The 56,862-nt window shown below is 48.3% G+C and carries 56 protein-coding genes and 1 tRNA gene; 21 read left to right on the forward strand and 36 right to left on the reverse strand.

Going from position 1 to position 56,862, the window contains the following annotated elements; genetic code table 11:
• Positions 1-41: 41 nt before the first annotated feature.
• The 10 genes from ACFSUS_RS01815 to ACFSUS_RS01860 form a co-directional block, all read right to left on the reverse strand.
• Positions 42-3,455 carry a VCBS repeat-containing protein gene (locus tag ACFSUS_RS01815; RefSeq protein ID WP_381518249.1) on the reverse strand — a complete coding sequence of 1,138 codons (3,414 nt, stop codon included), beginning with the start codon at positions 3,453-3,455 and terminating at the stop codon, positions 42-44.
• Positions 3,456-3,491: 36 nt separating this feature from the next.
• Complete coding sequence (locus ACFSUS_RS01820; protein ID WP_381518252.1) at positions 3,492-4,214, reverse strand: hypothetical protein; 723 nt, start codon at positions 4,212-4,214, stop codon at positions 3,492-3,494.
• A 128-nt stretch (positions 4,215-4,342) separates the two neighbouring features.
• Positions 4,343-6,205, reverse strand: coding sequence for a RagB/SusD family nutrient uptake outer membrane protein (locus tag ACFSUS_RS01825; RefSeq protein ID WP_381518255.1), 1,863 nt, complete (start codon positions 6,203-6,205; stop codon positions 4,343-4,345).
• A 13-nt stretch (positions 6,206-6,218) separates the two neighbouring features.
• The gene (locus ACFSUS_RS01830) at positions 6,219-9,362 is read right to left on the reverse strand and encodes a SusC/RagA family TonB-linked outer membrane protein (RefSeq protein ID WP_381518258.1); all 3,144 of its coding nucleotides are present in this window, start codon (positions 9,360-9,362) and stop codon (positions 6,219-6,221) included.
• Between the two features lie 369 nt (positions 9,363-9,731).
• The gene (gene recG, locus ACFSUS_RS01835; protein WP_381518261.1) at positions 9,732-11,840 is read right to left on the reverse strand and encodes an ATP-dependent DNA helicase RecG; all 2,109 of its coding nucleotides are present in this window, start codon (positions 11,838-11,840) and stop codon (positions 9,732-9,734) included.
• A gap of 84 nt (positions 11,841-11,924) precedes the next feature.
• Complete coding sequence (locus tag ACFSUS_RS01840) at positions 11,925-13,361, reverse strand: DUF5723 family protein (protein ID WP_381518263.1); 1,437 nt, start codon at positions 13,359-13,361, stop codon at positions 11,925-11,927.
• Positions 13,362-13,536: 175 nt separating this feature from the next.
• Positions 13,537-14,139 (reverse strand): NifU family protein, encoded by a 603-nt coding sequence (locus ACFSUS_RS01845; protein ID WP_381518265.1) that lies wholly within the window; start codon positions 14,137-14,139, stop codon positions 13,537-13,539.
• Between the two features lie 127 nt (positions 14,140-14,266).
• Positions 14,267-14,581 carry a 50S ribosomal protein L27 gene (gene rpmA, locus ACFSUS_RS01850; RefSeq protein ID WP_381518268.1) on the reverse strand — a complete coding sequence of 105 codons (315 nt, stop codon included), beginning with the start codon at positions 14,579-14,581 and terminating at the stop codon, positions 14,267-14,269.
• Between the two features lie 79 nt (positions 14,582-14,660).
• On the reverse strand, positions 14,661-14,978 hold the full coding sequence (gene rplU, locus ACFSUS_RS01855; RefSeq protein WP_232558592.1) for a 50S ribosomal protein L21: 318 nt from the start codon (positions 14,976-14,978) through the stop codon (positions 14,661-14,663).
• A 90-nt stretch (positions 14,979-15,068) separates the two neighbouring features.
• Positions 15,069-15,518 carry a PaaI family thioesterase gene (locus ACFSUS_RS01860; protein ID WP_381518272.1) on the reverse strand — a complete coding sequence of 150 codons (450 nt, stop codon included), beginning with the start codon at positions 15,516-15,518 and terminating at the stop codon, positions 15,069-15,071.
• A gap of 130 nt (positions 15,519-15,648) precedes the next feature.
• Here ACFSUS_RS01860 and ACFSUS_RS01865 point away from each other — a divergent pair, with 130 nt between their 5' ends.
• From ACFSUS_RS01865 to ACFSUS_RS01880, 4 genes are all read left to right on the forward strand, one after another.
• Positions 15,649-16,410, forward strand: a complete 762-nt coding sequence (locus ACFSUS_RS01865; RefSeq protein ID WP_381518274.1) for a phosphosulfolactate synthase — start codon at positions 15,649-15,651, stop codon at positions 16,408-16,410.
• 77 nt (positions 16,411-16,487) lie between these two features.
• Complete coding sequence (locus ACFSUS_RS01870; RefSeq protein ID WP_381518276.1) at positions 16,488-17,129, forward strand: DedA family protein; 642 nt, start codon at positions 16,488-16,490, stop codon at positions 17,127-17,129.
• An 88-nt stretch (positions 17,130-17,217) separates the two neighbouring features.
• Positions 17,218-17,964, forward strand: a complete 747-nt coding sequence (locus tag ACFSUS_RS01875) for a shikimate dehydrogenase family protein (RefSeq protein WP_381518279.1) — start codon at positions 17,218-17,220, stop codon at positions 17,962-17,964.
• A 76-nt stretch (positions 17,965-18,040) separates the two neighbouring features.
• Positions 18,041-18,325 carry a putative quinol monooxygenase gene (locus tag ACFSUS_RS01880; RefSeq protein ID WP_381518282.1) on the forward strand — a complete coding sequence of 95 codons (285 nt, stop codon included), beginning with the start codon at positions 18,041-18,043 and terminating at the stop codon, positions 18,323-18,325.
• Positions 18,326-18,356: 31 nt separating this feature from the next.
• On the opposite strand, the gene ACFSUS_RS01885 is transcribed toward ACFSUS_RS01880, so the two are convergent.
• The 5 genes from ACFSUS_RS01885 to ACFSUS_RS01905 all read right to left on the reverse strand — a co-directional run bounded on the left by ACFSUS_RS01885 (position 18,357) and on the right by ACFSUS_RS01905 (position 22,568).
• Positions 18,357-19,130, reverse strand: coding sequence for a glycoside hydrolase family 25 protein (locus ACFSUS_RS01885; RefSeq protein ID WP_381518285.1), 774 nt, complete (start codon positions 19,128-19,130; stop codon positions 18,357-18,359).
• Positions 19,131-19,268: 138 nt separating this feature from the next.
• Positions 19,269-19,511 (reverse strand): hypothetical protein, encoded by a 243-nt coding sequence (locus ACFSUS_RS01890; protein WP_381518287.1) that lies wholly within the window; start codon positions 19,509-19,511, stop codon positions 19,269-19,271.
• A 94-nt stretch (positions 19,512-19,605) separates the two neighbouring features.
• Positions 19,606-20,241: a peroxiredoxin gene (locus ACFSUS_RS01895; RefSeq protein ID WP_381518290.1), complete on the reverse strand. Its 636-nt coding sequence runs from the start codon at positions 20,239-20,241 to the stop codon at positions 19,606-19,608.
• A 112-nt stretch (positions 20,242-20,353) separates the two neighbouring features.
• Positions 20,354-20,992, reverse strand: coding sequence for a response regulator transcription factor (locus ACFSUS_RS01900; RefSeq protein WP_381519147.1), 639 nt, complete (start codon positions 20,990-20,992; stop codon positions 20,354-20,356).
• Between the two features lie 4 nt (positions 20,993-20,996).
• Complete coding sequence (locus tag ACFSUS_RS01905; protein ID WP_381518291.1) at positions 20,997-22,568, reverse strand: sensor histidine kinase; 1,572 nt, start codon at positions 22,566-22,568, stop codon at positions 20,997-20,999.
• Between the two features lie 90 nt (positions 22,569-22,658).
• Here ACFSUS_RS01905 and ACFSUS_RS01910 point away from each other — a divergent pair, with 90 nt between their 5' ends.
• A complete protein-coding gene (locus tag ACFSUS_RS01910; protein ID WP_381518294.1) occupies positions 22,659-23,159 on the forward strand; it encodes a DUF3299 domain-containing protein in 501 nt (166 codons plus the stop codon).
• Positions 23,160-23,250: 91 nt separating this feature from the next.
• On the opposite strand, the gene ACFSUS_RS01915 is transcribed toward ACFSUS_RS01910, so the two are convergent.
• On the reverse strand, positions 23,251-23,706 hold the full coding sequence (locus tag ACFSUS_RS01915; RefSeq protein WP_381518296.1) for a hypothetical protein: 456 nt from the start codon (positions 23,704-23,706) through the stop codon (positions 23,251-23,253).
• A gap of 136 nt (positions 23,707-23,842) precedes the next feature.
• Positions 23,843-23,916 (reverse strand) — tRNA-Ala (locus ACFSUS_RS01920).
• Between the two features lie 190 nt (positions 23,917-24,106).
• Between ACFSUS_RS01920 and ACFSUS_RS01925 the strand changes: the two genes are divergently transcribed.
• On the forward strand, positions 24,107-24,361 hold the full coding sequence (locus ACFSUS_RS01925; RefSeq protein WP_381518299.1) for a GIY-YIG nuclease family protein: 255 nt from the start codon (positions 24,107-24,109) through the stop codon (positions 24,359-24,361).
• Positions 24,362-24,435: 74 nt separating this feature from the next.
• On the opposite strand, the gene ACFSUS_RS01930 is transcribed toward ACFSUS_RS01925, so the two are convergent.
• From ACFSUS_RS01930 to ACFSUS_RS01950, 5 genes are all read right to left on the reverse strand, one after another.
• Entirely contained in the window at positions 24,436-25,062 is a 627-nt protein-coding gene (locus tag ACFSUS_RS01930) for a C40 family peptidase (RefSeq protein WP_381518302.1), read from the reverse strand.
• A gap of 67 nt (positions 25,063-25,129) precedes the next feature.
• Entirely contained in the window at positions 25,130-27,271 is a 2,142-nt protein-coding gene (locus ACFSUS_RS01935) for a Tex family protein (RefSeq protein WP_381518305.1), read from the reverse strand.
• 110 nt (positions 27,272-27,381) lie between these two features.
• On the reverse strand, positions 27,382-27,573 hold the full coding sequence (locus ACFSUS_RS01940; protein ID WP_012925283.1) for a cold-shock protein: 192 nt from the start codon (positions 27,571-27,573) through the stop codon (positions 27,382-27,384).
• A 317-nt stretch (positions 27,574-27,890) separates the two neighbouring features.
• Positions 27,891-28,124, reverse strand: coding sequence for a hypothetical protein (locus ACFSUS_RS01945; RefSeq protein ID WP_381518307.1), 234 nt, complete (start codon positions 28,122-28,124; stop codon positions 27,891-27,893).
• A 179-nt stretch (positions 28,125-28,303) separates the two neighbouring features.
• Positions 28,304-29,398: a Gfo/Idh/MocA family protein gene (locus ACFSUS_RS01950; protein WP_381518310.1), complete on the reverse strand. Its 1,095-nt coding sequence runs from the start codon at positions 29,396-29,398 to the stop codon at positions 28,304-28,306.
• A 151-nt stretch (positions 29,399-29,549) separates the two neighbouring features.
• On the opposite strand from ACFSUS_RS01950, the gene ACFSUS_RS01955 reads away from it, so the two are divergent.
• The 6 genes from ACFSUS_RS01955 (at position 29,550) to ACFSUS_RS01980 (ending at position 36,255) form a co-directional block, all read left to right on the forward strand.
• Positions 29,550-30,422 (forward strand): carbon-nitrogen hydrolase, encoded by an 873-nt coding sequence (locus ACFSUS_RS01955; RefSeq protein WP_381518312.1) that lies wholly within the window; start codon positions 29,550-29,552, stop codon positions 30,420-30,422.
• Positions 30,423-30,501: 79 nt separating this feature from the next.
• Positions 30,502-32,130, forward strand: coding sequence for a hypothetical protein (locus tag ACFSUS_RS01960; protein ID WP_381518314.1), 1,629 nt, complete (start codon positions 30,502-30,504; stop codon positions 32,128-32,130).
• A gap of 260 nt (positions 32,131-32,390) precedes the next feature.
• Positions 32,391-34,004, forward strand: coding sequence for a hypothetical protein (locus tag ACFSUS_RS01965; protein WP_381518315.1), 1,614 nt, complete (start codon positions 32,391-32,393; stop codon positions 34,002-34,004).
• Positions 34,005-34,208: 204 nt separating this feature from the next.
• Positions 34,209-35,144, forward strand: a complete 936-nt coding sequence (locus ACFSUS_RS01970; RefSeq protein ID WP_381518318.1) for an ROK family protein — start codon at positions 34,209-34,211, stop codon at positions 35,142-35,144.
• Positions 35,145-35,192: 48 nt separating this feature from the next.
• A complete protein-coding gene (locus tag ACFSUS_RS01975) occupies positions 35,193-35,750 on the forward strand; it encodes a D-sedoheptulose-7-phosphate isomerase (protein ID WP_381518321.1) in 558 nt (185 codons plus the stop codon).
• A gap of 136 nt (positions 35,751-35,886) precedes the next feature.
• Positions 35,887-36,255: a DUF1304 domain-containing protein gene (locus ACFSUS_RS01980; protein ID WP_381518324.1), complete on the forward strand. Its 369-nt coding sequence runs from the start codon at positions 35,887-35,889 to the stop codon at positions 36,253-36,255.
• 226 nt (positions 36,256-36,481) lie between these two features.
• Here ACFSUS_RS01980 and ACFSUS_RS01985 read toward each other — a convergent pair whose 3' ends face one another.
• The 3 genes from ACFSUS_RS01985 to ACFSUS_RS01995 form a co-directional block, all read right to left on the reverse strand.
• Positions 36,482-37,810 (reverse strand): ammonium transporter, encoded by a 1,329-nt coding sequence (locus ACFSUS_RS01985; RefSeq protein ID WP_381518328.1) that lies wholly within the window; start codon positions 37,808-37,810, stop codon positions 36,482-36,484.
• 65 nt (positions 37,811-37,875) lie between these two features.
• Positions 37,876-39,099 (reverse strand): porin, encoded by a 1,224-nt coding sequence (locus ACFSUS_RS01990; protein WP_381518330.1) that lies wholly within the window; start codon positions 39,097-39,099, stop codon positions 37,876-37,878.
• A 327-nt stretch (positions 39,100-39,426) separates the two neighbouring features.
• Entirely contained in the window at positions 39,427-39,777 is a 351-nt protein-coding gene (locus ACFSUS_RS01995; protein ID WP_381518333.1) for a 4Fe-4S dicluster domain-containing protein, read from the reverse strand.
• 135 nt (positions 39,778-39,912) lie between these two features.
• Between ACFSUS_RS01995 and ACFSUS_RS02000 the strand changes: the two genes are divergently transcribed.
• The gene (locus tag ACFSUS_RS02000; protein WP_381518335.1) at positions 39,913-40,953 is read left to right on the forward strand and encodes an aldehyde dehydrogenase family protein; all 1,041 of its coding nucleotides are present in this window, start codon (positions 39,913-39,915) and stop codon (positions 40,951-40,953) included.
• 74 nt (positions 40,954-41,027) lie between these two features.
• On the opposite strand, the gene ACFSUS_RS02005 is transcribed toward ACFSUS_RS02000, so the two are convergent.
• The 3 genes from ACFSUS_RS02005 to ACFSUS_RS02015 are packed head-to-tail and all read right to left on the reverse strand — an operon-like array spanning position 41,028 to position 42,773.
• Complete coding sequence (locus ACFSUS_RS02005) at positions 41,028-41,534, reverse strand: hypothetical protein (RefSeq protein WP_381518337.1); 507 nt, start codon at positions 41,532-41,534, stop codon at positions 41,028-41,030.
• Positions 41,531-42,058 carry a hypothetical protein gene (locus ACFSUS_RS02010; RefSeq protein ID WP_381518340.1) on the reverse strand — a complete coding sequence of 176 codons (528 nt, stop codon included), beginning with the start codon at positions 42,056-42,058 and terminating at the stop codon, positions 41,531-41,533. The genes ACFSUS_RS02005 and ACFSUS_RS02010 overlap by 4 nt, the downstream gene beginning before the upstream one ends.
• Positions 42,059-42,092: 34 nt before the next feature.
• Entirely contained in the window at positions 42,093-42,773 is a 681-nt protein-coding gene (locus ACFSUS_RS02015) for a hypothetical protein (RefSeq protein ID WP_381518341.1), read from the reverse strand.
• A gap of 338 nt (positions 42,774-43,111) precedes the next feature.
• Between ACFSUS_RS02015 and ACFSUS_RS02020 the strand changes: the two genes are divergently transcribed.
• Entirely contained in the window at positions 43,112-44,920 is a 1,809-nt protein-coding gene (locus ACFSUS_RS02020; RefSeq protein WP_381518344.1) for a sensor histidine kinase, read from the forward strand.
• Positions 44,921-44,953: 33 nt separating this feature from the next.
• Positions 44,954-45,577, forward strand: a complete 624-nt coding sequence (locus ACFSUS_RS02025; protein WP_381518347.1) for a response regulator transcription factor — start codon at positions 44,954-44,956, stop codon at positions 45,575-45,577.
• Positions 45,578-46,213: 636 nt separating this feature from the next.
• Here ACFSUS_RS02025 and ACFSUS_RS02030 read toward each other — a convergent pair.
• Positions 46,214-46,510 carry a hypothetical protein gene (locus ACFSUS_RS02030; RefSeq protein ID WP_381518350.1) on the reverse strand — a complete coding sequence of 99 codons (297 nt, stop codon included), beginning with the start codon at positions 46,508-46,510 and terminating at the stop codon, positions 46,214-46,216.
• On the opposite strand from ACFSUS_RS02030, the gene ACFSUS_RS02035 reads away from it, so the two are divergent.
• Entirely contained in the window at positions 46,499-46,780 is a 282-nt protein-coding gene (locus tag ACFSUS_RS02035) for an NHL repeat-containing protein (RefSeq protein WP_381518352.1), read from the forward strand. The two genes, ACFSUS_RS02030 and ACFSUS_RS02035, sit on opposite strands and share 12 nt — an antisense overlap.
• Positions 46,765-47,670, forward strand: coding sequence for a hypothetical protein (locus ACFSUS_RS02040; RefSeq protein WP_381518353.1), 906 nt, complete (start codon positions 46,765-46,767; stop codon positions 47,668-47,670). Before ACFSUS_RS02035 ends, ACFSUS_RS02040 begins: the two co-directional genes overlap by 16 nt.
• 462 nt (positions 47,671-48,132) lie before the next feature.
• Here ACFSUS_RS02040 and ACFSUS_RS02045 read toward each other — a convergent pair whose 3' ends face one another.
• The 6 genes from ACFSUS_RS02045 to ACFSUS_RS02070 all read right to left on the reverse strand — a co-directional run bounded on the left by ACFSUS_RS02045 (position 48,133) and on the right by ACFSUS_RS02070 (position 53,208).
• Positions 48,133-48,507 (reverse strand): nuclear transport factor 2 family protein, encoded by a 375-nt coding sequence (locus ACFSUS_RS02045; RefSeq protein ID WP_381518356.1) that lies wholly within the window; start codon positions 48,505-48,507, stop codon positions 48,133-48,135.
• A gap of 194 nt (positions 48,508-48,701) precedes the next feature.
• The gene (locus ACFSUS_RS02050) at positions 48,702-49,091 is read right to left on the reverse strand and encodes a DoxX family protein (protein WP_381518358.1); all 390 of its coding nucleotides are present in this window, start codon (positions 49,089-49,091) and stop codon (positions 48,702-48,704) included.
• A gap of 37 nt (positions 49,092-49,128) precedes the next feature.
• Positions 49,129-49,461, reverse strand: a complete 333-nt coding sequence (locus tag ACFSUS_RS02055) for an HNH endonuclease (protein ID WP_381518360.1) — start codon at positions 49,459-49,461, stop codon at positions 49,129-49,131.
• Positions 49,462-49,610: 149 nt separating this feature from the next.
• The gene (locus tag ACFSUS_RS02060) at positions 49,611-51,323 is read right to left on the reverse strand and encodes a hypothetical protein (RefSeq protein WP_381518362.1); all 1,713 of its coding nucleotides are present in this window, start codon (positions 51,321-51,323) and stop codon (positions 49,611-49,613) included.
• Positions 51,324-51,448: 125 nt separating this feature from the next.
• The gene (locus ACFSUS_RS02065) at positions 51,449-52,285 is read right to left on the reverse strand and encodes a glycoside hydrolase family 16 protein (RefSeq protein ID WP_381518364.1); all 837 of its coding nucleotides are present in this window, start codon (positions 52,283-52,285) and stop codon (positions 51,449-51,451) included.
• A gap of 47 nt (positions 52,286-52,332) precedes the next feature.
• Complete coding sequence (locus tag ACFSUS_RS02070; RefSeq protein ID WP_381518367.1) at positions 52,333-53,208, reverse strand: alpha/beta hydrolase; 876 nt, start codon at positions 53,206-53,208, stop codon at positions 52,333-52,335.
• Between the two features lie 143 nt (positions 53,209-53,351).
• On the opposite strand from ACFSUS_RS02070, the gene ACFSUS_RS02075 reads away from it, so the two are divergent.
• The 4 genes from ACFSUS_RS02075 (at position 53,352) to ACFSUS_RS02090 (ending at position 56,356) form a co-directional block, all read left to right on the forward strand.
• Positions 53,352-54,056 carry an esterase family protein gene (locus ACFSUS_RS02075; RefSeq protein WP_381518369.1) on the forward strand — a complete coding sequence of 235 codons (705 nt, stop codon included), beginning with the start codon at positions 53,352-53,354 and terminating at the stop codon, positions 54,054-54,056.
• A 20-nt stretch (positions 54,057-54,076) separates the two neighbouring features.
• Positions 54,077-54,574 carry a DinB family protein gene (locus ACFSUS_RS02080; protein WP_381518372.1) on the forward strand — a complete coding sequence of 166 codons (498 nt, stop codon included), beginning with the start codon at positions 54,077-54,079 and terminating at the stop codon, positions 54,572-54,574.
• A gap of 240 nt (positions 54,575-54,814) precedes the next feature.
• On the forward strand, positions 54,815-55,012 hold the full coding sequence (locus ACFSUS_RS02085; RefSeq protein ID WP_381518375.1) for a hypothetical protein: 198 nt from the start codon (positions 54,815-54,817) through the stop codon (positions 55,010-55,012).
• A 255-nt stretch (positions 55,013-55,267) separates the two neighbouring features.
• Positions 55,268-56,356, forward strand: a complete 1,089-nt coding sequence (locus tag ACFSUS_RS02090; protein ID WP_381518377.1) for an ATP-grasp domain-containing protein — start codon at positions 55,268-55,270, stop codon at positions 56,354-56,356.
• A gap of 146 nt (positions 56,357-56,502) precedes the next feature.
• Here the strand turns inward: ACFSUS_RS02090 and ACFSUS_RS02095 are convergent, their stop codons facing one another.
• The gene (locus ACFSUS_RS02095) at positions 56,503-56,670 is read right to left on the reverse strand and encodes a hypothetical protein (protein ID WP_381518380.1); all 168 of its coding nucleotides are present in this window, start codon (positions 56,668-56,670) and stop codon (positions 56,503-56,505) included.
• Positions 56,671-56,862: the final 192 nt, after the last annotated feature.

Genomic DNA, 56,862 nt, shown 5'->3' on the forward strand with positions numbered 1-56,862 from the left:
CTATGGATTTAACCTAGCCGGACCAGTCATATAGCAACGTGTCAAGGTTGTTTGAGGGCTTGATAAGCTTGAACAGGTTGTTGATTGATGCCAAACAGCAGCGTGTTGCCAAGGGGTAATACACTCCGTACGTCGCCAGTCAGGTGAAAGCCAGATCGGGTTTGCGGAATCGGCGTAAACTTTCCCTGCCCGTTGCCTTGTAACAGTACCCCATAGTTAGCATCAGAGCGACCGAAGCGTAATCGCGCTTGTGTTGCGTTTCCGCATAGCAGCAGATCGTTGTGGCCATCGTGGTTGAAATCGAGACTGGTTAACGTAAATACAGGCGCTACCTGTGCCGCCAAGGGTAAGGGCGTTTCGGTTAGTTTACCCGTTTTGGTACTGGCAAAATAGACCGTTTGCAACTGATTGGCCATTAGTTTCGGAGCGTCGCGCAACTCGTCAGTCGTAAAGACGTCGCTTAACGTAGCATTGGCGTACTTATCGTAGCTCGTAAAGCGGGCGCGGAGCATACCGATCTGGTCAAGAAGTTCATCGCGCGTGGCATGGGGGTAGCTTTTGCCCTGCACATATAAACATAGTACCGGATCTATTTTGCCGTTACTGTCAAAGTCTTTATAAACTAACTCAGCGGGTTGCTGGTCGCTGGCTCGGCATTGCGTGTTCAGTCCCTGGTTACCGACTACCAAGTCAGGCCGACCGTCGCCGTTAAAATCATCCACCAGCAGTTTGTTCCACCAACCCCGCGATTCCTTATCAAAGTACTGACTGGTCTTGTTAACAAACTGCCCGTTCTCAATAGCGAACACACTCACCGGCATCCATTCGCCCACCACGACTAGTTCAGGTTTCCGATCGCCGTTCAGGTCCGTCCACGCAGCATCAGTAACCATACCAATACGCGAAAGAGCCGGAGCTAACCGCGCCGTCTGATCCGTAAACTGCGGCTGGCCGTCTTTACCATTATTTATCAGCACATAGCTCTGCGGTGCTTCGGGGTACCGGCCCGGCACGACCCGCCCCCCTACGAACAAATCGGGGTGCCCATCACCGTTTACATCGGCCACCTGTACGCAGCTTTTGCTCGTACGCATCACCGGCAGTGCGTCAGAGCTCTTTGTAAAATTCCCTTTCCCATCGTTCAGGTACAGCCGGTCCTGCAAACGCGGATCGTTCGGTTGAAAATCATTATAACCACCGCTGCATACGTACAGGTCGGGAAAACCGTCGGCGTTGGCATCAAAGAATACAGCATCCGCGTCTTCACTGGCTTTATCGGCCTCAAATGCAGCTTGGCGACGCGCAGTAAATTGGCCTGTCCCCTTGCCACCGCCAGCTTGTTGCAGAAACAAAACGCCAGCCTGACCGCTACTCCCTCCCGCATACACATCCTCGCGCCCATCGCCATTAACGTCGGCTTTGGCCAGACAGGGACCACCAAACGACAACGCATTGACCAGCAAAGGTTGACGTTTGAAATCGTTTATCGAATTGGTCGAATAGGTATGACTCAACGGGGCTTTTGCCTTTTGAAATAAAGCAGGTCCGGTTGGAGCCGCTCGGTACGTTGTTCGTGCGTCTGATTCCTTTACCGTCAGTAGTTGATCGGCTTTTACGGCCGTCAGCAACTGTTGCTTGCCGGTTGGCCACACGATCCGGAGTGAATCAATTGAAGGGCGGGTACCCAGTCCAAAATGCAACCGGGGCGATACGCTCGACTGGTAGCCACGCGTCGGCATTTGCTCCAGATACTGTTGTTTACCCTCACTGTATAATGTCACTTTTGTTCCTACGCCCTGCGTGTTAGCGCCATTACCAACTAGCTGCACGGCCAGGTAATGATGCTTCCGTTGCTTACTGGCTTCGTTCTGAAAGATAAAAGCGGGTTGGTTGGTGTTGTTAACCACTAAGTCCAGATCGCCATCATTATCCAGATCAGCATAGGCAGCTCCTGTACTGTTCGACACCTGTGTAAGTCCCCAGGCTGGGCCAATGTTTGCAAAAGTGACCTCGCCGGTTTGCTCTCCACCCCGATTGCGAAACATGTAATTCGCTACGTTCGACGATGGCATCTGCCGCACCAGCTCCAGGACATCCTCACGACTTGGGTTTGTGGGGCGATTTTGCATAAAGTCGTTCATGTACTTTATGAAATCCAGATTGGTATAGTCGCGAACGTACCCGTTGGTGATGTAAAGGTCTTTCCAGCCGTCGTTGTCATAATCAGCAAACAGGGGAGCCCAACTCCAGTCAGTGTTGGATATACCCGCCAATTGACCAACTTCACGGAAGGTTGGTGCCCCCGATCCAGTACCCGTGTTTATCTGCAACATGTTGCGCATGTTCTGGTGGTGAAAACCCGATTCAAGCGCAAGTGCGTATTTTTCGTAATTGTCCGGAGCCATCAGCAACTTCTGCCGCCGATTGTCTTCAGGGAGCATGTCTAAGGTGAGAATATCAGGGCGGGCATCGTTGTTAACGTCGGCGACATCATTACCCATCGAAAAGTTAGACGTATGGCCAACGCTGGTTTTTAATACGTCTTTGAACGTCCCGTTATGATTATTGATGTAGAGATAATCCGGTACGCCATAGTCATTCGATACGTAGAGGTCGGGCCAGCCATCGGCGTTCAGATCCGACACACCGATGCCCAGCCCATAACTCAGTACGGAGCTACTTAATCCCGCCCGTTCTGTCACATCCTCAAACCGGTTGCCTGTATTTCGCAGCAGCCGAACGCCAATCTCCGGATTGGCCTGCTTGAGCAGCGAGGCCGTAGCGGTTGCATCCAACACGGGCAGCAACCGCGGATTGTGGTTCAATTGAAACAGATCCAGATCACCATCCCGGTCGTAATCAAAAAAGGCACCCTGCGTAGTCTGGGTAGGCTTATCTAAACCAAATTTTGCAGTTCGATCGGTAAAATGCGGAATACCTTGTGCATCAGGCCCCTCATTGATGAACAGTTCGGGCATCCGTTTTTCCGGGCGTAAACTTCCCGAATGGCAAACGTAGATATCGAGTCGCCCATCGCCATTAACATCGGCCATAGTGACGCCCGTTTTCCAGGGACCTTCGCGACCAGCTACACCTGCCTTATCGGTTACGTCCTCAAACCGCATGTTCTTCCGGTTCAGATAGAGCCGGTTGGGCGCCATGTTACTGGTGAAATAAATATCGTCAAATCCGTCGCCGTTCAGGTCGCCAATCGCTACGCCCCCGCCATTGTAGAAGTACTCATACATCATGACGTTGGTGTTCAGTCCTTCCTCAAGATTGTTGGCAAACGTAATGCCGGTTTGGTCGGGAGACAGTAAGGTAAAAAGAGGAGGAGCACTAGTTTCAGCCGAAGTGGTTTGCTCATTAGTATCAGCCGTTTTTTGACAACTTACACTAAACCAACACGTTGTCACAATTAGCCAACCGCACGCAGCTCGCGACGACAACCTCATACAAGAAGGAAACAATAAATGCACTAAAGAAGGGGTTTACAATAATTCACTACAGAATTTGAGCAGCTTTTTCAGGTCATTTTCCTGCCTAAAATCGATGGCTTCGTTTTCCAGATACGCTGTTACTTGCTCACGATGTTTGCTAAATACTTTCAATACGCTTGCTTTATTAACCGGATAAGATCGGTTATTCTGATCAATAATAAAATACGTTTTGTCTTTTATCAACAAAAGATCCCCTTTCGTGTCAAGTTTAGCGATGGATGTGTTGCCCGTTGCATTATACTGGTAGTTCGTAATAGCCGATGCACCCGATGACTGGTCATAGCCACCCCGTTTTTCATTCTTAACTGTTTTCAGCCCTTGCTTCACGCCCAGCCTCAGGCCATTATTATCGGCCACAATCTCCATGTATCCTTTTGCCGGGTCGTACATGAACAAGTCTTGCTGTGACGTCGGGCCGTTAATGCCGATTAGCCGGACAATGGGGTCATCCATCAGCGTCAGCGTATCGCCGTTGGGGCTGATAAACTGCATCTCACCCAGTAAAACATTATAGTTAAGCTGGGCAGCTGCCGCAGTTCCGTTTTGGTATAACACTTTTCCCTCACGAAACTGGTCATATCGATACCGCTCGCTCAAAGGAATTGCCTTTACGCCTTCTGTTCCTCCTTTGACCCGTATCACCTGAGGTGTCTGGGCGCAGATGGTACCGTGAGCAATGACCCCAATACCTATTAAAACCAGTTTTGTTTTCATTGCGAACGTAAGGTTATCAGTAAAAATCGGTGCCAGCGTAGTGATACACTGGCACCGATTGAGTAATAATACGTCAAATGGAGAAATGCGAGCGATAACAAACGTTTCATCCATTTGACAATAAACTGTTATTCGTAACCTGGATTCTGCACCAACTTATTGTTTCGGTTCATCTCATCACGAGCGATTGGCAGAAAGTACATTTTGTCTAACCAGGTACGGTTTTCCTTACCGGGGTCAATTTCAAAGACATTGTACTTGTAATCGTAGCTGGCTGGGTCATATTTATATAACGTAACTGATTTACCAGGCTTCAGCGTACCTACGACATTAATACCGTTTGCCTTTCGGCCCAAAGTCGTTGGTGCAATCATCCAACGGCGAGCATCGTGGTAACGCTGTTCCTCAAACACCATCTCAACGCGTCGTTCGTTGCGGTATCGTTGCCGTAACGCATCGCCCGATTCGGTAATGGCTGGCATACCGGCTCGGAAGCGTACTTTGTTTAGCCACGTCCGCGCTTCGGCATCCTGACCTAACTCGATGCAGGCTTCAGCATAATTGAAAAGAGCTTCCGTGTAGCGGAAGAACGGCCAGGGGATCTGCTGGTACGTGTTCTGGTCGACAATTGCCGGGTTCGGATCAATAAATTTACGCATGTAATAACCCGTGTAGCTACCGTTCCAGTCTTCAACTGAACTCTTTCGGGTATCCAGACCAGCAATGGTCTTTTTGCCACTACCATCCGTGATTTCATACTGACCGGTCTGAATTTGATTGACCGGGTCTTTAGAGGCTACGTCAGCTGTGCGGGGCTTCCAGGGGGCACCGTCATATAAGATTGAGCCATAAAAACGTGGATCACGATTAACGTAGGGAGCAGCCGCTTTGGCAGGATCGCTCCAGCTGAATTTCGAGCCATCCATCATTTCGTAATCGTCAACTAGCAACGAAACCGGCGTATTTCCGGCCCAGTTGTGGTATCCATTCGGACCATTGAACAAGCCTTGCTGGCCACCTGGCTCCTGTTTACCGTTGATGAACGAACGAGCAAAAATGACATCTTTCTCTCCACCATTTCGCGACAGCGCGATGTTCATGTAGTTTGCCGTACCTTCATCTTTTGTGGCTGGGGCTGCCAGATTCAGCTGCGATCCGTAGCTTGTCATATCAAGCACTGCTTTAGCCGCTGCTTTGGCTTTCTCCCAGCGTTCGGCCCGGTTACCACTCACGTAACCTAGTAATTCAGGCTTGGCAAATGCAGCATGAGCCGTTGACTTCTGTTTAGCCGTCGCTACGTCATACAGATCGCTGGCTGCATAAGTTAAGATACGTGCTTTCAATGCCAGCGCAGCCGTTTCATTAGCCCGGCCCTTAGCCATCGATTGTCCTTTCAGCAGGGCAGCTGCTTCATCACAGTCTTTAACAATAAAGTTAATACACTCCTCCATCGTATTACGGGGCGTTGAGTAATCGGCAGCTCCCAATCCATACGTCTTATCCACGAGTGGAACGCCACCGTAATACCGCACCAGTTGATGATAGAAGTAAGCCCGCAAGAACTTGATTTCGCCCGTCAGCCGCTCCGCAATTTTATTTGTGTTCGCAAACTTAGGTGTTGCCAGATTCTCCAAAGCCAGATTACAGGCCCGAATTCGCAGGTACATATTGTTCCAGTTGATCGTCTCATTAATCCAGCCAGCGTCTGCCGAGTTCGAGCGCGATTCAGTAATAGTTGTAATACCCCGACCAGGGTGCGTAAAGAGGGTTTCATCGGTTAACGACGCCAGTTGCTGTTCGTTAAAGCCACCCTGCCCAAGTCCGTTATAAATTTCAGTCACAAAGGCTTCTGCCAGACCTGCATCTGCCCAGGCCGTTGTGGCCGGTACCTGATCGAGCGGCTGAGTATTGACAAAATCATCGTTACAACCCGTCACGGCTACTGACGCCATGAGCAAGGCTAAACTTATGGTTTTTATATTTCGTAGCATATTCAATAAAAGATTAGAAGCGGAGCGATACACCTGTGTTTATAATACGCGATTGTGGGTAGTACTGTCCTGTGGCATTATCTGCTTCAGGATCAAACGAACCCAGTTTGTTAACAATCGTGGCCAAGTTTAACGCGTTTACGTACACCCGTAGACTACTGATGCCTACCTTCTTGCCAATATTCTCCGGAATGGTATAGCCTATCTCCAGGTTTTTCAACCGTATGTAGTCAGCAGAACGCAACCAGTACGTATTGTTAGACGAGAAATACTGGTCACTACGGTTGGCAATGCGCGGATGTACGCTGCTAGGGTTATCAACCGTCCACCGATTGGTGTAGAACTCTTTCAGGTAGTTACCGATATTACCCGATTCCCCCAGGCTAATGTACTGCTGAGCGCCAGCTGAACCCTGGAAGAGGATCGTTAAATCGAAGTTTTTGTACGCAGCCGTAATGTTCATACCACCCTGGAACAGCGGCAGGTTCGTCCGGTTATTACGTACCCGGTCATCGGGGGTGATTTTGCCGTCATTATTGTAGTCCACGAACTTCATATCGCCAGGACGGATGTCTTTGACAATCGCCGAGTAATCTGTTTTTGCTTTGGTGGCATCGATGTCGGCCTGGTCCCTAAACACACCGTCATACAGATACGCGATATACGTATTTATAGGTTTACCGGTAGTACGCTGCCATTCAGGAGCCCCCGGAGCCTCGTCCCAGAAAATGATCTTGTTCTGCGCGTAGCCACCGTTGACTCCCACGCTGAATCTCAGCGGACCAGTCTGGCCATTATAGCTGATCTGACCATCGAATCCACTATTACGTACTTTGCCGATATTTTCGGGTGGTAGAATCAGACCCGTTGTGCGAGGAACTGATGCGTTCCGCGGATACAGAATAGACGTCCGCAGGTTGTTGAAATAATCAAACTCAAAGCTGATCTTGCCGTTGAACAACTGCCCTTCTAAACCGACATCGAAGTTATTGGCAACTTCCCAGGTAATGTTTGTATTCGGGATTCGGCTTTCCAGAAGCGTCTTCGCCTGGGCATCATTAATGATGTAGGTATTGAAGCCATACGTTGGCAGATATTGGTACCTGGCTAAGACAGGAGGGTTGGTTCCAGGAAGATAAATTTGGTCGTTTCCTAACTGGCCATAAGACGCCCGTAGCTTGAAGTAATTGACGGCTGGTACCGAGTTTTTCCAGAAATTTTCTTCTGAGATAACCCAACCCGCCAGCACACCAGGGAAGAAACCGAACCGCGTTTCTTCGGGGAACATGTCGGACCCGTCATAACGCCACAGGAACTCAGCCAGATACTTTTCTTTGTAGTTATAAGCAACCCGACCGAAGTAGTTGATACGGGCGCTATTGAAAGCTCCACCACCGTTATCCTTGCTTAGGTCGCCACCGGCAAAAAGCTGGTCAATGCTTGGCGAGAGGAAGTAACGCCGGAAAGCGCCGAAGTTATCCCCCGAAATCGTTTCGCGGTTCACACCGGCTAAGACGGTCAGACCATGCTCTCCAAACTTCCGCTCATACGTAGCAATACCACCAAGCAGAATGTTTAACTGGGTCTCATTTGACAGTGACAAACGCGGCTCGGCTGGTCCACGAACACTGGCAATCAGGTTTGGCGTTCCATTTGCATCAACGCCCGTACCACGCTCATACAGCGTCCAGGGGGTTTCCCACACCTTGTTGTTCTGTAAACGCTTATCAATCGCTGCCGTACCAGAGATCTTCAATCCTTCAATGCCAGGAATTTTAAGATCTAACTGACCATTTGTCTGTACGAAATCGCGTTTATCGCGATTGTAACCCGTTGCGTTGGTTGTAATGACTACTGGGTTCTCACCGTTTTCAATATCCGGGCCTGGGCGACCATCTGGCCAGAAGGCGGGCTGATTCGGTTTACCACGCATCTGCATTCGGAAAATGGCTCCAGCTCCCCGAGTTGGATAGAACCGGAATTCCTCACGACCTAATATACCAACTGACAAGTGGAGATACTTATTGATGTTAGCGTCAAGGTTAATACGCAGGTCATACTGTTTGTAGCCCGTTGCCGAATTCTTATAGAATGCATCCTGATTCTGATACCCTAACGAAGCGAGGTACTTGAAATCTTCGGTACCGCCCTGCAATTGCAGATTATGGCGCACCTGAGGTGACCAGGTTTTCAGCGTGGCACCGTACCAATCGGTATTTGGATGTCCCCAAGGGTCAGAACCATCGTTGTACTTCGTGATGTCATCTGGTGTATAAGGTGCTTTCCGTACGGTTCCATCCGGACGCGTGTACGAACCGGTTGTTTGATACGCCTTGGTAGCGGCTGCCCACTCACCCACTGGAAGCTCATAAACGTTTAGGTCATTGAGCATCGTAGCGTACTCAGCGGCATTCGCCAGTTTAGGAATTACAGTTGGCTGAGCAAACCCCTGGTTGAACGAATACGACAATTGAGGCTTACCAGTTTTACCCCGCTTGGTTGTAATCAGAATTACACCGTTAGCCGCCCGTGAACCATAGATCGCGGCTGAAGCATCTTTCAACACAGAGATCGTCTCAATATCGGCGGGGTTGATCCGGTCCAGACCACCTGCGCGATCAGGAATACCGTCTACTACGATCAGGGCATTATTATTGCCCAGCGTGTTTGTTCCCCGAATACGGATCGTTGAACCATCAGCGCCTGGCTCACCGCTTCTGTTAACAGCAATTACGCCTGGCAAACGTCCTGCCAGCGAGTTGGATAAGTTTGTGGTTGGCGATTTAACCAGATCCGCCCCCTTCACGGCGACAACCGAACCCGTTATTGTTTCTTTCTTCTGCGTACCGTAACCAACGACGATTACCTCATTTAGCGACTTGGTATCAGTAGCCAGCGTCAGGTTAATTGAGCTACGACCGTTGATTGACACTTCCTGAGTAATATACCCGATATAAGAGAAGACCAGTGCTGTAGCGCCTGAGGGTGCATTTAGGCTATAACGCCCTTCAGCATCAGTAACTGAGCCGCTGGTCGTATTCTTTATTACTACGCTTACACCAGGCAAGCCTTGGTTTTGCTCGTCAACAACCCGCCCTGTAATCTTTGACTGAGCGAATGCGCTTACCGAGCAAAGTAGTATAGCTAAAAAGGACATATAATAATGTCTTTTCTGCAACCACCTCGTTGTCGAGGTTTCCTTTCTTTCAAGACAGGAAACTTCTTTGGTAAAGTTTGCGTGCATAGGTTTTAATGAGCTATTCTAGATTAATTTATAATTAGTAATCGATTAAACAGTCATTAAAAGTGGCGCTCGCTGCTATTTCTACTGAGTATTATTTAATTTTTTATCTGCTTTTTGCAACATTCAGGACATTTTACGCGTAAGGAGCTCAGAATCGTGTTTTTCAGACGCATTTAAAGAAATTAGCTTTTGTAGAAATGGCATGTTGTAACAAGCCGAAGGGAGTAACACACGAAATATATTCCCTGCCTGTATTCGGCAGTCGAGCCAAAAAATATAAAATCAACTAATCCGCCCCCAGTTATTCTGGGTTTGCTTAATGCCATCCAGGTGATTGCGGATGGGCGCGTGCTGGGGTAGCACGAGTTCAGGGTCTTGCAAGAGAATGGCTTGCGCCGACTCGCGGGCAGCCGTTAAAATAGCTCCATCTTTGGCCAAATCAGCAATCATCAGGTCCATGACACCGCTCTGTTGGGTACCTGTCAGGTCGCCGGGACCGCGCAGTTGAAGATCCACGTCGGCAATTTCAAACCCGTTGTTGGTGCGTACCATGGTCTCGAGCCGGGTACGTGTGTCACTGCTGAGCTTGTAGCCAGTCATCATGATACAATAGGACTGCTCAGCGCCCCGCCCAACGCGCCCGCGTAACTGGTGCAACTGCGACAGGCCAAATCGCTCGGCGCTTTCAATTACCATCACACTAGCGTTTGGTACGTTGACACCAACCTCAATGACCGTCGTTGCTACTAAAATCTGGGTCTCGCGGTTGATGAACCGCTTCATCTCATCGTCTTTCTCGTACGGAAGCATTTTACCGTGCAACATCCCAACTTCGTATTTGGGCCGGGGAAATGCGCGTTGCATGCTTTCAAACCCGTCCATCAAGTCTTTGTAGTCAAGCTTTTCGGATTCTTCAATCAGCGGGTAAACTACATAAACCTGCCGTCCAAGCTCGATCTGCTGCCGCATGAACCCAAATACCTCCGAGCGGTGCTTATCGTACTTATGAACCGTTTTGATGGGCTTACGGCCTTTCGGTAGCTCATCAATGACCGATACGTCGAGGTTACCATACAGCGTCATGGCAAGCGTTCGTGGAATGGGCGTAGCCGTCATGACCAGAATGTGGGGGGGAACCGTCTCATTCTTGCGCCAGAGTTTAGCCCGCTGTGCTACGCCAAACCGGTGCTGTTCGTCGATGATACACAAACCCAGATTTTTATACTGTACGGCGTCTTCCAGCAAGGCGTGCGTTCCGACCAGGATGTGCATCTTACCCGATTGGAGCTCGTCGTGCAACACGGTTCGGCGTTTCTTATTAGTCGATCCCGTCAGAATACCCAGGTTAAGGCCCATCGCGTCGGCAAACGGTTTCAGGCCATTATAATGCTGGTCAGCCAAAATTTCGGTAGGAGCCATCAAACACGCCTGCGCTCCATTACCAATGGCCATCAAACAGGCAATGAATGCTACAATGGTTTTACCGCTTCCTACGTCGCCCTGTAACAACCGGTTCATCTGTTTACCGGTCAGAAAATCGGCGTAGATTTCTTTAATAACTCGCTGCTGTGCACCCGTCAGCTCAAAAGGAAGCAGTTCGTTGTAGAAATGCTTCATGAGGGATGTATCCCGAAAAATCTGCCCCGGAAACTCTTCTTTCTGAATAAGCTTGTTCTTAATCAGCCGCAGTTGGTTGTAAAACAGCTCTTCAAACTTCAGCCGCCGTTGCGCTTGCTTCAACCAGGCCTGGTCCTGGGGCAAGTGAATATTCCACATGGCTTCCGGTTTGCCAATAAGCCGGTACTGCTGGATGAGTGAGTCTGGTAGCGTTTCACGGATGTGCTGCCATGACTGCTCCAGCAAGATCCGCATTACCTTACCTAGAATCTTACTATCCAGATGTCGTTTGCGGAGTTTTTCGGTAAGGTTATATACTGGAAAGAAGCCAGCTTCGTGCTCCGATGCAGCTGCGGTATTTTCTAGTTCGGGGTGAACAATGCTGAACTGACCGTTAAACGACTGTGGTTTCCCGTAGGCAATGTACTCACCATCGCGCCGGAGGATTTTTTCGATGTACGTGATGCCCTGAAACCAAACCAGGCTCATGGAGCCAGTACCATCGGTAAACGTAGCGACCAAACGCTTTTTGGGGCCCTCCCCTTCCAGATACCAGTCGCGAAGACGCCCTCGCACCTGCGCAGAAGGCATCGAATCCATAAGCTCACTAATAGTGTAATAACGCGTCCGGTCGTCGTAGCGAAACGGATAATATTGGATCAGGTCGCCGTACGTAAACAGGTTCAACTCCTTGTTGAGCAATTCTGTCCGTTGCGGGCCTAAACCCTTCAGATAAAGAAGTGGTGTATCAAAAAAGGTAGTTCGTTCGGTCATGGCAGACCTTAAAACCCAGGTTTATGGGATCTCACCCACTCTGGATTGATCAAATTTACGGATTTTCGTCGAAAATGAAACGTATTACTCGTCATATGAATTTGCCCGCCCTAGCCCAAACGCGAAGCCTGCATATATGTCAAGCCCGCGGGGTTGAATGCCGTTTGACGTATTACCAATGAGCCCCAGGAAATTATCGGTGCCCAGCCAGGCTGGCCCTACGCGTAGTGAGGCCCCAGCGGTTAGTCCTCGGTTCAGGTACGCCACTGGCACAGCGATGCTCACCCAGCGGGTATCGTAGCGGGGGGTTACGGCAAAAAGCGTGGGCTGATGAACCGCCGTTGCCTCTTGTGCCCGCACATCTTGCAGATAGGTAACATTCAACCCTAAGCCGTCGGGCAGCTGATAATCTAACGTCAGGTTAAGCGACGTCGGCAAGCCTGCCTGAAAACGATTCCGATCGGGGGTACGCCCAGCACTTAGCTTTTCCTGAATGACCCGTGCAATGCCTACACTCCCGCCAACATTGTTAAAATCGCTACTAACAAATCGAACGGGGGCCTGATTCTGCTCAATGTTCGTGAAGTCGTACTCTGGACCTTTATATGTCAAGCCACCAATGTCGGTCATAGCAATCCCTAGTTGCAGTGCCGGGCTGTCGGCGTCGTATTGGCTTATATAGGTAAAACCAAAATCAAATCCGGCTCCTAAACCGGGTATCGATGTACTCAATAGTGTTCGGGGCGTTAATGTCCGATTTTGTAAAAATGTAGTGTAGGCTAAACTGGCATTCAGCCGGGTTACCTCTAAATAAGCCGCGTTTGGGTTATCCTCATCAACATCAATCCGGTACCCTAAGCCTTTATTAATGAAGTGTTGGGCGTTATACCCCAGCAAGCCTTTTACGGTGGCTCCCAGTAATAGCTTTCGGCCATCATCTTCCCAAACCGTACCAGCATACGTAAATCCCAACTCAGCATACGTATTGGTGTTTGCGCTAAATTGGTTGTTCGTAGTAGGTAGACCGAATATAGCGCCGTCGCTCAGGCCTGATCGCACAGCCGACAGTAACGCCTGCGACGCGCCCAATACCTGTCCAACCGCCCGCAGCCTGCTGGTTATAGCAAATGCACCACGTTCGCCGGTGCGCATGAGCAGGGCAGGGCCCCGTACTTCGCCGGATATCGTACCATTTTTTGGCTTACCGTCCAGATTTTCGCGCGTGTATTCGACGGCAAAGTTCACGGCCCCATCCGGGCTTCTGTAGCGATCCGGTACGGTGCCGCTAATCAGGCTAATCAGCGAAAAAGGAGCCTGATAGCGAACGTAATTATTATTAGCGTGGAGGTTGGCGGTGAAAATATTGAAGTATACTTTGCTCGGTGAATCGGCGGCTAGAGATGGGTTAATGTAAAGCCGGTTTGTTCCGCCGTAGCGACTCGTGGATATACCCAATAAATTTTGGGCAAAACTGGCCGTCGTCACCAGTGCAAGTGACCCCAGCAGCAGCAGATATTTCATGAAATGGCAGGTTGAATGATCGATAATCCTGCAATGTAAACGTCAATAAGTTACGTCTGTTGATACAACCTCTCCAGAATTGATTGAGCGGAAAATAAACAAGCAGTCCCCAGCGGACGGCATTCCCCATTTTCGGGCTAAATGCCGTCCGCTGGAAACTGCCTGTATTAAGTGATTATACGCCTTCGGCCTCAACTAGCTTCACTTCAGGTACCAGACGAGTCAACAAGTTTTCGATGCCTGCTTTCAACGTCAGTGTTGACGAGGGGCAACCACTGCATGAGCCTTGTAATAAGACTTTTACTGTACCAGTCGGCTCATCGAACGAGTGGAAGTTTATCGCTCCTCCGTCCGATTCAACCGCGGGACGAACGTATTGATCCAACACCGCTTTGATCTTTTGAACCGTTTCGGAGTCCATATCCAGCTTTGTGGTGTTAGCCTCCATTGTCCGTTGGGCAAAGACGGGTTTCTGTTCGTTAAAATATTCTTTCAGGAACAGCTTCACCTCAAATAGAACCTCATCCCAATCCGTCTCATCATCTTTGGTGACGGTTACAAAATTGCCCGATATAAACACCCGGCGCACAAACTCAAAACCGAACAAGGCCACCGCCAACGGCGACGCTTTACCATCCAGCAACGCGTCTCCTGGCGTAGCATAATCGAAAGAGAGTCCGCTTGGCACAAGTTCGAAGTTAACAACGAACTTCATAGAGTTCGGATTTGGACTCCCTTCGGTGAATATCGATACAGGGCGACTTAACGTGGGATTCATGCTGATCTAAAGTTTATCGTTTCCAGTTTTGGTATGAGTCTAACAGCAACGCCATTTTTTTAGTTTTTAAGCACAAAAAAACCCGCCCATTAAACTGGACGGGTTTTAGTTAAGACAATACGCTCAACTAAGCTTCTACTACTTCGGCAGGAGCCGCAGCTATTGGAGCGACTTCAACTGCCGATGGGCCAGCTGGGATGATGTCTACGTACGACCGGCTGTTACGACCAGGACGGAACTTCACGGTTCCATCAACCAATGCGAATAACGTGTAGTCTTTGCCAAGACCAACGTTTTTACCAGGGTGGTGCTTTGTACCACGCTGACGAATAATGATGTTGCCGGCAATGGCCGACTGACCGCCGAATAACTTCACACCCAAGCGCTTGCTGTGCGAATCGCGGCCGTTTTTGGAACTACCTACACCTTTCTTGTGTGCCATTTCTTCAAAAAGAGTTATAAAGTTCTACAGTCGTAAAGTAAATTCGCAAAGAAGCTATATGACTTTACAACTTGATGACTTAGAGTGTAATATCTTCAATCAAAACCTTGGTCAAATACTGACGATGGCCGTTTTTCTTCTTGTAGCCTTTACGACGCTTCTTTTTGAAGACGATAACTTTCTCGCCTTTCAGGTGTTCGACGATTTTGGCTGATACTGTCGCGCCTGCGACGGTTGGAGCACCTACGGTGATGCTTCCTTCGTTATCAACAAGGAGAACCTTCACCTTGTCGGAGGCAAGTGCAGCGTCCACGTCGCCTTCTAACCGGTGGGTATAGATAGAACGACCCTTCTGGATCTTGAATTGCTGCCCTGCGATCTCTACGATTGCGTACATGATTTATCTATGAAATTGGAAATGAGGGTGCAAAGGTAACCTATTTTCTGTAGAGACGCAACACTTTACGTCTTCTTACTGAATGGTTTTTTATGAAGGTAACTTCACAGATGTCTGAATCAGATTAGTAGCGCATTTAGCGATAATTTTATCATCGGCAGCTACAATACGTCCCTCACAATGAACGATGTTCTTGCCAGCTCGAATGACCTCAGCTGTTACCGTAACTACCTCACCCGTTCGGGCTGCGTGCAGAAAGTCAATGGTGAGGTTCACAGACGTATAAGCATATTCACGACCTAATGTATACACCATAGCCCCGATCAAATCATCGAGAATACCGGCGGCCGCACCGCCATGCAATACACCCGCAGGATTGGACATATCTTGCCGGACCGTGAAATCAGCTACTAGTCGGCCGTAGTCAGCCGCTTTGATTGTACCGTTAAGCCAGCGGCCAAACGGAGATATGCTCCCACTCATGTCGCGGCCAATTTGCGAGCGAAAGAAGGTGAGACGTGGGTTTTCTGAATTGTCCATATCCGGCAAAAATAGAATTAAACTAAGTCAAATGCCCGTCAAACGCTATTATTTGTGTACTTTCTTGTGAGGTTATCAGTACTTGTGCTACTTTTGGGCGATTTTCAACACGCCTACTCGATTATTCGTAATGAATTATACGCTTACGCAGCTTCCTGAGCGCACAGCTAAGCCTCGCCATAGTGGCTTGACTATGGTGATGGACAAAGGACTGAGTCTACGCGAAGTAGAAGACTTTTTATCGACTTCGGCCGAATATGTAGACATTGTCAAACTAGGCTGGGCAACCTCATTTGTAACGCCACACCTGAAAGAAAAACTCGCTATATACCGCGAAGCTGGCATTCCTGTCTACTTCGGGGGCACCTTGTTTGAAGCCTTCATAGTACGGAATCAGTTTGAAGATTACCGTAAGCTGCTGGACCAGTACAGCATGCAATACGCTGAAGTGTCGGATGGCTCAATCGACATGAACCAGGACGAAAAATGCGAGTACATTCGTCAATTGGCTACTCAGGTTACTGTTTTGTCGGAGGTCGGTTCTAAAGATGAAGCTAAGATCATTCCACCTTATAAGTGGATTCAGCTCATGAGAGCAGAGCTGGAGGCTGGTGCCTGGAAAGTGATTGGGGAAGCGCGTGAAGGCGGTACGGTGGGTCTGTTCCGGTCGAGTGGGGAGGTTCGCCAGGGCTTAGTTGAAGAGATTTTGACCCAGATTCCGTTTGAAAGTATCCTTTGGGAAGCTCCTCAGAAAGAACAGCAGGTTTGGTTCGTGAAGCTCCTGGGCGCTAACGTCAATGTCGGCAATATTGCACCCCATGAGGTTATTCCTTTGGAAACTATTCGGTTAGGGCTTCGGGGAGATACGTTTACTCATTTTCTAGATAAATAAGTTTACGGAATTTGGTGAACTGACGCGTCAGCAATACGCGGGCGTTAGCCACCGAATACCGGATACCTAAAACGAATATGGACCTGATCAAATCGTTACTTGATTTCCTGCTTCACCTGGATCGCTACCTTGATCTGTGGGCGAATGAGTACGGCGTTTTACTCTACGCTATCTTGTTTCTCATTGTTTTTACAGAAACAGGCTTGATTGTTATGCCACTGCTCCCCGGCGATTCGCTGCTGTTTGCCGCCGGTGCGTTGGCCGCCCGCGATACCAACGAGTTAAACGTTTGGATCATTATACCCCTCCTGATCGTCGCTGCCTTACTAGGCGATAACGTCAATTATTTTGTAGGGAAGTTTCTGGGTAACCGAATTAAAATGCAGGAACGTATTTTATTCTTCAAGCGGGAGTACATTACTGAAACGGAGAGGTTCTACGCTAAACATGGTGGCCGGACAGTGATCATGGCCCGGTTCATACCGATCGTACGAACAATCGCCCCTTTTGTAGCTGGCGCCGGAAGCATGAATTACTCTACGTATATCAAGTTTTGCATTGCTGGAGCGTTGTTGTGGGTGACGGGTATCTCGTTGGCCGGCTACTTTTTTGGCAACATTCCCTTTGTACAGAAAAACTTTGAGTTAGTTGTGTTTGGTATTATTGGGTTGTCGGTAGCCCCTGTTGTTATCGGTGCCCTCCGTAAACGCACGAGTTAAGTCTGATAAGTTTTATTTTTAATAGATACGTTATCGGGAGGCCATTTGCTATTGGCTTCCCTTTTTTACGCTTCCTATCTGCCTAAACATGCCACGTTACGGTCTTATCGGTTATCCGCTTACTCATTCTTTTTCGCAACGGTATTTCACCGAGAAGTTTGCCCTTGAAGGTATCCTCGACAGTCGTTATGATCTGTTTGAGATGCCTGACATTAGTACCTTACCTTCCCTGCTTCAAACACCTGATCTTCGCGGTTTGAACGTTACGATTCCTCACAAACAGGCCGTCTTTCCTTATCTCGATAAACTCGATGCATCCGCTGAAAAAGTGGGCGCTGTAAACGTAATCAAGCTGGAGCCTGACGGCTCGCGTGTTGGGTACAATTCGGATTATTATGGATTCAGGCAATCGCTCGAAAATTGGTTTGTAACGTTAAGTCGCTCGGTAGCTTCTATGCAAGCCTTGGTGCTTGGCACAGGTGGAGCCTCAAAAGCAGTCATTGCTGCGCTGAACGATTTAGGCATTACTCACAAAACGGTGTCGAGAACGAAAACGTCAACTAATTTAACGTATGATGATCTGGTAGATGAGATTATTCATTACGAACTGATCATCAACTGTTCGCCAGTCGGTACTTATCCGCACACAGACGAAGCGCCGTCGCTTCCTTACGATCAGCTTACCGAACGTCATCTGTTGTATGATTTGGTTTATAACCCAGCTATAACCAAATTTATGCAACTAGGCCAACAACGTGGCGCTGCTACGCATAACGGCCTCAACATGCTGGAACTACAGGCTGAAAAAGCCTGGGAAATCTGGCAACAACTGTAGCCTGGACGGCCACGTTCGGGTGTGTAGCCAATGCATAGTTCTCTCTGGACGTGACCATCCAAAATTACCATTACTTATGCCCCTTTTAGTTTTTGCTACGATTACAGCTCAACCTGATGCCGAATCAGAGCTCAGGAAAGGCTTACTAGAATTAGTACAGCAGGTGCGAACCGAACCCGCCTGTCAGCTTTACGAGTTGTATGAAAGTACCGAGCACCCTCAACGCTTCATTATGCATGAACGCTGGGACGACGAAGCTGGCCTTCAGGCTCATAATCAAATGCCGCATATGAAAGAATTCGGCGAGAAAGCCCAAAATTGGCTCGCGGGTCCGGCAGTGTTAACAAAGGTTGAGGTGTAATACAACTCAGCTGCTTAGGTTACTGGACAAGCTATAAACAGATTTCCTGCATTCGATTCTCGTCCATAATAAAGACGTTAAAATCGACTTGCCCTCGGATGCCCTGCACCCAGCCGTTCTGATTGTGCTGCCATAAGTACAGCTTATCAGCGTCGTAGTTGCGTAAATGCTTTGTGGAATAATCAGCGATCCACAGCGGGTATTCATCCAGATTACCTTTGATGTACCGCTTATACAGATTTCCGTTGGTGTAAATAATGGGGCGGACGTGGTAGTGTTCTTCCACCGTTTCCAGCCAAAGCCGGAGACCATCAATAATTGTCTCGTCGGACTGGCCGTTGATGACCTCAAAATCTACGACAGGCGCAAAGTCTCCAACCCCTAACTCTACATGTTTAATGAAGTTTGTCGCCTGCTTAAGCGGATCGCGGGTGGGGTGGTAAAAATGGTACGCCCCTCGTCGTAGGTTTGATTTTTTGGCTTCGCGCCAATTCTTTCTGAAGTGTTTATCGGCAAGCGTTGCGCCTTCAGTTGCTTTAATAAACACAAATTGTAACCGTACGCCATCGGCTTCCATTTGCCGTACCCGTTCCCAATTGATGCGGTCATTATGGCGAGATACGTCAATGCCGTGAATGCCGTAACGCATAGGCAGCTGAATGCCAAACGCCCTCACAAACCGCCAATCCATGTCATTCTTACGGAATGATCGAGCGATCCACACTGCGCTGAATACCAGAAGAAACGCCAGAATCCATAGACCGTATCGCCGGACGATGATAGTGATCAGAACTCGGAATCTCATGAGGGCGTGTTACTTTTGCGGCCCAAATTACGGTTTATACTTGAATTGATGAATACAAAAATGCCCCCTACATACTGTAGAGGGCATTAACAAGGCAATCCCACCTGGTAACTGTGTGAGCCACAGGCGACATAAATACTAGTTACTGCCTTCCAGCTTTACGAGTTTATTATACAGCCCTAAAATCAGGATAGGAGCTGCCCACTGGCCTATCAACAAGGCCTCGTGACGTTTTCCCTGTGCAAAGCAAACGGCTGCCGTTGCCAGTGATCCTAAGCCACCCCACAAGAATAAGTCGGATGGTAATTTGGCTGTATTCTGCTCAATTGCCTCAGCTACAGGACCTTCCTCGTGTGTCGGATTGAAATTTTTCTTTGCCATAACGTTGATCAATAATTAATTAGTGAACAACGAGACAACCCGAATTAAGAAAGCTTTGTTTGTATAACCTATAGACCTACTTAGGCAATGGCTATTACTTGTTCGGTTGGGGCGTTGTCCGCAGGTATGGCTTCACGAACGTAACCCCCTTAGGAAATTTAGCGTCAAGCTGGTCATTTGTAACAGCTGGTGTCACAATCACATCATCGCCCTCCTGCCAATCAGCAGGTGTTGCTACCTGATAGTCGGCCGTTAGCTGCAATGAATCAATAACGCGTAACAACTCATTGAAGTTACGCCCTGTCGACGCAGGGTAAGTCAGTGTTAGTTTAATTTTCTTATCGGGGCCAATAACAAACACCGAACGTACCGTTGACTTTTCACTGGCATTTGGGTGAATCATATCATACAACGTAGCCACGGTCCGATCAGCGTCGGCGATAATTGGGAAGTTAACTTCCGAACCAGTTACTTCCTTAATGTCGGGAGTCCAGCGGTTGTGAGAATCCAGGTCATCCACCGATACGGCAATCACCTTTACGTTACGCTTGCCAAACTCGTCTTTCAACAAGGCCGTTCTGCCCAACTCGGTGGTGCAAACTGGCGTGAAGTCGGCAGGGTGAGAAAACAACATTCCCCATGAATTGCCGAGCCATTCATGAAACCGGATGTGGCCCTGTGTTGTGTCGGCCTCAAAATCGGGGGCAATGTCTCCTAAACGAAGTGACATAATTGAATGGTTTAGTTGATAAATTCTATCTAATTAATGTAGTAAATGAGAAATGGAAAAACCGGCTTGAGACCGGTTTTCTGGGCAAACGTAAACAAGAGTTATGAAAGTTTCAAATCAACTTATCTTCCACAGCCATTCGAACCAGTTCGGCAGCATTACGTACTTGTAGCCTACGCATCATATTAGCCCGGTGATTATCGACGGTTCGGACACTAAGCTGTAGTTTCTCGGCTATTTCGCGGCTACTCATGCCATCGACCAGAAACTGAAGAATTTCTTTCTCTTTGTTCGAAAGCTTCGACTGTCGTTCGGCACGCCCGTGTTTGTCGCCTTTTTTCAGCTGCTGCATATAGCCACTCAGGATGATAGAGGCCACCGGCGAACTATAATATTTTTCACCGGACGCAATCGTGCGAATTGCCTTGACCATCTCATCGGAGGACGAATCCTTTAGAATGTAGCCGTACGCTCCAGCTTCAACCGACCGCAAAATGTAGTCTTCATTGTTGTGCATAGAAAGCATCAGTACCCGAACGTTCTTATACAGTCGGCTAACCACCTGCGTCGTTTGGATACCCGACATCCCAGGCAACGAGATATCCATTAATATCAAATCGGGTTGATGTACTTTCAATTTATCGAGGGCTTCTTCGCCATCGTTGGCTTCGTCGATAATTTCCAGACCTTCAGCTTGTTCCAGTAAGAGTCGAATGCCATCACGGACGATTGAATGGTCGTCCACAAGCATCAATTTAGTAGGTGTCATGATGAGCGGAGTGTGTTTGGTAGGGAATACTAACCTGTACTTTCGTACCTCTTCCCGGTGTAGAATGGATTTTAAATTTACCGTTGAGCAATTTAGCCCGTTCCTGCATATTATGAAGACCCTGCGAGGGCGGCCGTAGTTTGGTGGTTCGCTCTTTGTTTATTTCGTTAGAATTTTCTTCTGTCGTCTTTGTCGGACTTTTACGTGGTACTCGAAACCCATGCCCGTCGTCAGTTATAGCCAGTTGCAGCGTATTTCCCCGATCCGTTAACTCAATATGGATATGCGACGGGTTTGCGTGCCTCACGGCATTACTAACCGCTTCCTGCGTCACACGGTACAGCATGATTTCAACATTCTTGTCCAGACGAGGTGTTTCTGCCGTAATGTTTGTTTCAAATGTAACATCCACTTTTTCGTTACGGTCGTTTTCAGCAAGCATTTTAATGGCAGGCACAACTCCGAAATCGCTCAGAACGCTTGGCATCAAATTATTCGAAATTGTTCGAGTCTCCTGAATCGTTTGAGTAACCAACGTTTTTAACGTCTTTAAGTTTTTTGTTTGAGCGAGGTTGCCGTTTTGCTCTGTGCCAGCGGTCCGGTTTAAATTTGCTTCTAACCCTTCAATTTGAAGTTTTATCGCCGTCAGCATTTGCCCCAGACCGTCATGAAGCTCGCGCGAAAGACGCTTGCGTTCTTCTTCCTGCCCGGCAATCAAATACGACGTGCGCAGCTTTTGTTCATCAATCTGTTGTTGATATTGCTGTTTTGTTGCTTCAAACAATTTTTGTCGTGTTTCTCTTAGGGACTTGTTAGCACTCAGCAACTTCTTATTAACCGCCGTTGTGCGGCTTTCGGCTTCAACCAACTGTGCAAACGTTTGTTTGAGCTTTCGGGCCGCTGGCCGAAAAATTAATAAGCCAATACCGATCAAGACTACAACCGTGAACACATACAGATAAAACTCGATCGTTTGCAATAAGCTTAGTTTGGCCCGTAGTTCAGTGGTGTATTCTCGAACAATACCATCTATTTCTTCGAGAAAGGGTTTCTCATTGGCTAATAAGAGTTTGAGACCAGCCTGGACATCAGGCCGAGCCACATCGTCAAACTGTTGCATTTGCATCAACCTACGAGCTCCCCGGCGGAAGGATTCGAACTCGGGTCGAATTCCTTCGTATAACTGCTGTACGGTCTCTGAATTAGGAACAGCTACGTTACGTTCATACACACGTCCTTCGCGGCCCTGAAGATGGTACCGCTCAAGTTTAGGCAGCACATACCGTAGCTCAGCCACATTCTGAGCAAAGTTTGCCTTTTCGTTTACGTCGGTTAGTTGCAGAGCCTGCTTAACAATCTGCTGACTTTGGTGGCGTTGCAGAGCGGCATAACGAATCACCCAGAGTTCGTCCTGAAAAGCCCGCAGCCGCCATTGTGTAAGCCCTTGACCCACTGTCAACAGAACGGCCAGAATAATAAGTAGCGTCACATACAGTCGGGTGAACCGAACGGGAATTGCGAAGCCTTCTTTTGTGTTATCGTCGAAAGTATCGGACACGATTAGCGTGGTCGAAACAAATTTGAATAAGTAAAAGTAATCTTTTTTGTAATTTTACCCGTGTTTCCTACCTTATAAGTACCCAACGCCATGAACCGTTTGCTGATTGTCTTGTTGCTTGTTTCCCTTATCAGTCCGGCGTTTCGTCCGGCTCTCCCGCTGGCCAAGACCCATGGTTCGGCAGTTAAGTCGACACCGGTTGCTGTAGAACCGGTAAAGCTTTCGTGGGAAGTCCTACGCGATGTCACGTTCAAGAAAAAATGGTATGCCGAAGAATCGGTTTACATGCTGTACCCCACCTTTGGTCAGAGTATTCAAAAGCTAAACGGCAAGGCGGTTGAATTAACTGGGTATGTACTGCCAGTTGATCTCGAATCTAACATATACGTACTATCGGCTTTTCCGTATAGCGCGTGCTTTTTTTGCGGAGGTGCTGGCCCCGAATCGGTTGTTTCACTGAAGTTTAAAAAAGCGGGTAAGAAATTTAAAACAGACGAACGTCGTACATTCCGTGGTACGCTTAAGCTGAATGCTGACAATATCTACGAGCTGAACTACATCTTAGCCGATGCCGAGATGATTGAGCAGTAGAATAGCAGCTTAGTTATTAAAAACTAAAGCCCTGACCAAGTTGGTCAGGGCTTTTTGGTAGATGGAATTTTGACAGACAATACAAATAATACTAGGGTAACTTATCCCCTTTTATTGTCATCTCCTCTTTGCTTTGCGTGGCAACAAAATCCGTTTTAGAGGTTAAACGCAACGTAACTCGATTACCCGTAAAACTGCCTTCGCCATTAAAATTCTGTAAATACTCTGTACCTGTCGAATACATATATACTTTACTCGTCTGCGGAGCAATATCGAACTTCCCTTCTCCTTTTAAAGAAGCTACTAAAGTTTTCTTCGAGAATTCGAACCGAAGCTCCGTTAATTGCTCACCTTTACTCACGTACAAGAAATCCGTATTCGTTGCCATTATAAGCGGTCCAGAGGTGTTGGCGACGGTAAATGCACTTGTGACGGTTAAATCATATCGGCCAATGTACCGGTCTCTGAGGTCAATATCGGCTTCCTGCTTACAACCGAAGCAGACAAAGAGGCAAAGTATGGTTAGAGCGGTAAAGGTTTTTTTCATATGGAACGGTACAATGTATAAGCGATAACTTAGCAATAATACGAACTTATCAGGCATTTCAGCCTGAAGGGCTTTAAACCAAAAACGCCCAATACATTGCTGTACCAGGCGTCATATTAGCTTTGTGTCACTACAGTGGAGAATATCGGATTCGAACCGATGGCCTCTACAATGCCATTGTAGCGCTCTAGCCAACTGAGCTAATCCCCCATTAGAGAAGTACAAAATAAGCAAACCCTTCTTTGTACTTCCTTTTTGTGGGTGCAAATATGAGCAAAAAAACGAATCAGCCCAAACTGAGGCTATATTTTTTCAATAGTACCAGGAACTTACCCGCTCTCTCAAATAGAGTTTGTTTTGTATTAACAAATGCGTAGTTTTGATAATAGTCCAGACACGTATGCATACCGTCTATATTATTTACAGCCCCTCGACCGACCAATATCACATTGGCCAAACCAAAGACTTAAAAATCAGCCTGTGGCAGCACAACGCCAAAACGAACCCTGCAACTGCCGCCGGTAAGCCATGGGAGGTCAAGTTTACGCAGCAGTTTGCTACTCGGAATGAGGCTCTTAGTTTAGAAATGAAATTAAAGAAAAAGGATCGTGTGTTCTGGGAAGAATTAATCAATAAAACCCAGCTCACTGCTTAAATCGTTTACGTTTACCAACAAAAAGACCGCTCCGGAAGGCGGTCTTTTTGTTTACTGTAATTCTTTGTTTTTGCTTAAAACGGTCGTAATGCTTTTACGAATCGACCTTTGAAATAGTCAGCGTACAGATTGTCTTCACGCACACCTCGCGAAGACGACGCATGAATAAACCGAATATCTTGCGCCCCGTTTACCTCGGTGACAATTCCAGTGTGCGATACGTAGCCTGCTTGCCCTTTATCGGGCACAAAAAAGATTAGATCGCCCGGCAAAATATCGTTCACTTCCACCTCTCGCCCTACTTCTGATTGCTGCCAGGAAATACGGGGCATTTTCAGACCAACCGTATTGAAAACGGCGTATACCAGACCGGAGCAGTCAATACCGTCGGTAGTGTTACCACCGGAGCGATAAGGGGTCCCCGTGTACGTCCGGGCAATCTTGACAACCTCCGGAACGTAGCGATTCTCATACGTGCGCGTGTCCACAGTTTTACCGGTTGCTTTAGCCGGAATAGCAGGCGGACGCGCTGGGGTTTTGCCGGTTGGTGTTCGACGGGCAACCGGTCTTGACGAAGCGGCACGACGGCTAACGGAATGCGATGGGCCGGAAGAACGCAGCGCTTCACAGGCAGTCAGTAGTGAAAGAGAGCAAGCACAAAGTAGAACGGGCGAAATAACCCGGAACCAGCGTTGTTGCATACGGATGGGATTAGGTTCAGTCCCATGTCTCACTCGTAAGTAAGACACGGGAGATAGACGCAACCTATCAAATTTTCATAGATAACGCAATTCGTTTCCGCGCGGTATCTACTTCTAACACCTTAACTTTTACTTTCTGGTACACTTTCACCACTGTTTTAGGATCAGAAACGTAGTGATTAGCCAACTGTGACACGTGCACTAAGCCGTCTTGCTTGACACCAATATCTACAAATGCTCCAAAAGCCGTGATGTTTGTTACAACGCCCGACAGCACCATACCCTCGTGTAAGTCCTCTACCGATCGAACTCGGTCGTCATACTCGAACACGGAAAGCTGCTCCCGAGGATCGCGGCCGGGTTTCTCCAGCTCAGTCAAAATATCACGCAGCGTTGGTAAGCCAACAGAGGTAGATACGTACTGTTCCAGCTTAATTTGTTTACGTAAATCAGGTTTCTTGATCAGATCAGCCACGGTACTTCGGACGTCAGCCGCCATTCGTTCGACAACGGCGTAACGTTCAGGATGCACCGCACTATTGTCTAATGGGTTCGTGGCACCCTCAATACGCAGAAATCCGGCACACTGCTCGAACGCTTTTGGACCAAGGCGGGGCACTTTTTTGAGCTGCTCACGGGACTTGAAGGCACCGTTTTCTGCTCTATAAGCCACAATGTTACCGGCAAGCTGAGGTCCCAGCCCTGACACATAGCGGAGTAAATAAGCACTGGCTGTATTAAGCGATACGCCAACCTGGTTAACACAACTTTCAACAACAGTGTCGAGGCTCGTTTTTAAGCCGCTTTGATCTACATCATGCTGGTATTGGCCAACACCAATCGATTTGGGATCAATCTTAACGAGTTCAGCTAAAGGGTCCATTAACCGTCGGCCGATACTAACCGCTCCTCGCACGGTAACGTCGTGTTTAGGAAACTCTTCGCGAGCTACTTCAGAAGCTGAATAGACCGATGCACCTTGCTCACTGACCATGAAAACAGGTTTTCCGGGATTCAGGCTCTGTACAAACGCTTCGGTCTCACGCCCGGCCGTTCCATTACCAATGGCGATGGCATCGATCTTATACTGAGCTACGTAATGTTGAACCGTCTGAGCGGCCTGCTGCTTTTGATTTTCCGATTGAAACAGATACAGAACTGTATCGACCAGTAGATTACCTTGGGCATCGAGGCAAACGGCTTTGCAACCCGTCCGGTAGCCCGGATCAATTGCCAGCACACGTTGCTGCCCCAATGGTGGACTAAGCAGCAGTTGGCGCAAATTCTCGGCAAAAATCTGAATAGCTTCTGTGTCGGCTTTCTCTTTCGAACGATTGTCAAATTCCGTTTCCAGCGATGGCTTGAGCAGGCGTTTATAACCATCGCGGATAGCCAGTGCCAGCTGGTCTTTGCAGGACCGTGATGCAGAGCGCTCGTTTATAAATTGGCGTTCGAGCCGTTCAATAGCGACGTCCTCGTCGGGGCCAATGCTGACACTCAACACCCCTTCGGCTTCTCCGCGACGCAGGGCAAGCAATCGATGAGAGGGTACCCGCCGTAACGGTTCGGCAAAATCGAAGTAATCTTTATACTTAACGCCTTCCTGATCCTTACCCTTTTTAACGACAGACCGAATGATCGCTTCACGCTCAAAAAGATTTCGAATTCGCTGTCGAGCATCAACATCTTCGCTCACCCGCTCTGCCAAAATATCGCGCGCACCCTGTAACGCGTCGGCAAGGGTTGGTACTGCATCAGAGATATAGCGTTGCACCAATCGTTCGATGTCAGTTTCGCGTTGGGCAAAAATCAGATTAGCCAGCGGTTCCAGTCCTCGCTCAATGGCGATAGTAGCGCGCGTTTTACGTTTCTGTTTGTAAGGTAGATAAAGGTCTTCGAGGTCGGTCAGCGAATCAGTGACTTCAATTTTCCGGCGCAGCTCGGGGGTTAACTTACCTTGTTCATCGATGGATTTAAGGATAGCCTCTCGGCGCTTATCGAGTTCAAGCAGCTTCTGGTACGTCTCTTTAATCGCCAGAATCTGGACTTCGTCAAGTTGATTAGTGGCTTCTTTACGATAACGGGCAATGAATGGTACAGTGGCTCCGCCGTCTAGTAGGTCAATAGTTGCGGCTACGGATCGGGCGTTTAAGCCAAGTTGGGCAGCAGTACGCTCTGGAACCCGGCGTTGTTCGGAGGATTGGGTCATGCAATAAAAGGTAATACAACCACAAAAATGGCCCTCCGAACCGATAGGGCAAAAAAAAACATGCCAGATGGCATGTTTTTTACAACGGTTGTCTTCGGTATATCTTACGATTAAGCCATTTCGACGTTCACGGCATTTAAGCCTTTCTTACCGCGCTCGACATTGAACTTAACCTTGTCGTTTTCACGGATTTGGTCGATGAGACCGGAAGCGTGTACAAAAATGTCTTCGCCACCGTCATCGGGTTTAATGAAGCCAAACCCTTTGGTTTCATTAAAGAATTTTACAGTTCCTGTTTGCATTGCTTGTTTTAAAATTTAAGCGAAGGACGGCACAATAAACTTGATTTCCAAATGTCCTCACAAATTTTCCCTTATATACCCAAATTATTTTCACAAACGGCCCAAAATGCCCTTACAAGCCAGGAAAGGCCTATATAATTGTTCATAAAGGCAACCATTAACTAGCTACGTAGCACCAGCGAGTTACAAATTAAAAATTTGATAACGCAGTAAAAGCTATTCTGTAATTTGCTAACAGTGAGTTATTAACATTACAGACTTGCTTTGCTTGACTATTTTGTAGCAATATGAGCTCGGACGCAGCCTCACTCCTTCGGTTAAATAGTTAAGTAAGGCAAGTACGGCTCTAACTTGTCGGTGTCACGGAAGGTGGTTACCTGATTGAGGCTATTGTTGTAGGCGTCATACTTAAGCTCTACATAAAAATCACGAAGGTTGTACAGCAGAAAAATGCTATCACCTTCGTATCGGTTGGCGAGTATATCGCCCGCGAAATAGAGCGTATCGAGTTGCTGCTGAGCAGGAAGTTTCGTAAAGTCGGCGGGCTGCATATTAATTGGGGTTGACAAGCGAAATAAGCAAAAAGCCAGCGTCAAGCCAAATGTCCATCCTTACTTTATAAACCACAACAAAAACACTCCTATAATACAAGTAAAATACCCAAACTAGTAAGAGCTTGCAATACAGTACAGTTGTCAGGCCCGGCTAATGAAGCCTGGCCTGACAACTATTATGAAATCTTTACTTCAGATCCTGTTTTAGCCGCTTTATATATAGCTTCTACAATTTTGATGTCACGTAAACCTTCTTCACCAGGCGCCAACACAGGTTTATTTTTAAGAATGGCTTCGGCATCGTCATCCATTTGCTTAGTTTGTTGCCAGGGCACTTCGTAAGGATGTTCAATCTTACCGCCATTCCATTGACCTTTCACGCCATTGTAAGCAGAGTAGGGCTCCATCTGCAATTTGCCTTTATTACCGGTTACGTGCAGGTAATTCATATTCATACCATAGCTCGTTTGAACGGCTGCTCGTGCACCGCTCGGAAAAATTAATTGAGCCATTGAGGTCTCGTCAAGCCCATTTTTATAGACTTCAGGACGGGTGGTAAACTGTTGGGCTGTTACCGCAATAGGTTCCTCGCCCGTTGCCAGACGAGCGCCTTGTAACACATATACGCCCATGTCATACATAACACCCCCACCCATTTCTTTCTTTTGTTTCCAGTGGTCAGTTCGTTGATCATAGTAACCGGCCGAGCAGCTTACCATCTGAATTTTGCCAATCTGCCCTTCACGTAACACCCGAATGTACTCCTGCGTGTTTGGCTCATGGTGAAGTCGGTAACCAACCGCCAATGATCGCTTGTTCTTATTGCAGGCGTCAATCATGTTCTGGCATTCTTTTGCCGTGACAGCCATCGGTTTTTCAACCCAGACGTGCTTTCCGGCCTTGGCCGCCCGGATTACATACTCTTCGTGCATCGAAGGGGGCAACACCACGTAGACCACATCAATGTCGGGGTTGTTGGCGATCTGATCGAACGTCTGGTAGGAATAGATATTCTTGTCGGGAATATTATACTGCTGCTTCCACTTCTCTGCTTTGGCTGGTGTACCGGTCACTATACCGGCCAGGTAGCAATTTTTCGTTTTCTGTAAGGCGGGAGCCAACAAATCTGTGCTGTAGTAACCCAGGCCCACGAGCGCTACACCTAATTTATCTTTAGCCGGGCGCGTAGCAGACAGAAGGACGTGAGGAGAAAAAGCCGCGGCTGCACTGGTAAGCGCAGCTGCATTCAGGAATGTTCTACGAGAGGTCATGAAAGTTTGGGTTTACGACTAAACGTTCGAAGCGCAATTTCTAAAGTATACCCAATTTTAAGTAATAAACTAAAAAATTTCTATCGAACCCGGCAACTAAGACTTTTGTTGGGTTAGGCGTTGTCTGTTCAGAACCTCCTAATTTTGTCTCATGTCAAAGAAAGTGAATATTGGCTTAGTACAGATGAGTTGCTCGGCCGACGTTGAGTCTAACATCCAGAAAGCCATCAACGGCATCCGTGAAGCCGCCCAGAAAGGGGCCCAGATCGTTTGCCTTCAGGAATTGTTTACGTCGCTGTATTTCTGCGATGTCGAAGATCACCATAATTTCAGCCTGGCCGAAGCGATTCCTGGCCCTACGACGGAGCGGCTGGGAAAGTTAGCCGGAGAACTAGGCGTGGTTATTGTGGCATCGCTGTTCGAGAAACGGGCGCAGGGGCTTTATCATAACACAACAGCGGTGTTAGATGCCGATGGGTCGTATTTAGGTAAGTATCGAAAGATGCACATTCCGGATGATCCGGGATACTACGAGAAGTTTTACTTCACACCCGGTGATCTAGGCTATAAGGTTTTCGATACAAAGTATGCCCGAATTGGCGTTCTAATCTGTTGGGATCAGTGGTATCCTGAAGCCGCTCGTATTACAGCCTTGATGGGCGCTGAGGTCCTCTTCTATCCTACTGCCATCGGCTGGGATACGAACGAACCCGATCCTAAGCAGAACGAAGAGCAATACAATGCCTGGCAAACCATTCAGCGTAGTCATGCCATTGCCAACGGCGTCCATGTGGTCGCCGTAAATCGCGTGGGTCGGGAGGCCGATCAGCAGTTCTGGGGTGGTTCTTTTGTCGCTAATCCCTTTGGGTCATTGTTGTATTTGGCGCCCCACGACCAGGAGCTTGTTCACGTACAGGAAGTGGATCTGGCCCTGTCCGAAAAGTACCGGACAACCTGGCCTTATTTCCGGGATAGACGTATTGATTCATATCAGCCCATCACAAAACGGTATATCGACGAGTAGCTTTTTTTAAGGAGTTACCTGTTCCTGAGCAGGTAACTCTTCTCCTTTACTATACATTATCAAGCCCTTGACTCGATCGATGAAACTACTCCTGTCTGTTTTAGTAACCAGCCTCGCTGGCTTAGGCTTTTGGTATACGAACTTGCTGGAACCTACGGCGCCAGAGGGAATTCATTTGCAGGGTCCTTTACCAGCGCAAACATCGCTCATATCGACCCCACGTGCACAATTTACACCAACTACCCGCAAAGGGTATTACAACATTGATGTGGTTGGCGATTTCACCCTGCCTGCAACTAAAACCATTACGTTCTCAGGAGCGGGGCGTAATCTGCACGTCCAGCAAGACCGCACCAAGCTCTTTCGGCGTGGCTTTTCTTCAGTTGAGCGAGGCAATATGGTGCCCAATGTAGAGATCTGGCCTGATATCAGTCCGCCACGGGGATGGAAGAGTAACTTAGCGCAAAGTCAACGAGCCGTGATCTTATATCAGAACTATTTCACCGAAGGGTTTGGACTAGGTTGGGCACGGGATAGCGAACAAGCGAAGAACGTTGTCTACCGCAACCCGCCTAATGCCAAAACGAATAACCGCAATACGCTGCACCAGGCTGCGATGGAGATGCAATCGAGCTGCGTGTTTTTTGGCGACTGTCCGCCCAGTGGCTGGAAGAGTACGTTTGGCAAGATTTTTCTGGACATTGAAAACGACGGGACGAGCGCTGGTAACGAGCAGGAACATGCTAATTTGTACACGTTCATGGCAAAGACGTTTAAAGAAAATATCAGTACCCAAACTGAGATTGGCTCCATCACACCTGTGCCGCACAACAGCTTCGGCTATTCTCGTGCCAGAGACTATACGACCACTCCGGAATGGCTCTGGAATATGCCTGCTAAACACACGGCGACCAGCCGTGAACGCGGTATGCCCGACGACATAGTAGGCAAGTCCTTTTCCGATTACGTTGATTTTCAAATGCCGGGCACCTATTACCTCTATCCCGAATTTGACTACTCAGCGAGCCATACTGATGATGGAAGCCGACACTGGCTAGCTGCTCTACTAGGCGAGCAAGAAGTAAACCTGAGGCTTTCGCCCAAGAAACGCATAGCCTGGCATTGGGTTTTTAACACGCAAAATGCCGAGTTTCCCAACAGCCTGAAAGCCGAACACCCAGCACCACCGGCTATTGCCGAAGGCATGGCCGTTTTTTACTGGTTCACAGGGGCTTATGGCGTCTTATTCTGGGACGACCACAAAGATTTGATTCCCGACCAACCCTCCCCCAATGACCCAGCCTTGAAAGGGTTAGGCAATGACCGGAATTACGCCTGCTACGAGCATTATATTCACGGCCTTTGGCGTCTCTTTAAGCATCATGGCGATCTGTTCAACGGTAAAGAAACGTACCTCAACGAAGCGACCGAATGTTCGTACGACGGAGGAAAAACCTGGTTTAAATACAATGCCAACCAAATTAAAACCCGCGACCTGCCGTTTGTTCGGGCCATCGTTAACGGCGATCAGATAGTGATAGCGGCCACGAAAGCCTATGCTCGCCCTGACCAAACAACTCAGGTGATGATGCGCTACGTGCAGAACGGCTATAATTTTTATACCGCCCTTACTCTGAAGGGAGATGAGATTTACTTAGGTCGGGCAACCATGAAGCGCTCTACGGATAGTAAACGGTCCATCCATTAAGCAAACATTCATAATCAGACAATAAAGTCAGCCTACTGATTTAGATGATACGTCGTCTACATCAGTAGGCTGTTCCTTTACTAATAACGGCTCCTTCATGACTCTCCTCTTATTATTAGTCAACATTCTTGTGCTCTGACGACCTGGTTAACTAACAACGGCTTTTGATTATGTAACAATGTTCGTCATATGAGCGTTGAATTTAAATAGGCATATATAGAATATATAATCTATAGAACTATTAGAATAAATTGCATTTTATGGATATTCGTTTGAAATCTAACCGGTGGTTTGCTCAGGAGTGGGTTGGGGTAGTCATTCTAGCCAGTATGTATATCATTGCTAAAATGCCCTTTCTGACTTACAATGGCCCGATCAACCCCGACGAAAGTCAAATGCTTACCCAAGCTATCACCCTTAAGCATGATCCTGTTTTCTGGCGTTCAGTAGATGGTACAACAAGCGGTCCCATCAATAGCTATCTTATTTGGTTATTGGATCAAATCGGCTTAAGCTTTAGTTACGTTCACTTACACTGGCTATCAACCACTCTGATTCTACTGGGGGTTTGGATTACTTATCGCACCCTATTACTGCTAGTTAATGCACGAACTGCACTAGTCGCCATAGCTATTACTTACAGCTTTTTTCTATTTTCTAATCATAAAGACTTCAACCATTACAACAGCGAATTGGCCTCGGTAGTCCTTCTCGCAGTAGCTTCATATATTCTAGCTCGAATCAGGACACTCGCAGAGGCACCTCTGTATTTGTATTGGACGTTAGGAGCAGTATGCTTTCTGGTTCCGTTAGCCAAACTGCAGGGAGGCCCAGTGGCTCTGTTGTATTTACTGTATGCAGGTGTAGAGCTGTTCAGCTCATCGCTGACTGCCGCCCGACGACGACTGGCCCTGGTAGTACTCGCCGGAGGTGCTGTTACTATGTTAAGTGTGTTACTTACTTTTTTAGCTACGCACGCCCTTTTGCATGACAGCTATGTCATGTATATTCAGACTAATCTAGTGCATTATAATGCAGGAAACAGTTTGTACATGGTTATGAAGCTGGTTTTTGGCTCTTCCTACGACTATTTGTTATTTCTATTATTCAGTGGTTTGCTATGGGCGTTTTTCGGTCTTAGCCGAACCACAAACCAGTACCGTAAACTGTTACGTAGCCGGTTCTGGTGGTTCTTGTGGGCCAACCTAATCGTATCATTCTGGGTAGTTGCTCGTACCGGCTACGTCTTTGAACACTATCTGTTTTATACCATCACGCCTATAACTCTCCTTAATGGATACATCCTTCAACAGTTGTTTTTTCAGCGGGATACGTATAGCCCTTTTCGAGTATCTTACCAGACGATAGCGGTTATCCTGTTGATTGGGCAGTTAGCGACCTACTGGTTGAAATTAGATCGGCAGAATCAACATTTTTCGCCCGCATCAGTACCATTCCACGAGCGCATAGTAACTTCTTTGATAAACTACTACGCAAAGCCAACAGATTGCCTGGCCGTCTGGGGGTGGAACTGCCGATACTACACAACATCGGGACTACGACAAGCCACACGGGAGAACCATTCCATCCGGTGCATGAAAACGAACTCGTTGGGCGCACTCCATAATCTGGCCTTAGTTGACTGGTATCGCCGTCAATACGTTAATGACATTAAACGTAATCGCCCCAGCGTTTTTATTGATGAAGTGCGGGCTAATAGTTTATTCAATCATCCAAACCAGGTGGCTCACGAAACGATACCGGCTTTGCAAACATTTATTGAAGCAAACTATCAGCTGGTTAGCTACAAGGAAGGCATATTGGTTTATGTGCGGAATGACCGATTCATGGCAAAGCATACGCACTCATCTTAATGTTGTAACCTTAAGTTTGTCGGTCAGCTTGGCTTCAAGCCGCTTTCGCTGTTGATCAGATCCAGTCGTTGCCCAGCTTGATGGCAAACTGTTCAGACTGATACCTTTACCGGCTTATCAGCAGAAACACAATAATTCAGCACTTATTATAGACGAAACCGCTAATTTCACGTCTTAGCCTTTTGTTGTTCCTTATCCTACTCCATGAATCTTGGTATTGAAATTGGCGGAACGAAGTTACAATTGATTACCGACGACATGACCGGCCGGATTGCGCAACGGTTTCGCTTTGAGGTAGACCCAGCCCAAGGCGCTGATGGCATATTGTCTCAAATTTATACCACAATTCAGGAACTACCCGAACCACCCCAGGCAATTGGTGTGGGGTTCGGGGGGCCCTTGAATTGGGAAACTGGCCGAATCGCTACCTCGCACCAGGTTGGTGGCTGGGCGGGCTTTGAGTTGGCTGCATGGCTAAGCGAACGGGTGCCCGGTGCTGTGGTTCGGGTAGAAAACGACGCGAATGTGGCCGCTCTTGGCGAGGCCCGCCAAGGCGTAGCCACTGGCTTCAAGCACGTATTTTACGTTACGCTAGGTAGTGGCGTTGGTGGGGGCTTGGTTGTAAATGGGCAGCTTTATCACGGAGCCACACCCGGCGAAGCCGAAATCGGTCATCTGTGGCTAGTGCCACCCAGCGGAGCAGACTTGCCCGGGCAAACCATTGAGCAGACAATATCGGGCTGGGCAGTCGATAAGCAAATTCAGGACCTGCTTCCTCAATTACCAGCAGACTCCGTATTGAAACGTTTGGTGGAGGAAGCACATACGGCTGGTTACACTGGCAAAGAAGCCCGTTTTCTGCATCCAGCCTACGAGGCTAGTGACCCGGCCGCCCGTATGTTAATTGAGCAGATTGGCTCGGTGCTGGCTTTAGGACTCTCGCACGTTGTTCACTTGTTTCACCCAGAAGCCATTGTGTTAGGGGGCGGTTTGTCGTTAATTGGCGAACCGCTACGGGCCGCTGTTCGCCAGGCGTTGCCGCGGTTTGTCATTAATGCTTTTCATCCTACTCCTGTTATCCTGCTCGCAAAACTTGGGGAGGACGCTGTACCTGTAGGTGCATTGGCTTTAGTTCAGTGAGCTACTGCTGTAAATTTCTCTATTCTTAAGCCCTTTACGAACTATCAAATGAACTTAGCCTATTTTGAGACATACATAAATCGGCAGAAGGCCACTTACGATACGATCCCTCTTGACCGGGTAGAACATTTGATTGACTTGGTAAAAAAGTGTTGGGCGGAGGACCGGCAGCTGTTTGCCTTTGGTAATGGCGGTAGTGCCTCCAACGTATCACATTTTATCACTGATTTGGGCAAGAGTGCCTCAGACCGGATGGGCAAACGTTTCCGGTGTTTATCCCTCAATGAAAACGTTTCCTGGATTACGGCGCTTGGCAACGACTATGCCTATGAAGACGTGTATGTTCAACAGCTACAGAACTATGCTCAGCCCGGTGATCTGGTCATTACATTGAGCGTCAGTGGTAACTCGCCAAACGTAGTGAAAGCCGTGCAATGGGCTAACGACCACGGTCTGACAACGATTGCCCTGGTTGGTGGTAAGCGTGGTAGATTAGCCGACCTTGCTCATGAGTCGATTGTTATTCAGGATGAACATTATGGACGTGTAGAAGACGCCCAAATGACCATTTGCCATATGCTGTGTTATGGGTTTATCGAATCCTAGCTAGCAATCTAGTTGACCAACTTCTGGTGCGTGATGACTACCGTTAGCAGGTAGCGCCTATGTTCATCCTGTTTCTCTGCATTAGATAAAGTGTAAAATTTGCTTTGCATTACCTCCACAAGTACCTGAATCGACAATGGAAATTATCACCAGAATCTTGATTAGTCTTGTAGCCATAGAGCACATTTACATATTATGGATAGAAATGTTTGCGTGGACGACCAAAGGCCGGACAACATTTAAATCCTTTCCGCCTGACTTGTTTGATAAAACAAAAGCCCTGGCAGCTAATCAAGGTTTGTACAATGGCTTTTTGGCCGCCGGATTAATCTGGTCATTGTTGATCAATGATCTTACCTGGCGCAGTCATGTTGCTTGCTTTTTTCTAAGCTGCGTTATTATTGCTGGCATTTACGGAGCCATAACGGCGCAACGATCTATTTTCTTTGTTCAGGCACTACCCGCCATTATTGCCATAGCGTTTACTTTGCTGGTAGGTATGTAATTGATGGTTAAGTGCTGTAAGATTAGTCATGGGGTTATGAGCGAAGCTTCTTATCAATATCTGACGAGTCTTGACAGTATTTGACCACACTCGGCGCCGAATCAACAACTAGCTGAAAGCAGGAAACCGCCCCCAAGCGGGAGCGGCTCCATGAGTACAACAAAACCACAGTAAAGCTGTCGGACATTTCGGTCAGACAGGGTGCCTGTGGCTATGTTGTTATAGCTTAGGCTTCGACCAGGAATTCATCGTGCTGACTAACGTCCAGACCCGATTTTTCGTCTTCCTCCGAAACACGTAGCGGCAGAATCAAATCCGTTATTTTCAGTAATAACAGCGACATACCAAAGGCGAATGCTGATACAGCTACCAAGGCAATCATGTGCTCAACGAACAGTCCTGTTTCGCCGAAAGCCAGACCTTCAATCGCAACAGCCGAGTTTACGCCTTTGCTGGCGAAAATACCGGTCATGATCATGCCAACCATACCGCCTACACCATGGCAAGGGAACACATCAAGCGTATCGTCTAAGGTCGACTTCGAACGCAGATGCGCCACGTAGTTAGAAACCATAGCACCGACCGTACCGATAAAGATGGCCGTTGGAATCGTTACAAAGCCAGCTGCTGGCGTAATAGCCACCAGACCAACCACAGCACCGATACAGAAGCCAAGGGCTGATACTTTCTTGCCTTTAGCAGCGTCGAACAGTACCCAAGCCAAACCAGCAGCCGCAGCAGCCGTATTCGTCGTAGCAAAAGCGGAAGCGGCCAGCGGAGAAGCGGCTACTGCCGAACCAGCATTGAAGCCAAACCAGCCGAACCATAATAAACCCGTTCCTAACAACACGAATGGGATATTAGCGGGTGGGAAGAAACTTGCTTCCAGATGTGATTTACGGCGCTTCAGGTATAAAGCACCCGCCAACGCGGCCCAGCCTGCCGACATGTGTACGACCGTACCACCCGCAAAATCAAGTACACCGCGCTTAAACAAAATACCTTCTGGATGCCAGGTCATATGCGCTAATGGTGCATATACGAACAGACTGAACAGAATCATAAATAAAACGTACGACCGGAAGTTAATACGTTCGGCCATTGAACCCGTTACCAGAGCAGGGGTGATAACCGCAAACTTCAGCTGGAAGAACGCAAATACAACTAAAGGAATCGATGCGGCCAGCGACCAGGGCTTACCATCCAGAACACCTTTGAACATGAAGTGATCCATTGGATTACCGACGAAACCACCGATCGACGTTCCGAAGGCCAGGCTGAAGCCAACCACTACCCACAAAACACTGATTACGCCCATGGCGATGAAGCTTTGCAGCATCGTCGAAATAACGTTCTTGTTATTCACCATTCCACCGTAGAAGTACGCTAAACCAGGTGTCATCAATAACACAAGGGCCGTAGCAACGAGCATCCAGGCGGTGTCGCCAGCATTGATACCTTCCGTTACTATCTGCGTCGGGACAGAAGGCATGAAAATAGCTGCCACACTGATAACCAGCAGTATGACAAGAGGAATGTAGTTTGGCTTTTGCATTGTACTAGAGGGGTTTTTGTTGTACTTAATTAAGAAGATCGGTTAAGAAAACGAAGTGATCGTCATTAAAACTTGAAGATGGCCGCCATACCAAGGGTAGTTTGCGACTTAGTCAATGAGCCATCGTTTTTCTCAAACTTATTAGCCGAGTAACTGTCAAGGCGTAATTCTGGCTTGAGCAGAATGTGTCCATCGGCAGCTGTGATGTTGCCCGTAAACGTAATTGAGTTTACACTCGCTCCTGCACCCGTCGCATCAGTCAAGGCCCGCACACCGCTCTTATTGTCAAACACTTCGTAGCGGACGCCGAAAGCAAACTTGTCGGTAAAGGCATAGTTGCTGTAGACCGCAACTCCACCCCACGTTCTTGCCTGGGTTGGGTCGCCGGTTCCAAGAAAACCAGTATTCTGAAAATCGCCTTTCTGCGAACCCGTAGCTGCGTTTAAGCCCAGGAAGAACTTAGGAGTAATTTGATACGTAGTGGTGAGGTCAAAGAGTGAATAGTTCGCATCATCGGCCGGAACACCAGCCACGTCCTGCGAAGCTTCGTTCGAGATGATTCCGTTCAGATAGACATTCCAGCCCGATACTGGTGCAAAGAACAACTGCCCTATAAGTCCTTTTTTCTTGTTGTTATCGTTGAGGTTGTCTACATTGTTAACCACGCCCAACATCAACGACACTCGGTCACTAAACGCATATTGAGCCTTCAGACCGATGTGGTAGAATGGACCATTATTAAAGAGGTTAGACAAAGAGTAGTTGAAGTTCACGGGAGCATCGATAACCTCATACCCAATATGTGTACCGAACTGACCAGCCGTGAATGAGAGTTTTGATGACGCCTTCAGCGTTATGTAAGCCTGCTTGATAGCTAAGGCTGTTGACCCCGATCCCAGCGGACCAATGTTATTACCGTAGTTACCTAAGTCAGCATTTGGTCCAAAGGTTAAGTCCATAACCGCATCGACTTTCTCAGAGCCATAGGCAGCTTTTGCCTGAATTAAGCCAATGCTAAACTGACCAGCCCGCTGGTCAAAGGCACGAGCGTTGCCAACACTCTCTCCGTTTACCCCTAGGTTTGACTGACTTTTGGGATTATTAAAGTTGCCGAAATAGTAGGTATCCATATACCCAGAAAACGTAAACTTTCCTTGAGGTACTGACTCGGTAGGCGTTGTTGCGGCAGCTGCTTCAGTAGACTTCTTCATGGAAACAGCCGTCGTATCCTGTGCTTTTACGGCAGCTCCTGCAAACAAATAACTAAGCAGTAAAATTGTTTTTTTCATACTCTTTATTTTGTTTGGTAGACAAATGGCCTGTGGTTTGTTCGGGACAAATTTTATGATATAAATATTCCCACGCAAGAGTTTTCCTTAAACAATTGAGCTTTTTATCAGTTAAATGTTAATTTTGTTAAAGATATTCTATTAATTAAATGTAAAATACTATAAAAATATAATATTTATAACTTCTCAATATATTCTGCCTTTTTAACATTATGCCAAATAATATTTTGACTACATTTTTCAATATGCAAGCGCTTAGAAATGGGATAAATACAAAAAGGCCCGACCGGTAACCGGTCGGGCCTTTTTGTATTAGTCAGGCGGTTATTATGCCTCAGCGTGAAGCCATGCCTTCTTGGCTAACAACGTCTCTTCATCCTCTACATTTTCAGGATCAGGTACACAGCAATCGACTGGGCAAACAGCCGCACACTGTGGCTCTTCGTGGAATCCCATACACTCGGTACATTTATCACTTACAATGTAGTAAAATTCATTGGAGACCGGAGACTGCGGTGCTTTGCCGCTCACAACTGTGCCATCACCGAAATCTACTTCGGTAAGTTCAGTTCCTCCACCCCATGTCCATTCGACTCCACCTTCGTAGATGGCTGTGTTAGGACATTCGGGTTCACAGGCACCACAGTTGATGCACTCATCGGTGATCATGATTGCCATGAGCAGTACAGATTTATAGATCGTAAAAAATTATCCTCGTGAATTGGACAACAAATATAATTATTTAAAGGTTGACGCCAAACTAAAATTTAATTTACAGGGTTGCTGCAATGAATAACCTTGGAAATAGATTACATGCTGCAATCAGAACGCCTGCAAACGTTCGTGGCCTTGGGAAACTTTCTTCGCTCGGTCGACGCTCAACCCGAATTAGAAGAGATTGCCCAACGTGCGTATTACAAAAATAACTGGTTTGTACCTGCTAACTCGCTGAATGCGTTACGAGCAATTGCTGATGAATTTTTAGTACCTGACAAGCTAACCGAGTGGCTTAATCAGTATTTTCCCGAGTCTACTGACGCTTATACCGCTCCCGTAACTCCTCGCACGGTTGGGGTTGTTATGGCAGGTAACATCCCTGCTGTTGGTTTCCACGACCTGCTTTGTGTATTGATGAGCGGTCACAAACTCCTGGCTAAGCTAAGCTCGCAAGATTTTGTACTTATCCACTATTTAATACAAAAATTAAAAGAGCTTAATCCAGAATTCAACGACTTAATTGAAGAAGCAGACCGCCTAAATGCGGCCGAGGCTTATATAGCTACGGGTAGCAATAATACGGCTCGTTACTTTGAATTTTACTTCGCTAAAAAGCCGAGCATTATCCGCAGAAACCGCACGTCGGTGGGCTTACTGATGGGCGAAGAGAACATGAGCGAGTTCCTAAGCCTTAGCCACGACATTTCGGATTATTATGGCCTTGGCTGTCGTAACGTATCGACCTTGCTGGTACCGGAGGACTATGACTTCACGCCTTTACTCCGAACTCTGGAACCCCAGGCCAAAACGTTTTTAAACAACCACAAGTACCAGAACAATTACGACTACAATAAATCAGTATATCTGATTAATGCCGTTCCACACCTGGATAACGGTTATTTGTTAGTCACTCAGAATGATGGGTTAGCTTCTCCCATCTCGGTAGTGTACTTTCAAACGTATCGAACCCAGGATGATGTGGCTGCCTGGCTCGCCGAACGTAAAGATCGTATTCAGGTGGTTGCGTCGGCTCAGGGCTGGTATCCGGGCAGCATCGCCTTTGGGCAAACGCAACGCCCCAGCCTGACAGATTATGCTGACGGAGTGGATACAATGGCGTTTTTAGCGCAGTTATAGGCCAGCGGACTCGCATGTTGGAGTTCACTGGTTATGTCAATGACCGCAGCGCATTGGCTGCGGTCGTCAGACAATCAGTTGCTTTTCTGCTGGTTCAGGTATTGCGACAGTAAAATATCGGGCTTGCAATTGGCCGACAGCTCTTCGGAATAAGCAATGGCTCGTTCGGTTTCTTCGGTGCCGTATTTAGGCACAAAAAGCGGGGACTGCCCGTAGCGTTCTCTAAACACCAGCACAACAAACGGCCGGCCTCCGTTCTGGATGGTAAACTCCTGCCGACCATCGGCTTTGGCAACGCTCGCTTTGAAAATCTTACCGTCCCATGGATGATCAAAGCCATCCAGCGCCACCAGCGCTTCGTTTTTACTTTCGGGCCCCACGCGCAGGAGCAAGACTTTCAGGCCTTCGCCGGCCCGGTAGACTTTGCAGTATTTACCAACTTCTGGTCGGGCCGCGTTCGGTCGGGCCGCGTTCGGTCGGGCCGCGTTCGGTCGGGCCGCGTTTGATTGACCGCTGGCCTGGCCATAAACCAACAGGCTGATCAAGCTAATCACCGTCAATTGCAGAAATAATCTGTTCATGACTCCTTAGATGAGTTAAGGTCAGTCATAGCCAGGTAAGCGCTCTCCGGGATCTGAATCCAGTAGGTAGCCCCATTCTTTAGCGCCAACTCGACATCAAATGCGCCCTCAAACTTACCTACCCCCGACGCAGCCAGATTATTCTCCTGATGCAGCCGGGTTACGTCCCGAATATCTGCCTGCCGAAAACGAACCGTACCAATATTACCCTCCTTCTTGTTATCCCTGAGGATAAACACACCATCGGTTGTCAGGCTTAGGGCGAACGTATCGAAGACCAACACCACCTGGAAGCCCAGCAGCAGGCCGGCTACATTGCCCGCCGTCACGGTAGCCTTCTCCTGGTCGCTCACTTTCCGGAGCCAGAGCAAGCCGTTGGGCCACATTTTGTCGAGGGTTTCGCCGGGCTGGTAGCCGTAGAAGTCGCGCATCGCGGGGGTGTCGGTCTCGCGCTTCTTGATGTAGAAAAAATAGTAGAGATAGCCGCCGACGCCAGCCATCAGCAACAGTGGAAACAAAGACATAGCTTTTGATCTTAATTGCCTGCAAAACAACTCCTTACTTGGCAGCCACACTGCCCTTACCGCCTTTGGCCAGCCCATTCAGAATCGCGTCGTTCCAACCGGGACCTTCCCGGCTGGCCGGGCCGCTAATAGTAACCGTCTGACCGTCGGTGCTCCAGGCAACTTTCACGCCCGTAGCTTTGTCGGATGGACTAAGGATGATGTTGAGCTTATCGCCTTTAGGCCGCCAGCCTTCGGCGATATAGCGGCTACGCGAGCCGAAAAAGTCGGCAATGGTCGTCATATAGCCCATCGCCAGGTTAAACGACTCCGGGTTTTTGGCCACCGTCGGTGCGTCAAACTTGAAGGTCAGTTTGCTAGCGAGTCCGTCGATCTGCTCTTTGCAGGTTGGTTGCCACTCTTTGGCTTTTTCGGTCTGAACGCTATAACCACACTTCGCATCGAGGGTTGTGTAGCCCGCTTTGTCTGAGAAATCGACCAGCGACTGGGCCATCCGTTTGAAACTATCCCGCCCGCGGGGCTGGCTGGGGGCGGCCAATACAGCCTCCCACATGGTCGGCGAGAGGTTGATCGTAAATAGCTTTTCAACTACATACCCGGTCATCCACACATTACTCTGCTCGATTTTATCGACGAGTTGTTCTTTATTTTCCTGGGCGAATGCGGCTGTATGCAGGAGAAGAGCGAGGGCGACTAATTTGACATTTTTTTTCATGTGCTGGTCTGTTTTGTTCAGGACAAAGGTCAACGGCCGCACCATGCGACACCATACTACCTAAGTAGTATATTTAGCTACTACTTTCGGTGAATTAGTCACTCAATGAAACTGATAATCAAAGTACTTTTGCCGCCCTACTACTTTTGTAGTATTTATTCGACCGACCGTCCGACTCCGTAACGGAACGGTTACATTTGCCCAATAAGCATTCCCGATTTATGACGCGCACTACCTGCTCTTTCCTACTGCTCATTACCTGGGCGCTTCTGACAACAGCCTGTCGGCAACGGGCAACGCCCGCATAGGCCGGTATATCAGCGGAAGATTCTATCCGGGTGTTTCGGCTGTTTGACCAGGCGTATCAGGTGCAACATACCAGCCCCGACAGTGCCTACGCCCTCATCGTGCAGGCCGGGGCGATCTCCCGCAAAAACGGATTTGATCAGGGGCTTTTCAACTATTACAATCAGGCGATGTACAACCGGGCGGCCTACCGGAGCGATTTCAAACTGGCCCGGCGGCTGAGCGATACGGCTATGGTCCTGGTCGAGCACCCGGCCCGCCAGCGATTTCGGATGCTGATGGACTTCTCGCGGGCCATCTTCCACCAGCTTCAGGAGCAGAACGATTCGGCCATCATCTACTACCTCCGGGCTTTGGACAACCAGCAATTTACGCAGGACACGTCGCGCGTTCCGATGATCCAGAACAACCTGGCCATTTTGTTTCACTTTCAGCAACGCGACGACCTGGCTATTGAATACCAGTTGAAGTCTCCGCAACGGGCCATCAGCGACGCCGATACGGGCTCCATGATTGGTAACTATGTCAACTTGTACGGCTTCGAAACAGCTCGAAAAGACACAGCAGCTGCTTTCAAGTATCTGGCGAAAGGCATTACCCTGGCGGCTGGCCCCAAAACCTGGCGTGAGCAGACCGAACTGTACAAGAATGCAGGCGAATATTACGTGGCACGACATCGGACCGACTCAGCCCGGTATTATTTCGGCCGCTACTACGACCTGACCCGATCCCTGTATCCCCCCGCCTATCTGGCCCAGCCGCTGATCGGGCTGGCCCAGGCCGACTGGCTGGCCGGTGACTGGCGGGCGACTAAACGTCGGCTAGGCGAGGTAGCGCGGCTAACTGCTGTCGGCTCGCTGCCGATGCTGGACCGTCAGAATTATTACCAAACCCAGTATCGACTCCTGAAAAAAACCGGGCGGCCCGCCGAGGCTCTGATCGCCCTTGAGCAGTATAACGCAGCCGTCAGTGAGTTTGACAATGGCAAAAAAAACGAGCAGCTTATTCAGTACGACAACAAGGTACGGAAGCTACGCGAAGAAAAGCAGAACGCCGAGCGACAACTAGCCCTGACGAAGAAAAACAATATTATTGCGGCCCTGATCGCGGGGTGCCTGGTCGTCGCGCTGGTGGCTACGCTGCTGGTCTTATACTGGCGTAAGCGCAAAATGCTGGAGTCGGAAAAGCTGGCTAAACTGGAACTGGAGGCTGAATGGACGCAGTTAAAAAGCCGCATGGCTGCCCAACTGGAAGAGCGAAGCCGTATCTCGCAGGAGTTACACGATGAACTGGGCGCAACACTTACCTCAATTTCACTGGCGAGCGAACTCCTGAAACAAAACGCCCGCACCGACTCGCCCGAAGTACGCATCATTGCTAAGGCATCGTCGGAGATGACCATCAAAATGAACGAAATCGTGTGGAGCCTGAACGCTAACAATGATACCGTACAGAGTCTGGTGGCGTACGTTCGAAAATTCTGCGCCGACTTTCTGGACGAAGCCGGTATTCAGATGATCTTTAGCGAAAGCATCATCGACCCGGAGCGCGAACTGAAGGGATTTATCCGCCGGAGCGTCTATCATTCAGTGAAAGAAGCCGTCAATAATATCGTCAAACATGCCGAAGCCTCGAAAGTGGAGCTGACGATCGAAACGATTGACAATGAGTTAGCCATCCTGATCAGAGACAATGGCAAAGGAATGCCCGAAAACGCTGCCAAACGCTGGAGCAATGGGCTTCGAAATATGAAAAAGAATATCGAAACCATCCGGGGGCAGATCAACTGGGTGACCGACAATGGGACATCGGTGCTGATCCAAACACCGATGAGTCTGTAAGCCTGCCAAAGCGAAGCCTAAACCACACGACCGATGATTTCTGTGCTGATTGTTGAAGACAATGAAGACATTCAACTGCTCCTGCAAACTGTCGTGAGCCGCAATGATGACTACAGCTGTATCGGCGTGGTCTCGACCGGTACCGATGCGCTGAAGAAAATCCCCGAACTCCTGCCCGACGTGGTCCTGATGGACATCGGCCTGCCCGACATCAGCGGCATCGACTGCGTCCGCAAACTGAAGCCCCTCTGCCCCAACGTCGAGTTCATCATGTGTACAGTCTACGACGAAGACGAGAAGGTATTTCAGTCACTCGAAGCAGGAGCCAACTCATACATTCTCAAAAAAAGCAAGCCCGAACTCCTCTTGACCGCCATTCGGGAGGTGTACGAGGGCGGCTCCCCCATGAGCAGCGATATTGCCCGCAAGATCGTGGCTAAGATGCAGCGCCAGGGCCAGCCCCGCACCAGCTACGGCATTACGCCCCGCGAAGAAGACGTGCTGAGGATGCTCTCCAAAGGCCTGACCTACACCGAAACCGCCGACCAGTTGTTCATCAGCGTAAAGACTCTGAAGAAGCACATCTACAACATTTACGAAAAGCTTCACGTGGACAACAAAGTCGAAGCGTTGAACAAGTTTTTTGGAAAGTATTAGGTTGATAAATAGACTACTAGACGTACAACTGAAAATGGTTTACTGCCGTTGACGCACTGAGTAGACTAAGCGGCACGACATCGGCTATTTTGTGTTACTTTGTGTCGTTGTTAACACAACGCAGATTATACAACATTAGAATACCTTGCTGCTTAATCAGTAGAACCGAGATCTAGTAACATTTCTTCTTCACTCAATTCCCTTAGATATGAATCCAGTTTTTATTCAAGTGATAAACTTCGACGACAAGATGCCATGCCTTGTCAATGTTAATAGTATAGATAAGGTAGCTAGTACGGCAGGTACGCACTGTGAAATATTCATCACAGGACATTCCAAACCTTTAAAGTCGCTGACTGAATATAAAGATGTCTTGTCGTTGATCGAAGAGGCTACAAGCCGCTTTATAGCAAAAACCTAAGGTATTGGGATGCTCTACTTTACATAGTTGCACTTATACAACACTACCCGGAATTGTACAATTTATACAGCATCAAAACGGGGTGGTGACATCGTATGTCACCACCCCGTTTTGGCTTCAATGAGCAGCTTCTTTTCCAGATGTATGAGCAAAAGTTTACTTTTTCATTCTCACCAAAGGCTCTTATATAAGATGGAGTAGTATTTATACAGTAGTTAAGTAAATGGGGCCATTAGCAGGCCCAGCCAGCACGCCCTCTCTTTCTGACCAACGATCAGCAATAACTGAACCGTTAACCTAACAACTCGACCATGCGCTCGCCATTCACGCCCCAGTTCACCACCTAGCCCCTTGCCCTGCTGCTGAGTGCTTGTCAACCCCAGGACCCCCAGTCGACCCAGGGGCTGGCCGGGGCAACCAAAGTATGGGATCGAACCCTGGGGGGAGACAAAGATGACTACCTGCGTACCCTGGCTACAACGCCCGACGGCGGCTATATAGTGGCCGGCCATTCCGATTCAAACCTGTCGGGCGACAAATCCCAGCCCCGAAACGGCCCTGAGCATAGTGACATCTGGGTGGTAAAGCTGGACAGCGATGGCCGCAAACAATGGGACAAAACCTTTGGTAAAAACGGGTCGGGAACGGATCTGCACTCGGCGGTTGTCGCCCCGGATGGTAGTTATCTGCTGGGTGGGGTGATCAGATTGGCCACCGGCGACGCGAACTTTTGGGTGGTTAAACTAAACCCAGATGGCACCACGCAATGGAAAAAATTTTAAGAACGCCCATCGCCCCTGAGGATGGTCTGTACGGCATGGTGGCTACCGCCGACGGGGGCTTTCTGATTGGCGGTAAGAGCTATTCCCATGCGTCGGGTGACAAAACGGAGGATACCCAGGGCGATGCGGATTACTGGATCATTAAACTGGGTGCCGACGGAACCAAGCAGTGGGACAGAACCTTTGGCGGTACTGGCCATGAGGAACTAAAGAAGATTCTGGCTACGCCGGACGGTGGCTATTTGTTAGGGGGCACCTCCACCTCACCGGTCTCGGGGGACAAAACCCAGGCCAACCGGGGCGTTATGGATTACTTTATGGATTACTGGGTGGTCAAGATCACCAAGGACGGCCAGAAGCAGTGGGACAGAACCCTGGGGGGCGACAACTTTGATTACTTAGAGACGATGGCGACGAGTGCCGATGGGGGTTTTCTGCTGGCGGGCTGGTCTGATTCCAATCGATCGGGAGAGAAAAGTCAAGATTCCCGGGGCCGTCACCATGACTATTGGGTGGTGAAGCTCACGGAGAATGGCCGCAAGCAGTGGGATCACTCGTATAATGCCGAACCGCCCTACGCAGTTGACTACACAGTGACCATTGCCCCGACATCAGATAACGGGTTCTTACTGGGCGGTGGGGTTCATCAGGGTCCCGTCGGCCGGACATCTTACCATTACTGCTTGAGTCGGTATACAAGCGAGGGGAATAAACAATGGGAGAAAATTTTCACAACTAATGAGTCCGCCGACGGGGGAGAAATTGGCTTGTTTGTCCCCGCGCCGGACGGTGGTTTTGTGCTGGGTGGCACGTCGGGTGCTAACGCGTCGGGCGACAAAAGTGAAGATAGCCGGGGCTATCGCGACTACTGGGTGATTAAAGTCAAATAGAGTGGAGCTATAGGGTTTAAAGCAGGTGCTTTCTCACAACCAAATAGACCCTTATCAGGTACGTATTCAGGACCTCAACTACGAATACGTTTGTAACTTTTTCTATTTTGATATCGAGACTACGAACTTCCTATTTCTAACTACTTTCCCTTTACATAATTGGATTTATCGAACAGATAAGGAAAAAATATAAAACTTAGGCGAGCAGTCAATTTGTACTTTCGCCAGTCTCGTTAAAGGTGTAGTATAGCATTATTCATCTACAGTGTTGCCAGTAGTGATAGTCCCCCGCTCGGCGTAGTCTCCAGACTACGTCGCAGTGTTATCCGGTCTCTGACCAGTGTAAAATAGCCTACAACTCCGGTCAGAGATGGCACCGGCCACCCGGCGGATAACACCTGAGCGTAGTCTCCAGACCACGCTCATCGATAGTAGTCTTAAAGGATAGTATAGGTATAAAAATCAGCGATCTGATACTGAACTGATGTGAGCCGCAACAATTTGCCATGTCCCACCCAGGCTATGCCAAACACGCGTGTAGCGAAACCGACCGGCAAATGCCTGGTTCTGGAAGGCTCCCTGTATATCCATAAGGGCAAAAACGATAGCCACTTCAGAAAAAAACTGAACGGTGGTCTCCTGAGGTATCATCGTCAGAATGCGCAGTGAACCATCCCGGTGAGCCGCTATATCGTCCGTCTTATTCGATAACCGACCATCGGTTCCACTGACAATTGCCTGATCGGATATAAGCCGATCAAGTTCATGTACATCGCTGGCAAGCATAGCGTTGAGAAGTCGTTTCTCCATTTCCTGAATTTGCTCCAACCGGTTCATAACAACAAGCTTGTTTATCTCTTCCACAAAAATCAAGGCATATCGTTCAAAAGAATGCTCGGTACAGCTTGATAATTAATCTGTATGGGTTGAGATCAACGTAGCCAGTTTTCAGATTCCGGTTCGGCATAGTCTGAAGATTACGCCGAACGTTTCCGACATTTCATAATCGCCAACGGTCAGCACCCGTGCGTTTACAAATTGTCGGTGCTTTTCAGCGCCCAGAAGATAAGCACGGGCTGAAAAAATAAGCGGATAAATCGTTTCTGATCTGTATCCAAACCGAAGGCGTTTCGCCGATTGACGTACTGCGAAATGTTGCCGGGAAAAATAGCCGTAAAAAAAGTGGCCGCTACCTTGCCAACGCCCTGCTGGTGCGCTTCGTCGGTTAACACCAGGCTGCTACCTAACGCAATTTCGGCGATGCCCGAGTAAACAACCGTGTCATCTTTCGCTAAAGGCACCCAATCCGGCACCTGCGCCCGAAACGCTTTCCGTGCAACGGTCAAATGGCTTATCCCGGCATATACCAAACTACCTCCCAGCAAAATTCTGGCCCATTTCTTTACAAGTTTCTCGTTCATGGCAATGAGTGCGTTATAATTATCCTTACTGCGGTCTCTACGCTTCCTCCATTGTATTGCCTTTCCGGGAGTTACAATACTGACACATGGGTTGGTAATTCGCTAAGGTACTCCGGCCCCCTTTGGATCGGGGAACGATATGGTCAATAGTCATCAGAGTGAAATCAGCCGTAAACAGATCGACATGATACCCGCCCCCCGGATCAATAGAAGCAATCAAATGTACCCCTTCGACACCACACCGTACGCAGGACGTTCCTTTCTGAGCAAATACCTGTAAGCGCCGGTGCTTGCTGAACTTCGTTTGCAATAATTCGAAATCCAGTTCTTTTTGTACCCGATTCCCATTCAGGACGTCCGGTAGATTCATCGTAACCACTGTAAAATCGTCTTTCGTTTGCTTTAAATACTAACGAGTGCTTTTTTTAGTTCATTACGGAGCGCCCAACTATCACACAACCCGCTCATATTCAATTGATTGCATATCAGCTAACAATCTTGTAATTTGCACATTATTGCTTAATATCTCCAGCTTTTTAAGTCAGCTCCCTTTGGTGCCGACTCTTCAATGCGTTTGAGGATTTTGTCGACGTACATCGTGTTATAACGTAGTCGACTAATGTAGTTAGGCTGCGTCGGGTCGCCATTCCAGCAATGCTCGGCGCGGTCTCCGTAGGCCACTTCGCTGTTAGCGGATGGACTTTTTACACTTTTCAGAAAATCTTCCATTAAGTAAACAGCGTTATTTAGGTAATAATTATCCATATCGCCACAATAGAGGTGAATTTTACCGGTGACTTTGGGGCCAAGTGTTTTCCAGTCGCGCCGAAGAATGTGTAGCAAATCATAGTGATCGCGCCAGTACGCGGCAACTGTTGTGTCGATTTCGCCGGTTAGCTTGTTCCAGACCCGCTTCGGATAGCCGTCTGCCCCAACGGGCGAATACACAGCTTCCCAAATGTCGAACTGATCCCCAGAACGACTGTGCGTACCGAGGGCCAGCTCGCGGTGATTCGTTTCTTCAAGCGTTACCTTTACCTGGCCGAGGTAATTGCGCTGACCAGGCCGGGGTGTTCGCCGAAACGGTCCTTCGCTGTAATACGCATTTTTGTCTTTATATAGATTGAAGACCGTATAGGCATCGAATGCAATTGGGTCAGGGCAGGCGGCAAAGCACCCATTGAATTCATCGGGATAGAATACCTGCGCAGCCAGCGCTTCCCAGCCACCTGTCGAACCGCCGTAGGTAAACCGCGCCCAACCTTGGCCAATACCACGAAACCGTTTTTCGATCTCGGGCAGCAGTTCATACATGATAGCGTCGCCATATGGCCCCAAGTTTTCAGAGTTAACAGCGTAGGAGTCGTCGTAATACGGATTCGCATGCTGAATCTCCACGATTAACATACGCGGGAAATCCTTACTTGTCCATTTCTTATAAAAATCGTAGGCTTCCTGTGCTACAATCTTTTTGTAGCCATAGATCTTGAATCGTTCGATGTAGTCGGTTGTGTCCATGTTGGCAGCTGGCGGTGTTTCGCTGAACCCGTCGAAGTCGGCCGGAAAATGGCCGTGATTGATGCAGATCGGGAACCGGGCATCGGGGTGTTCATCAAAACCCGCCGGTAGGAGTACGTGGGCTCCAAGATACATCGGCCGTCCCCAGAATTCAGTCAGGCGTTTGCTCTGGATCTTAATGTGTTTGATAAACTTAGTGTCTTTTGGGGCCTCGATGGGTGGATTAACTTGGTCCATAACCACAGCTACTGATTGCTTAGCGCCCCTTCTGATACTGATTTTCTGCGGTTTGCTAAACATGTTACCCGGTGCCGTGCGCCAGTTCTGGCCCTCTCCCCGGTCCATCGGCAGTTTAACGATGTGCCCATCCTTCCGTTTAAATGTTTCGTACTTGTGAAGCACCGCCTGCACATAGTAATCACCGGGTGCAAGGTCTTTCAAGCTACGTTTCGGATAGCCAAATACGCTGGCATCGACCACCGCAGGCTGGCCCGGCTTGAGTCCGTTCACATCGATGCCAAACAGTTGCGCCGTTTCAACGGCATCGCTGACCTGCTGACGGGGTTCGGGCTTGTTAGTTTTCGCTAAAATCAGCAGCACACGCCCATCGAGAGGTTGCCGAATTTGGGTAGCGGAGTAAGAAACGTTAAAGGTCGTCTGGGGATGAGCAGCAGTTGTCCACAGCACGAGAAGCAGCAGTAGTGGATGTTTCATGGTAGTCAGGTTGGTATTCGTTGGGGAAGATAGTCATTGTGTCGTCAAAAACGAATCTAAACCAAAACGCCCGGCTGCAAGTGTCTCAGCCGGGCGCAATCAGTCTTTCGATAAAATGCCCTGCTTTACTGATACACCCGCACATAATCCACTTCCATACGTTGCGGCCAGATCGTGTCATCGACGCCTTTCTTTCCACCCCAGTTACCGCCTACAGCCACATTCAGGATTAGAAAGAACGGCTGATCGAACGGCCATTGCGCTTCGGCATTACCCAACGCTGATTTTTCAACCGTATAATATTTCTGATCGTCGACAAAAAAGTCTATTCGGTCGGCTGTCCACTCGATGGCGTAGAGATGGAAACCCAACGTTACGTCTTTAACGGTAATAGCATTCCCCTTTTCAGTTTTCTTAGCGTGGTTGTAGGATTCGGTATGGACAGTTCCGTGAACAACGCCCTCATCAAAACCGACATGCTCCATGATGTCGATTTCGCCACAGCGGGGCCATCCAACCTTCGGAATGTTCTTTCCCAGCATCCAAACGGCAGGCCACGTGCCCACCCCTTTAGGTAGTTTCGCCATCGCTTCCATGCGGCCGTAGGTCCAAGTTCCTTTCTGCTGAGTTAGCAGCCGGGCCGACGTATAGTTTTTGTCCTGATATGCTTCTTTACGGGCTTCAATAATGAGTTTACCATTTTCAATGCGGGCGTTCTCTGGCCGCCGACGGGTATAAAACTGTAATTCGTTATTGCCCCAGCCATTACCACCGACATCGTACCCCCACTTCGTTGAATCAGGCAGTCCATCTTTATCAAATTCATCTGCCCAAACGAGCTTACGGGTTATGGGTATAGTGCTTACACTAGTAGGTGACGTCACAACAACCGGAGCTGGAAGAGATAAACTGGTTTCAGGGCTTTTACAAGACAATAGGAATGTTAGTAGAAGAAAGTACATCGAGTTCAGGATTTTATAAATGATACATGTAGACTGTTGGGCAGTGTTCATTCTTTACCCTTTTCGCTTCTTGGAAACGCCCACTTTAGAAAGTCCGGCATAATAGCGCTCCATGTCTCCTGATTATGCTGCCCGCCTTTTACCTCCACGTATCGTATATCAGACGGGCCACCAGCAGGGTTGTACCGGTACCCCTTTTTGACCAGTTCATCCATCAAATCGGTCGTGTCCTCAATGGCGTCAATGATACCGTTGTTATTCCGATCGCTGGTTTCATCTTCGGTGCCAGTCTCAAACCAGAATTTCAGTGCCTTGTGGTATTTGCCTTCACGCACTAAGTTGTGCATAATCCGGTCGGTATCGTCGGAATAGCTTTTATCAAACTTCTTACTCCGCCACCAGAACGACCCCGAAAATACCCCTGCTTTACTAAAGCGCTCGGGGTGGTGGAACGTAATGTCGAAGGCAGATAAGCCACCCAGCGAGAAACCCGCAAACACCGATTGCACCGGATCAGCGGTAACATGATAGTGCTTTCTGATGTACGGGATCAGTTCGGTAAGCACGAAATCGGTGTAAAGTCCCGCTTTGCTACCCCGGTTCAGGTAATCAGCTCGGGCTGCTGTACCATATTCCTGAATGCGATCGCCCGCATGAATGGCCACCAGAACGAAAGGCCGGATGACTTGCGCTCTGTAAAGTGAGTCAAGCACCGCCGTCATGCGCAGACGCGGCAAATCCTGCCCATCGTTCAGAAACAAGACTGGCAGCGGCTCTCCCCTAAGAGAAGCTTGGTAACCAGGAGGCAATACAACGTCTAACAGAACAAGACGTTTCAAAGGAACTGAATATAATGAGTCGTCTCGCCGGACCGTTACGGTGGGTGGTTCGGCGCCAACGGAGGCCGGTTTGTAGTCAGCCATAAGCGCTAAAAGTGTCATTAGTAAGAGAATCACAACACGCAAAGTAGGTAATTTTCGGTTTGTCTCTTTCTCTTTTTTGCCGATACCAGCTATTTCGCCTATTTTCAACCGAAGATTTCAACGTTTTTTAGACAATCATCGCCTTGCAGGAAGATTATCGTAAATGGTATTCGCACCACTTGGGTCGCGACATTGAGATGCTGGTTTTTGGTAACTGGGGTTACCCCATAGTGATGTTTCCGACTTCTATGGGTCATTACTATGAATACAAAGACTTTGGCTTAACCGAGACCGCCCGCTGGTTTGTTGAGACGGGTAAAGTGAAATTGTTTTGCATCGACAGCATCGACCGCGACAGTTGGTACGCGAAGCACCTGCACCCTGGCACGCGCATCTGGAATCACGTACTCTATGATCGATTTCTGCACGAGGAGTTAGTACCGGGCATCCAGCGCGAATGTAATGTTCAGAAGATCGGGGTATCGGGTGCCTCTTTTGGCGGGTATCACGCCATGAATTTTGCCTTTCGTCATCCCGAACAGGTAGGCCACCTGCTTACCATGGGGGCCGCTTTCGACATCCGGTCATTTCTGAACGGATATTACGACGAAAACGTCTATTTCAACAACCCGCCCGATTTCATGCCGAACGCCCAAAACGACGAATTTCACCGCATGAACATCGTTTTGGGTACATCTGAGTATGACTTCTGCAAAGGCTCAAACATTCAGATGTCCAATATTTTAAATCGCAAAGGCATACGGCATCGACTGGACATAGCCCCGTGGGGTAACCATGACTGGCCCGTCTGGAAAGACCAGTTTCCTCGATATCTGAGCATGATTTAATATAAACATGGCCGTCAACTATGTACGCTCAGCCAACCGGCAGCATCGTCAACGCACTTCAGAGTTTGCGCGGTCATATAATACACGTACCCGAACGTTTAGGCAACGTACCGGAAATAGAACTGGCGCATAAAGTCCCCGGCAAGTGGTCTCGCAAAGAAATTTTAGGACACCTGATTGATTCAGCAATTAATAACCTAAAGCGATTCACCGATGCTCAATCGCTTATCGGGCAGGCTACCAGGCAGGCGTATCAGGTTCAGGGATATGACCAAAATAACCTGGTTCTCATAAACCGTTATAACGATTTACCTCTGGCTCATTTACTTGCGTTATGGAGTAGTCTGAATACGCAGATTATCTACGTTGCTGACATAATGTCGGCCGAGGCTTTATCTATCTCGGTCCAATTTGGCCACACAAATCAACTTAACAGCGAAGCTCCTGATTACACGCTAGGTTGGCTTATTGAAGATTACGTCGCCCACTTAGAACATCATCTCAAAACGCTGCTGTAGAAAGTAGCATCCCGATGGCCGCAATCGCCCATTATGTCAGTTTTTCTAAACTGATGTAATGGGCGTTCTACTAATGAATAAATGGAAGTCGCTCCTATCACCCAAACCTGCCTACAGCATTTCATTTACGTTATTTTTCCATTCATGGAAGACACATTGTAAAACAGCAAGCAACGCTTGAATTTTGAGAAAACAATTTGGTTTTTATGGACAACGCGCAATTTATTCCTTCAAACCACCATGATTCCTCAACCCTGCCAATACGCAACAGCTAATTTGCCTTATATTCTTTCGGTATTAGCGATTTGCATTATCCTGATTTTCATTGATAGAATACGGCACCCCTACCAGCGCACCAACCTCAGTGCCGTAGCAGGCTTCTTCGTTGGTATAGTCATATGGGTTGTTCGGCGGATTGGGCAAGCGCTGAAAGGGTGAATAGAAATCAAGTTACGCTGAACCGAATCCTCATCCATTTACGTTCAGTGATTACTCTTTTACCGCTTAATGAGTTCAGTATTCTGTTAATAGTATACTTTCCTCAAACTGCTCAATTTGCCCGATTGCCACTAGTGGCAATCGGGCTTTTTTGTTTTTGTCTGTAATAGGCTGCATTTTGCCATGACATTACGGGGCAAACGTCAAGCTGCTAAAGGAATAGGCGGCCCCTACTCAACAGTTAACTACTTTATCATGAGCAAGCAGTCAAAGATTGGAATCTTATTTGGCCAGGAAAACACCTTTCCTCAGGCATTCGTCGATCGGGTGAACGAAAAGCAGCGTGATTTTCCCGCGGAATTTGTCAGTATCGAGCAGGTTGAGCAGAGCGTTCCAACGGACTACGCCGTTATCATCGACCGTATTTCGCAGGATGTACCGTTTTACAAAGCCTATCTGAAAAACGCAGCCTTAACCGGAACCGCCGTTGTTAATAATCCCTTTTGGTGGAGTGCCGACGAGAAATTCTTCAATAATGCCCTGGCGGTGCAGTTGGGCGTGCCGGTACCAAAAACAATCTTACTGCCCTCAAAAGAACGCCCTGACGACACGAATCATAATTCGTTCCGCAACCTTCGGCACATGAACTGGGACGCCATTTTCAACCACATCGGCTTTCCCGCCTTTATGAAACCGCACGCCGGGGGCGGCTGGAAGAGCGTTTATAAGGTAGACAACCCGGAACAGATGTTCAAGGCCTACGATGAGACCGCCCAGCTGGTCATGTTGTATCAGGAAGCCATTGATTTTGACGATTACTTCCGCTGCTATTGCATTGGTGGTAAAGACGTTCGCATTATGCCGTATGAACCTCGCAATCCGCACCACCTACGCTATGCAGCCGAAATGAAAACGACCGGCGATGCTGGTAAGAAACTGCTGAAAACCATGACCGACTACGTCCTGAAGCTAAATCATGGCCTTGGTTATGACTTCAATACGGTGGAGTTTGCCGTACGCGACGGTATCCCCATTGCCATTGATTTTTGTAACCCAGCGCCCGATGCCGATGTGCACTCAGTTGGCCAGGAGAACTTTGAGTGGGTAGTTGAGGCCGCTGCAAACATGGCTATCGACCGGGCTAAAAAAGCGCAGAAAGGCAAAGACAATCTAACCTGGGGGACCTTTGTCCGTGGCTCGGTCAGCGGGCTCACTCCGGTTGCTGCTCCGCCCACCAAGGCACCTAAAGTCGAGAAAGAAGTTAAACCAGAGAAAGCGCCAAAGGCCGAAAAAGTAAGCAAAGAGGAAAAGAAAGAAGAGAAACCAAAAAAGAGTAAGAAATAAAGCGGACAGGTAGCCAAACTGCCCTACCTACTCTAATTATACTAGCCCCGTACCTTGAGTGCGGGGCTTTTTTACGGCCTCATAGCCCAATTGCCTTCGGATCAATACCGGTATCATTGGTTGAAGCACGAAGGATTGCTAACATTTCAATGTAGCTGCAAAGTCGACCGTCGATGCAGTCTTGCTCTATAGGGCGGTCCGACGTATCGTTCGGCGAATGCTTTTTTCTCTTCCAGATCACGGATGTTGGCGTGAATGGTAATCAATACGTCCTGTACGAATTCTTCTAGTTGTTGAGCCGTCGCTGTTGTCATAGCTTGTGCCTTTGAACCTGTGTTTCTAAATCTTAACGAATCATTTTGAGTACTTTTCCAAATAATCTTAGGCATTTATTACGATTCTACTCCACCATTCATCACAAAAAGGCCTGTCGGCAGCAAAGTGTTTGGTTTTTTTGGCCATATTCGCGTTTCTCACTGATTAGCAAGTTATCTAATCATCAACAA

Origin of the sequence: Spirosoma soli (genome assembly GCF_042684525.1) — a bacterium.
In the GTDB taxonomy this organism is placed as follows: Bacteria; Bacteroidota; Bacteroidia; order Cytophagales; family Spirosomataceae; genus Spirosoma; species Spirosoma soli.

What these genes read in the sequence shown, in the direction of transcription:
- ACFSUS_RS01915 (WP_381518296.1), bottom strand. Translation starts at nt 23,706, where the DNA reads ATGAAAAAAACCTTTACCGCTCTAACCATACTTTGCCTCTTTGTCTGC.
- ACFSUS_RS01865 (WP_381518274.1), top strand. Translation starts at nt 15,649, where the DNA reads ATGAATTATACGCTTACGCAGCTTCCTGAGCGCACAGCTAAGCCTCGC.
- ACFSUS_RS01960 (WP_381518314.1), top strand. Translation starts at nt 30,502, where the DNA reads ATGAAACTACTCCTGTCTGTTTTAGTAACCAGCCTCGCTGGCTTAGGC.
- ACFSUS_RS01935 (WP_381518305.1), bottom strand. Translation starts at nt 27,271, where the DNA reads ATGACCCAATCCTCCGAACAACGCCGGGTTCCAGAGCGTACTGCTGCC.
- ACFSUS_RS02055 (WP_381518360.1), bottom strand. Translation starts at nt 49,461, where the DNA reads ATGAATCTACCGGACGTCCTGAATGGGAATCGGGTACAAAAAGAACTG.
- ACFSUS_RS01970 (WP_381518318.1), top strand. Translation starts at nt 34,209, where the DNA reads ATGAATCTTGGTATTGAAATTGGCGGAACGAAGTTACAATTGATTACC.
- ACFSUS_RS01875 (WP_381518279.1), top strand. Translation starts at nt 17,218, where the DNA reads ATGCCACGTTACGGTCTTATCGGTTATCCGCTTACTCATTCTTTTTCG.
- ACFSUS_RS01990 (WP_381518330.1), bottom strand. Translation starts at nt 39,099, where the DNA reads ATGAAAAAAACAATTTTACTGCTTAGTTATTTGTTTGCAGGAGCTGCC.
- ACFSUS_RS01985 (WP_381518328.1), bottom strand. Translation starts at nt 37,810, where the DNA reads ATGCAAAAGCCAAACTACATTCCTCTTGTCATACTGCTGGTTATCAGT.
- ACFSUS_RS02025 (WP_381518347.1), top strand. Translation starts at nt 44,954, where the DNA reads ATGATTTCTGTGCTGATTGTTGAAGACAATGAAGACATTCAACTGCTC.
- ACFSUS_RS01930 (WP_381518302.1), bottom strand. Translation starts at nt 25,062, where the DNA reads ATGCAACAACGCTGGTTCCGGGTTATTTCGCCCGTTCTACTTTGTGCT.
- ACFSUS_RS01890 (WP_381518287.1), bottom strand. Translation starts at nt 19,511, where the DNA reads ATGGCAAAGAAAAATTTCAATCCGACACACGAGGAAGGTCCTGTAGCT.
- rplU (WP_232558592.1), bottom strand. Translation starts at nt 14,978, where the DNA reads ATGTACGCAATCGTAGAGATCGCAGGGCAGCAATTCAAGATCCAGAAG.
- ACFSUS_RS02030 (WP_381518350.1), bottom strand. Translation starts at nt 46,510, where the DNA reads ATGGCCGGCCACTATATAGCCGCCGTCGGGCGTTGTAGCCAGGGTACG.
- ACFSUS_RS01895 (WP_381518290.1), bottom strand. Translation starts at nt 20,241, where the DNA reads ATGTCACTTCGTTTAGGAGACATTGCCCCCGATTTTGAGGCCGACACA.
- ACFSUS_RS01820 (WP_381518252.1), bottom strand. Translation starts at nt 4,214, where the DNA reads ATGAAAACAAAACTGGTTTTAATAGGTATTGGGGTCATTGCTCACGGT.
- ACFSUS_RS01955 (WP_381518312.1), top strand. Translation starts at nt 29,550, where the DNA reads ATGTCAAAGAAAGTGAATATTGGCTTAGTACAGATGAGTTGCTCGGCC.
- ACFSUS_RS01945 (WP_381518307.1), bottom strand. Translation starts at nt 28,124, where the DNA reads ATGCAGCCCGCCGACTTTACGAAACTTCCTGCTCAGCAGCAACTCGAT.
- ACFSUS_RS02090 (WP_381518377.1), top strand. Translation starts at nt 55,268, where the DNA reads ATGAGCAAGCAGTCAAAGATTGGAATCTTATTTGGCCAGGAAAACACC.
- ACFSUS_RS02000 (WP_381518335.1), top strand. Translation starts at nt 39,913, where the DNA reads ATGCTGCAATCAGAACGCCTGCAAACGTTCGTGGCCTTGGGAAACTTT.
- ACFSUS_RS02095 (WP_381518380.1), bottom strand. Translation starts at nt 56,670, where the DNA reads ATGACAACAGCGACGGCTCAACAACTAGAAGAATTCGTACAGGACGTA.
- ACFSUS_RS01870 (WP_381518276.1), top strand. Translation starts at nt 16,488, where the DNA reads ATGGACCTGATCAAATCGTTACTTGATTTCCTGCTTCACCTGGATCGC.
- rpmA (WP_381518268.1), bottom strand. Translation starts at nt 14,581, where the DNA reads ATGGCACACAAGAAAGGTGTAGGTAGTTCCAAAAACGGCCGCGATTCG.
- ACFSUS_RS01940 (WP_012925283.1), bottom strand. Translation starts at nt 27,573, where the DNA reads ATGCAAACAGGAACTGTAAAATTCTTTAATGAAACCAAAGGGTTTGGC.
- recG (WP_381518261.1), bottom strand. Translation starts at nt 11,840, where the DNA reads ATGACCGAACGAACTACCTTTTTTGATACACCACTTCTTTATCTGAAG.
- ACFSUS_RS01975 (WP_381518321.1), top strand. Translation starts at nt 35,193, where the DNA reads ATGAACTTAGCCTATTTTGAGACATACATAAATCGGCAGAAGGCCACT.
- ACFSUS_RS02080 (WP_381518372.1), top strand. Translation starts at nt 54,077, where the DNA reads ATGTACGCTCAGCCAACCGGCAGCATCGTCAACGCACTTCAGAGTTTG.
- ACFSUS_RS02015 (WP_381518341.1), bottom strand. Translation starts at nt 42,773, where the DNA reads ATGAAAAAAAATGTCAAATTAGTCGCCCTCGCTCTTCTCCTGCATACA.
- ACFSUS_RS02070 (WP_381518367.1), bottom strand. Translation starts at nt 53,208, where the DNA reads ATGGCTGACTACAAACCGGCCTCCGTTGGCGCCGAACCACCCACCGTA.
- ACFSUS_RS02045 (WP_381518356.1), bottom strand. Translation starts at nt 48,507, where the DNA reads ATGAACCGGTTGGAGCAAATTCAGGAAATGGAGAAACGACTTCTCAAC.
- ACFSUS_RS01825 (WP_381518255.1), bottom strand. Translation starts at nt 6,205, where the DNA reads ATGCTACGAAATATAAAAACCATAAGTTTAGCCTTGCTCATGGCGTCA.
- ACFSUS_RS01845 (WP_381518265.1), bottom strand. Translation starts at nt 14,139, where the DNA reads ATGAATCCCACGTTAAGTCGCCCTGTATCGATATTCACCGAAGGGAGT.
- ACFSUS_RS01860 (WP_381518272.1), bottom strand. Translation starts at nt 15,518, where the DNA reads ATGGACAATTCAGAAAACCCACGTCTCACCTTCTTTCGCTCGCAAATT.
- ACFSUS_RS01965 (WP_381518315.1), top strand. Translation starts at nt 32,391, where the DNA reads ATGGATATTCGTTTGAAATCTAACCGGTGGTTTGCTCAGGAGTGGGTT.
- ACFSUS_RS01980 (WP_381518324.1), top strand. Translation starts at nt 35,887, where the DNA reads ATGGAAATTATCACCAGAATCTTGATTAGTCTTGTAGCCATAGAGCAC.
- ACFSUS_RS01880 (WP_381518282.1), top strand. Translation starts at nt 18,041, where the DNA reads ATGCCCCTTTTAGTTTTTGCTACGATTACAGCTCAACCTGATGCCGAA.
- ACFSUS_RS01910 (WP_381518294.1), top strand. Translation starts at nt 22,659, where the DNA reads ATGAACCGTTTGCTGATTGTCTTGTTGCTTGTTTCCCTTATCAGTCCG.
- ACFSUS_RS02085 (WP_381518375.1), top strand. Translation starts at nt 54,815, where the DNA reads ATGATTCCTCAACCCTGCCAATACGCAACAGCTAATTTGCCTTATATT.
- ACFSUS_RS01925 (WP_381518299.1), top strand. Translation starts at nt 24,107, where the DNA reads ATGCATACCGTCTATATTATTTACAGCCCCTCGACCGACCAATATCAC.
- ACFSUS_RS01995 (WP_381518333.1), bottom strand. Translation starts at nt 39,777, where the DNA reads ATGGCAATCATGATCACCGATGAGTGCATCAACTGTGGTGCCTGTGAA.
- ACFSUS_RS02065 (WP_381518364.1), bottom strand. Translation starts at nt 52,285, where the DNA reads ATGTACTTTCTTCTACTAACATTCCTATTGTCTTGTAAAAGCCCTGAA.
- ACFSUS_RS01840 (WP_381518263.1), bottom strand. Translation starts at nt 13,361, where the DNA reads ATGAAATATCTGCTGCTGCTGGGGTCACTTGCACTGGTGACGACGGCC.
- ACFSUS_RS02050 (WP_381518358.1), bottom strand. Translation starts at nt 49,091, where the DNA reads ATGAACGAGAAACTTGTAAAGAAATGGGCCAGAATTTTGCTGGGAGGT.
- ACFSUS_RS02010 (WP_381518340.1), bottom strand. Translation starts at nt 42,058, where the DNA reads ATGTCTTTGTTTCCACTGTTGCTGATGGCTGGCGTCGGCGGCTATCTC.
- ACFSUS_RS02005 (WP_381518337.1), bottom strand. Translation starts at nt 41,534, where the DNA reads ATGAACAGATTATTTCTGCAATTGACGGTGATTAGCTTGATCAGCCTG.
- ACFSUS_RS01830 (WP_381518258.1), bottom strand. Translation starts at nt 9,362, where the DNA reads ATGTCCTTTTTAGCTATACTACTTTGCTCGGTAAGCGCATTCGCTCAG.
- ACFSUS_RS01815 (WP_381518249.1), bottom strand. Translation starts at nt 3,455, where the DNA reads ATGAGGTTGTCGTCGCGAGCTGCGTGCGGTTGGCTAATTGTGACAACG.
- ACFSUS_RS02060 (WP_381518362.1), bottom strand. Translation starts at nt 51,323, where the DNA reads ATGAAACATCCACTACTGCTGCTTCTCGTGCTGTGGACAACTGCTGCT.
- ACFSUS_RS01885 (WP_381518285.1), bottom strand. Translation starts at nt 19,130, where the DNA reads ATGAGATTCCGAGTTCTGATCACTATCATCGTCCGGCGATACGGTCTA.
- ACFSUS_RS01900 (WP_381519147.1), bottom strand. Translation starts at nt 20,992, where the DNA reads ATGCTTGTGGACGACCATTCAATCGTCCGTGATGGCATTCGACTCTTA.
- ACFSUS_RS02040 (WP_381518353.1), top strand. Translation starts at nt 46,765, where the DNA reads ATGGAAAAAATTTTAAGAACGCCCATCGCCCCTGAGGATGGTCTGTAC.
- ACFSUS_RS01950 (WP_381518310.1), bottom strand. Translation starts at nt 29,398, where the DNA reads ATGACCTCTCGTAGAACATTCCTGAATGCAGCTGCGCTTACCAGTGCA.